Below are 56192 nucleotides of genomic sequence, written 5' to 3'. Positions count from 1 at the left end.
GAACCCGAGCTTCGGACCGACCCTGGATACCGAGCACTCGGCCATGACGAAGATCCTCGAGATCAACGTGATGGCCGCCCTCGACTGGTCGCGGGATGCCGTGACGGCCGGCATCGGAGCCCGCAACGGCTCGATCGTGAATATCGCGTCGATCGCGGGAATCTCGGCGGCTCCCGGCATCGGCTTCTACGGGGTGTCCAAGGCCGCCCTCATCTCCCTGACGACACAGCTCGCCTTCGAACTTGCACCACACATCCGGGTGAACGCGGTGGCACCGGCGGTGATCAAGACCAGGTTCGCCGAGGCGCTCTACGACGGACGTGAGGCCGAGGTCGCCTCGATCTACCCTCTCGCCCGTCTGGGGGTGCCCGAGGACGTCTCCGGCGTCGTCGCCTTCCTGCTCTCGAGCGATGCGGCCTGGATCACCGGCCAGACCATCGTGATCGACGGCGGCGGGTCCATCCGTCCGGTGACCTGATGGCGGCGACCGCCGGCGTCAAGGATGCCGTGCGAACGGCTGCGGTCGACCTGTTCGCGAAGAACGGCTTCGCGAACACCTCGGTGCAGCAGATCGTGGATGCGGCCGGTGTCACCAAGGGCGCGATGTATCACTATTTCTGCTCGAAGGACGAGCTGCTGTTCGGCATTTACGAGCATCTGCTCACCCTTCAGGGTGAGCACCTCGCGGCGATCGTCGCGACCGGGGACACGACGGAACAGAAGCTCCGTGCCGCCTGCATCGACGTGATCGAGACCTCCATCGAATTCCTCGACGAGGGCACCGTATTCTTCCGTTCCGCGCACATGTTGCCGGCCGAGAAGCAACTCGAAGTGAAGCACCGTCGGCGTGAATACAACGACCAGTTCGTGTCGCTGGTGGAGGCCGGCCAGCGCGAGGGCGTGTACCGCACCGATATCCCGCGGGCCGTGCTGGTGGCCAATTTCTTCAGCGACCTGCACTACCTGCCGCAGTGGTACTCCGCGGATGGCCCGGAGGATGGCAGTCTCATCGCGGCACAGCTCACCGATCTGTTCCTCGCCGGGATCGGCATCCGGAACAACAGCACTGTCAACACCCTGACGAAGGAGTAACCATGTCCCGCCTGACCAACACCGTTGCCATCATCACGGGTGGCGCCCGCGGAATGGGAGCCGCCCATGCCCGTGCGTTCGTTCGAGAGGGCGCCCGCGTGGTGATCGCCGACCTGCTCGACGACGAGGGTCGAGCCCTGGCCGAGGAGCTCGGCGATGCTGTGCGCTACGAGCACCTCGATGTGACCTCGGAGAGCGACTGGGCGGCGGTCGTCGCATCCACCGTCGAGACATTCGGCACCGTCGACGTGCTCGTGAACAACGCGGGTATCGGCAACATGGCCGCTATCGACAAGTACACGCTGGAGATGTGGAATGCCGTTCTTGCGGTGAATCTCACCGGCACGTTCCTCGGGGTGAAGGCGGTGGTTCCGGTGATGAAGGCCGCGAAACACGGATCCATCATCAACATCTCCTCGGTCGAGGGGCTGCGCGGAAGCGCCGGGCTACACGGCTACGTCGCGTCGAAATTCGCGGTGCGGGGTCTCACGAAGTCGGTGGCTGTGGAACTCGGACGCCACAACGTGCGGGTCAACTCCGTGCATCCGGGATTCATCGTGACTCCGATGACCGAGCAGCTCGACTTCGCGAGCCAGCAGGTTCCGCTCGGACGCCCAGCCCAGCCCGAGGAGGTCTCCTCGCTGGTCGTCTTCCTCGCGAGCGAGGAGTCGGCCTACTCGACAGGTGCCGAATTCGTGGTCGACGGCGGGATGACCTCGGCGATTCCGCACTCCTGAGGTCTCGGCGGTCGTCCCTCGCTGGTCGTCACGACTCCGTGCACGCTGCCGGCGGTGGTCCCGTCGATCGGTGACCGCTCTGCGCTGCCTTCCCGCGGCCGGAATTCTTAGAGAGTTCTGAATTCGGCGAGGCTAAGCTCACGCTGGTGCGCGGTGCCCGGGGCCGTCCGAGGATGACTCCCTGGCCGCTCACGCGAGGGATGAGCTCATCGTTCGCGGCGATGAGACGATTTTGGAGGCCATCCTGAGCAGCATTGCCGACAGGCTTGCACAGAAGTCCAGTGTCCGGTCCGGCGCGGTGAAGCAGGTGCGATTGCACCTCGTCTACCTGAATGTGAGCACCAGCCTCCTGGTGTCCCTGCTCGTCGGAGTGGTTCTCGGAGTGTTCACGGTCATCATCGTTCTGACGGCGTGGGTCATCCTCACCCGCACAGGATCCCTCGACCAGATCGCGAGCGTCATCGCGGGGGGAGCAGCCGACGGGATCACCGTGAAGTCGGTGCTCAGCTTCAGCCAGGTGTTCGCACTGTCAGCCCTGCTCGGGCTGGTGAATGTCGTCGTCACCACCATCTTCGGCACGGTCAGCGCAGTGCTCTACAACCTCGTTGTGAGGCTGACCGGCGGTTTGTTCGTGGGCTTCACCAACAGGTAGACCCCGCGGAACGGCCATCGGACGGGTCGGCGAATGCCGCACCGCAGGTATGACTGACAGCACCGGCCTTGATCCCGGCCCTGAGGTCAGGGCGTTGCCGACGGATCGGACAGGCCCAGTCGAGGATAGAGAAGTCGATACCCCTCTTGGAGCCCTCCGTTGAGTGCACCAAGAACATGTCCGCCGTTCGCCACCCCGAAGTATGTGGTCTTCCACCCTGATGCTTTGGCCGCGGCTTCCGCCCTGCGCGCCTGGGTCACGTAATTGCCATCGTTGGAGCCGACGGTGAAGATTCCGAAGGTGTCGGTGTAGTGGTGGCTGGCAAGAATCGTCGTGGGCCAGACCGATTGATATGCGGCCTTGTTGCCAGCGAAGTCTTCCTTGAGCGTCTGGTTGGGTCTGTCGGATCCGGGGTACTCCTCACCGGAAATGTCGAGCACGTTGCCCCAGATTTCCGGATGTTTGGACCCGAGTGAGAGGGCGCATTCGCCCCCGTTGGAGTATCCGGCGATCGTCCAGTGGGCGGCATCGGGAAGAACATGAAGGTTGGCACGAGCCCACGCGACCGTGTCTTCGACGAGGAAGGTCTCTGATTTACCGTGCTTGACGGTATCCAGGCAGAGGGGATCGATGGCCGGGTTGCCGAGTTGATCCACCACGAGCACAATCGGTGCGAGCCCGTTGTGTCGCGCAGCGAAGGCATCGAGGATCGGCTTCTGGAAAGAGGGGTCCGGGTTTCCCGGCTGCCCCATCAGCATGACCACCAGCGGAAGCAGCGGCGGGTTCTTCGCCAAGGCAGCAGGAGGGAGGTAGAGACCGGCGGGCCGGGAGCGGAATCCGGAGCGGGTGTTCGGGATGATGACCGAACCGATGGTCCCCTCAGCAGGCTGGCCTTGCGCGGCCACCCAATTCGCCCACAGCGCTCCTCCGGCGAGAGGGGTGCGACTCGGGGTTGGAGTCGCAGGGGGGAGCGCGATCGGCTTCTGCGTGGAGATCCCGGCCAAGTCCGCTACCGTGCGATCCAATCCGAAGTCCGCGTTGATCCCCACGGTTCCCGCGGCAAGAAAGACAACGATGGCGATGGAGGCCACCACCTTTCGCGGCCAGACTGATTTCCAGAGATTGACGATCGCAAGACAGATTGCCGAGAACGTCACCACGACCCACACGGTGGTCACGACATCGAGATCCACGCCGAAAGCATTAGTCGCTCTGACCCACCACAGCACGACGAAGGCGGCGCCGGCTCCGACGAGCAGAGCACCCAAAGCTGTGACAATCCATCGCCGTGACGGGAGACGGGCGGCAAGAAAGAGCAACGCGCCGAGGGCCAGGGTATAGACAACTCCCACGAAGGGGCCATCGAGGATATCCATCCTCAGGAATGCATCCACTGACGTCCTTAGATCGGGGGTCTGATCGAACGCGATTCTAAGGGAGCCCGGGTGTGGTTCGACCGTATTGGGCAGGGAGTCCGGTGATAGTCGTCGATACTTTACGGACCGGGCTAGAGGGAACCGTCGCGAGTGGGTGTGGATGGGGGTTCAGGAGGTGATTCCGATCGAAGAATGTTCACCCATGAGAGCAGGTCATTTTCGGATGTGGGTCTGGAGGGCCTACACGATGCTCGCAGTCCTCGCAGTAATCCTCATCGCCGTGAGTGCTGGCCTGCGAGAAAGCATTCATCAGCCCTGGGCGCAGATCCTCAGCGCCATAGTTCAGGCGGCGACCATCATGTGTGGAGGACTGGCGTCAGCGGCTATCCACTGCGCCGCCTCCTGCAGCCGCGCAATGAAGAATGATCTGCGGCTCGAACACCACGTGATTGGTCGGCCAAGGGAGGCGCATCTACCGCTGCCCTAAGGTTGGCCTGCTGAAGATCGTTTTGAGGGGGCAGCGTGCGGGCAGTGATCTTGGGCGGGACGGGCGCCATCGGGGGAGCCGCAGCCGCGAGGTTGGCAGCCAGCGGATGGGAGGTCGAGGTGACCGGTCGAAACCCCGCGTCGATGCCGTCCGAGCTGACCGAGCAAGGCGTCCATTTCCACTCGATCGAGCGGAGCGACGTCAAGGCGATCGCACGTCTCGTCGGCGACGATTCGACCCTCCTCGTCGATCTGCTCGCCTACCGCGCCGCAGACGTGCGAGCACTACTGCCGGTGATGGGATCGGTCGGTGGCACAGTGATCATCTCCACGAGGGCCGTCTACGCCGATGCGGATGGTCGCCACATCAACGGGGATGATCCGCCCCGGTTCCCCATCCCGATGAACGAAAGCATGCCGACCGTGCCGCCCGCGGCGGACGACGTCGATCCCTTCAGCCGCGAGGGATATGCGCCATCGAAGGTCGCCGTCGAGCAGGTCGCACTGGACAGCGGTCTTCCGGTCACGGTCATCCGCCCGTCAAAGGTCCACGGGCGGTGGGCGCGCAACCCGCGCACTCGATCCTTCGTCGAGTCGATGATGAGAGGCGAGCCGAAGATTGAGCTTGCGGCGCGTGGCGAGAGCATCGACCATCTGACCGCGGCTTCCAATACGGCTGCCTTAATCTCCACTGTCGCCACTCTGCCGGGCGCTCGAATTGTCAACAGCGCTGATCCCGACGCCCCGACGGCCGAGCAGATCCTGCGAGCAATCGCCCTGCGGGTGGGCTGGAACGGCGCGCTCGACCTTCTGGACGGCGCGGCGGAACCCCTGCGTGGCCGACACCCCTGGATGGCGGCATATCCGATCGTGCTGGATACGAGCGCGTCAAGACGACTGGGATACGTGCCCGTGGGCACCGGTCTTTCTCTGCTCGCGGAGGAAATCGATTGGATCGCGGCTCAGTGAGACCGTGCCCGATGCGAATAACGGAAACGGGAGCCCGATGACGCCCGGAACCGTGCCATGCTCCGGGAATCGCTCCCTCACGGTCACAAGCTGCTCGCCGCCCACCACGAGAGCACTCGTTCCGCGGATCGGCACGGGTTGTCGATGGCGCCGACGACGACCAGCAGGCAGAGGTCTAGCGTTTCTGCAGGCAGGGAGACGCCCACTGCGGTGAGCGAGGTTCGGAGGGACGATCCGGTCCCTACTCCCTGCCGTCCTCGAGCGGGATGAGCATGGTGCGGAACGGACCCGCGACGGCGTGGAGATCCCAGATGCGATCGGCGACGTCGTCGATGCCATTGGCGAGCTGAAGCTGGGGGATGCCTCCCGGGATCACGAGTTGCGCGACACGGATGCCGTCCCCGTCGAGCGCATCGTGGAGCATCTCGCCGTAGGCGCTCTCAGCCGGGAACGCGACCGATGTGCCGGCGAAGTCGGCGCGAGCCTTGACCGACGTTCCGCCGTTGACCAGGATGATGCTGCCGCCTCCGGCCTCGCGCATGGACGGCAGGATCGTCCGCACGGCGTGAATGAGCCCGAGGGCCGAGAACTGCAGTGCCTCGAGCGCCAGCTCCGGAGTCAGATCGAGCACCGGCTTCAGGTATGCGCGCGATGGCAGCGGGCTGTACTGCAGAGTAGTGATGGGTCCCAGCTCCGCCGCTGCGTGCGCAAGGGCCTCCTCGAGCGCGGTCGGTACCAGCACGTCTGCCGAGTACCCGCGAGCGGTCACACCGCCGGCCTCGAGGTCCGCGGCCAGGGCGTCGAGCTTCGACTGGTCCCTCGAGATCAGGGCGATCGAGAAGCCTTCGCGCCCGAATCTTCGTGCGACTGCCGCTCCGAGTCCCGGTCCGGCTCCGATGATGGCGATGACAGGCACGATGGATTCCTCCGATTGATGGTGGTGAATCGACCCTAGCGCGGCCAGGCTGGGTGGCGGATTGTCGTCATCCACGCCGACAGAGAAGATGGCGTGAGCGGAGAAGCCTTCGCTACCACCGATTCCCCCGGCGGCAGCGCTCCACCCGGACAGTCCGGAACAGGACTCGCGCAGCAGCGCGGGATCGGGACCGATGAGTCCGAAGGGCACCCCAGCGGCAGAGCCCGCCGCGTCAGGCCGCGACGACGGCCGGACGCGGGTCGAGATGGATTCCCGCGATCATGCAGCGCACCGAGCCTCCCGCGAGTTCGATGGTCGGGATGTCGAGGGGCAGCAGGGTGCAGGACAGCTCGATGACCGCCAGCTGATCGGGCCGCAGCGAGTCGGCGGCACGCCGCGACAGGGCGAGGATGCGGCCGCTCGGAGCATGCAGTTCGATCGCGTTGCCGGCGAAGTCGCAGACCTGGTCGAAGTCGAGATCGATGATGCTGCGTCCGTGGGCGGTGAGCCGGTCGACCACCTGGGCACGACGCGCGGGGGAGTGGATCAGGTCGAGACCCACGAGGGCGAAGTCCGTGGCGATCCCCATCATCACGTTGGTGTGATAGATCGGCACCCCGCTCGGGTCGACAGCGTCGAATACCATCGGCTCGTATCCGAAGTTCGTGCAGAACCTCTCGAGGGCGATCGGATCGGCGCGGTGCGAGCGTGCGACGTAGGCGATGCGCGACACATGGTCGAGCACGATGGCGCCGGTGCCCTCGAGGAATACGTCGTCGAGTTCGAGACCGGAATAGTCGATGACATCCTGCACCCGGTAGGCGGTCTTCAGCATGTCGATCACATCCCACCGGCGCTCGCCGCGACGGTTCACCGCGTACATCGGGAAGATGGCGACGTGTCCGCCCGGGTGGGTGGACATCCAGTTGTTGGGAAACACGCTGTCGGGACGTTCCGCGCTCTCGTCGTCGAAGAGATGAACCCGGATGCCGGCGGCCTCGAGAGTCGATGCCGCGCGCGTGACCTCGTCGTAGGCGGCTGCAGCAAGGCGGGCCGACTCGGTCTCGGCTCCGATCACCTGGAACACGTTGTCGTCGGCGGTGAGGGGGTTGGGGCGGAAGTGGTGCGGGCGCACCAGCACGACCGCGGATGGCGCCTGGATCGACACCGGCCTCAGCCGCCGACGGGGGAGAGCGCGCCGATCATGCCGAAGAGATCCTTCGGGTTCTCCGGAGACGCCACGAGGTCGATCTCGTCGAAGAAGTCGGTGTCCGCCACCGAATCGCGCAGGTAGCGAAGGGCGGAGAAGTCCTCGATCGCGAAGCCGACCGAGTCGAAGAGCGTGATCTGCTCGGCAGAGGTGCGCCCGGGAGCGCTGCCGACGATGACCTTCCACAGTTCCGTGACGGGGAAGTCGGCTGGCATCTGCTGGATCTCGCCCTCGACGCGGGTCTGGGGCGGATATTCGACGAAGACGGATGCCCGGTCGAGGATCGCGGCCTCGAGTTCGGTCTTGCCGGGGCAGTCACCGCCGATCGCGTTGATGTGGACGCCCGGTGCGACGAGGTCGCTTGTCAGCACTGTCGCGAGGGCCTTGTCTGCGGTACAGGTGGTGATGACGTCGGCTCCGGCCACGGCATCCGCGGCGCTCGTGGCGACGGTGATGTCGAAACCGAGGGGGGCGAGGTTGCGAACGAACTTCTCCAGCGCCTCGGGATCGGTGTCCCACACGCGCAGCCGGTCGATTGCGAGCGCGGCCCGGAATCCGAGAGCCTGGAACTCCGCCTGGCTGCCGGCGCCGATCATCGCCATGGTGGTGGAATCCGGTCGGGCCAGTTCTTTCGCGACCATCGCGGAGGTCGCGGCGGTACGCAGGGCGGTGAGGAGGGTCATCTCGGCGAGCAGCGTCGGATAGCCGTTGTGCACGTCGGCCAGCACCCCGAACGCGGTGACGGTCTGGAATCCCCGGGCGGGGTTGGAGGGGTGGCCGTTGACGTACTTGAAGGCGTAGGTCTCGAGGTCGCTCGTCGGCATCAGCTCGATCACGCCGAGGGGGGTATGGCTGGCGACCCGAGCCGTCTTGTCGAAGCTCTCCCAGCGACGGAAATCGCCGCGCAGGTAACCGATCATGCCGCCGATGATGGCCTCTGGTCCGGTCGTGGTGGCCCAACGCACCATGTTGCGAACATCAACAAAACGCGTCACTGGCGTCTCCACTTCACTAGACCGCAAGCCTAGTTTCCGACGATATGCACAAAGAATAGGCAGACCGTCGATCTTCTGGCGTACGAATGAGCAATGTGACATCCCAAGTAGTACATTCTGTACATGCCCGCTTTGGATGACCTCGACCGAAACCTGCTCTCTGCCCTGCGCGAAGACGGCAGGGCATCCGTCGCATTCCTTGCGCGCACCCTCGGGGTCGCCCGGGCCACGATCAGCAGCCGGCTCGAGCGGCTCGTGTCATCCGGAACCGTGGTGGGGTTCACCGTGCGGGTGCGGGACGAGCTCGATCCGCTCACCATCCACGCGATCGCCTTCATCGAGGTGGAGGGGCGCACCACCGACCACGTGATCCGGCAGCTGCGCGGCATGCCAGAGATCAGTGCGCTCCACACCACGAACGGTGGCTGGGACCTCGTGGCCGAACTGCGCACCGAGACCCTCACCGATTTCGATCGCACCCTGGGGCAGATCCGCGCGATCGAGGGTGTGGTCAACAGCGAGACGAGCCTGCTGCTGAGTTCCGTCCTGCGATAGGGGGCCCGCCCGGGGTCAGCGGCGCAATTCCGCCTTGCCGAGGGAGGAGAGGTGCACTTCGTCCGGTCCGTCGGCCAGACGCAGCGCGCGGGCTCCGGCGTACATCTCGGCGATCGGGTCGTCGGCCGTGAGCCCGCCGCCGCCGTGCAATTGGATGGCGCGGTCGAGGATCTGCTGCACCGCCCGCGGCACGGCGATCTTGATCGCCTGGATCTCGGTCATCGCCCCGGCATTGCCGACGGTGTCCATGAGCCAGGCGGTCTTCAGCACCAGCAGCCGCAGTGATTCGATGGAGATGCGGCTCTCGGCCAGCCATTCGCGCACCACCCCCTGCTCGGCAAGGGGTCTGCCGAAGGCGACGCGACCCTGTGCTCGCTCGCGCATGAGATCCATGGTGCGCTCCGCCATGCCGAGCAGCCTCATGCAGTGATGGATGCGCCCGGGCCCGAGCCGCGCCTGGGCGATCGCGAATCCGTCGCCCTCCCCGGCGATGAGGTTGCCCCCGGGCACCCGCACTCCCTCGAAGAGCACTTCGGCGTGACCGCCGTGGTCCCGGTCGTCATACCCGAAGACGGTGAGGGGACGCACGATCGTGACCCCGGGTGTATCGCGCGGCACCAGGATCATGCTCTGCTGGCGGTGGCGCGGGGCATCCGAATCCGATGCCGCGGTGCGACCCATCACGATGAAGATCTCGGCCTCGGGGTTCATCGCCCCGGTGGACCACCACTTGCGCCCGTCGATCACGTAGTCGGGCCCATCGCGACGGATGCTCGTCGCGATGTTCGTCGCATCTGAAGAGGCGACGTCCGGCTCCGTCATGCAGAACGACGAGCGGATGCGAGCCTCCAGCAGCGGCGCCAGCCAGCGTTCCTTCTGCGCCGGGGTGCCGAACTCCGCGAGCAGCTCCATGTTTCCGGTGTCCGGGGCGGCGCAGTTGAGGGCGACGGGTGCCAGCTTCGGACTGCGCCCGGTGAGCTCCGCGACGGCCGCATACTGCAGGTTCGTCAGGCCTTCGGCGGGGAGGAAGAGGTTCCACAGGCCGCGGGAGCGGGCCTCCGCCTGCAGCTCCCGCACGATCGGACGCAGGCTCCAGTCATCCGGGGTCTCGGCGACCTGGGCCTCGAGCACGGCCTCTGCGGGATAGACGCACTCGGCGAGGAACGCGGTCATCCGCTCGACGAGGTCGACGGTCGTGGCGTCCGGGGCGAAGTCCATCAGGGGTTCCTTTCGGCCAGGGAGCGGAGCCCGGCCCTGGCGAGTGGGGTGACGAGGCCGCCGATGGTGTCGAAGCCGGAGCCGACCGTCTCGCCGGCCTGGAAACGCAGGTGGATGCCCTCCAGGATGATCGCGAGCTTGTAGGCGGCGAAAGCGAGGTACCAGGAGAGCTCGGGCACCGCCGTTCCCCGGGCTGCGGCATAGGCGTCGAGCAGTTCGGCGAAGCTCGGGTATCCCGCCGCCGGATCGACCGCGCTCGCGGCGACCGCCGCCGCCTGCTCGCTGATGCTGCTGATGTCCCAGTAGAGTCCGAGCAGTCCGAGGTCGGTGAACGAATCCCCGATGGTCGCCATCTCCCAGTCGAGGATCGCGGCGATGCGGGGACGACCACCGGAGTCCACCTGCACGATCGCATTGTCGAGGCGGAAGTCCCCGTGCACGAGCGAGGAGCCGATCGTCGACGGCACCTTCTCTCGCAGGGATGCCTGCAACGCATCGAGCTCCGGCAGCTCGCGACTGCGGGACTTGTCGTACTGCTCTCCCCAGCGGCGCACCTGACGCTCCAGGTAGCCGGAGGCCCGGCCGAAGTCTTCGAGCCCGACACTCGCGGGGTCGATCGAGTGCAACTCGGCAAGGGTGGCGACGAGGTCGAGGCTCAGTGTCCGCAGTTGGGTCGGGCTGAAGGGCACGTTCGCAGCGGGCGAGGAGAGCACCTGGCCCTCGACGAGGCCCATGAGGTAGAAGGGCGTGCCAACGCCGGCGGTGCCATCGGTGTCATCCCGGTACAGCAGGGCCTCCGGCACGGGCACCGTGCTTCCGCCCAGCGCAGAGATCACCCGGAATTCCCGGGCCATGTCATGAGCGCTCGCCAGCACATGCCCGAGCGGTGGCCGTCGAAGCACCAGGGGCGAGGTCCCACCGAGCACCCGGTAGGTGAGGTTGCTGCGTCCGCCCATGATCAACGTCGCGTCGAGCTCCGAATCCGCGACGAGTTCCGGATGCTCCGACCGCAGCCACTGCTCGAGCACTGACGTAGCGAGCCCGCGCGGTTCGCGGCTCATGCCGTCATCACCAGTTCGGCCTCGATCGCCGCACGAACGAGCCGCGGGATGGGCACGGGGCGTTGGCCGACGGGGTCGACGAAGACGTGCACGAACTGCCCGGTCGCCACGAGCGCCCCGGAGCTCTCGGCATGAAGGCCGAGCTCCCAGGTGACACTGGTGGTGCCGAGGCGCCCGGCGCGAAGGCCGACCACGAGTCCCTCCGGAAACGACACCGAGGCGAGGTAGGTGCAGGAGGAGGAGACCACCACCGCCATCGCGTCGTCAGCATCCGTGCGAAGTCCGGCGATCCCGATCAGCCAGCTGGTGATGGTGGTGTCCATCGCGGCGTAGTGGGTCGTGTTGTTCAGGTGACCGTAGACGTCATTGTCGTTCCAGCGCGTGCCGAAGACGCGGCTGTAGCCGAAGCCCTCCGGTACCGGAGTCTCTGTCGGTGCTGGTGTCTCTGTCATCTGGTCGTCAGGAACAGGGCGACGAGCAGCGCGATGTACACGAGCACGAAGATCGCGGGCGTCACGAACTTCGGCACGAGCAGCCAACGGCGGGAGGCGATGATCCGCTGCGCCACCGCGGAGGGGGCGACGATCGAGTCGAGATCGTCGATGATCGCGGCGGCCTCACCCGCAACCGAGATCTGGGCGAGCGCGCCGAGGATGCCGGAGGCGAGCAGGATGCCGGCGGCGGCGAGCCGCACGCTGGCCGGCGCGGTCGTCAGGCCGGCGTCGAGCAGGCCGATCGTGACGATGAGCAGGAAGGTCGGGGCGAACTGCGACACGATGAGGTGCAGTCGCGCCTTCGTCCAGAGCTCGGTGAGGGACTTCTCGGACAGGGCCTTTTCCTCGGTCATGATGGCTCCTCTGCTGGGGGTGCGGAATCCGGCTCGGCGGCGAAAAGAACGATGGTGTCTGCAACGAGTGCGGGCTTCGATTCGCCGTCGATCTCTACAGTCATCTTCACACCCACCCGCACTCCGAGCCCCACCGCCTCGGCGCTGGTGATCGATCCGTGTGCCCGCAGCCGCGATCCGCTCTGCACCGGCTGAAGAAACCGCACCCGGTCGAGCCCGTAGTTGATGGCCATCGCCACGTGATCCACCTCGAGCAGCTGCGCGGTGAACGGGGCGAGAAGGGACAGGCTGAGGTATCCGTGGGCGATGGTGCCCCCGAAGGGGCCGGCGGCGGCGCGTTGCGGATCGACATGGATCCACTGCTCATCGCCCGTCGCGGCCGCGAAGCCGTCGATGCGCTGCTGGTCGATCTCGAGCCACGCTGTGGTGCCGAGCTCTGCTCCCACGGCGGTCAGCAGCGCGGCGGGGTTTGCGAAAGTGGTCATCGGCTCAGGCCTTCGGCCCGCCGGACACGTAGACGACCTGGCCGGAGACGAATCCGGCCTCTTCGGAGCAGAGGAAGGACGCAAGGGCGGCGATGTCCTCCGGCTGGCCGACCCGGCGAACGGGGATCTCCTTCGCGGCGCCCTCGAGGAAGGCATCGAAGCTGACCCCCATGCGTTCGGCGGTCGCGCGCAACATGTCGGTGGCGATGAAGCCCGGTGCAATGGCGTTGGCGGTCACACCGAAGGGTCCGAGTTCGATCGCGAGCGTCTTCGTGAAACCCTGCAGTCCGGCCTTGGCCGCGGAGTAATTGGCCTGCCCGCGGTTGCCGAGAGCCGAGGTGCTCGAGAGGTTGACGACGCGCCCCCACTTCGCCTCCACCTGGTGCTTCTGCACCTCGCGGCTCATCAGGAACGCCCCGCGCAGGTGCACGCCCATCACGGCATCCCAGTCGCCCTCTGTCATCTTGAACAGGAGGTTGTCGCGCAGAATGCCGGCGTTGTTGACGAGGATCGTGGGAGCCCCGAGTTCGTCGGCGGTGCGAGCGACGGCGGTGGCGACAGCCGAGGCATCCGCGACATCCGCTCCGATGCCGATGGCCTGCCCGCCCGCCGCGACGATCGCCTCGACGGTGGTCGTCGTGTCTTCTTCGCGCAGGTCGATCACGGCAACGGCGTAGCCATCCGAGGCGAGACGTTTCGCAATGGCGGCCCCGATTCCGCGGGCGCCTCCCGTGACGATGGCGGTGCGTTGCTCGGTCATCAGTTCTCCTTCGTGGGTGCTTCTGGTTCGAACACGATCAACTGGCGCAGCGCGCGGCCCTCGGCGAGGGCATCCATCGCCTCGTTCAGCTGGTCGAGGCGGATGCGGCTGGAGATCAGCTTCTCCACGGGCAGCCGACCCTCCCGCCAGAGCTGGGCGAACAGCGGGATGTCGCGGGAGGGCACCGCGGAGCCGAGATAGCTACCGATGATCGTGCGCGCCTCGGCGGTGAGCAGCAGGGGAGAGATGGTGGCCCGCGCTTCCGGTGCGGGCAGGCCGACGGTGACGGTGCGGCCACCGGCCGCCGTCGCCGCAAGCGCGGTCTCGAAGGCGCGGGCGTTGCCGGCGGCCTCGATCACGACGGGAGCCCGCACACCGGAGTCGAGGAGCTGCTGCGGTGTGTAGGTCTCGGTGACGCCGCAGTCCCGCGCGGTCGCCAGCTTCTGTTCGACGCCGTCGACGCCGATCACGTGATGGCCGAGGGAGAGGGCCACGAGCACGGCCGCCATGCCGACACCGCCGAGTCCCACCACCATCACTGTCTCTCCGGGTTCGGGTTTCGCCGAATTGATTACTGCACCACCGCCGGTCAGCACCGCGCAGCCGAGCAGTGCCGCGACCTCGGCGGGAATGTCCGGGTCGACGCGCACCACCGAAGCACTGTTGACGACGGCGTGGGTCGCGAACGCCGAGACCCCGAGGTGGTGGAAGACCGGATGGCCGTCCCGCTGCAGCCGCATCGCTCCGCCGAGCAGGGTGCCGGCGTTGTTCGCCGCGCTGCCGACCTCGCAGGGCAGGCGGCCTCCGGTGGCGCACCCCGCGCACGCGCCGCACCGAGGGAGGAAGGTCATGACCACGCGGTCGCCGAGTTCGAGGCCGGTGACACCCTCGCCGAGGATATCGACGATGCCCGCAGCCTCGTGCCCGAGGAGCATCGGGGTCGGACGCACACGATTTCCATCGACGACGGAGAGGTCGGAGTGGCAGACCCCGGCCACCTCGATGCGCACCAGCAGTTCTCCGGGCCCCGGGGCATCCAGCTGCAGCCTGCCGATCGACAGGGGAGCGGATGCCGCGAATGGCGGCTCCGCCCCGCTGTGCTCGAGTACCGCGCCGACGATCTCCATTGATGCCTTCTGTCGTACCGGCCCCGATCAGGAAACCGACCGGGCGGTATGCAGTCTACGTGAGCCGGCCGGCTCTGCTGGTCGAGTAGCGCCCGACGGAGGAGGACGCGTGTCGAGACCCGCGGGTCTCGACACGGTCGCTGGCGCTCCCTACTCGACCGGCAGCCCGTCAGGCGGCCACCGTCTCCCGCTCCGACACGGTGTCGACGAGGTAGTGCGTGTACGCCGGGATGGTGAGGAAGGTCGGGAAGTCGTCCTGCAGGGTCACGAGCCGCACGATCGCCGCGGCATCGTCGAAACGATCCTCGGTCGACCGTCGACTGCCGTCGAGCTCGCTCTGCAGCATCCCCTCCACGAGGTCGCGCGTGACGAGGTCTCCCTGCTCGGTGACGATGCGCTGCGCGATCCACTGCCACAGCTGCGACCGGGAGATCTCCGCCGTGGCGGCATCCTCCATGAGGTTGTCGATGGCGGCCGCGCCGACTCCGCGCAACCAGCTCTCGATGTACCTCAGCGCCACCGCCACGTTGCGACGAACCCCCTCGGTGGTGACGGTCTGGTCGAAGGACCGCACATCGAGCAGGTCGGCCGCCGAGACATCCACCTCCGGCCGGAGACGATCGACCTGGTTGGGGCGATTACCGAGCACCGCGTCGAACTCCTCGCGGGCGCTGGCGACGAGATCCGGATGCGCCACCCAGGTGCCGTCGAATCCGTCGGTCGCCTCGCGCCGCTTGTCGTCGTGCACCTTGGTGATGGCCTGCGCGGTGATCTCGGGGTCGCGGCGATTCGGGATGAAGGCGCTCATGCCGCCGATGGCATGGGCTCCCCGACGGTGGCAGGTGGCGACCAGCAACTCGGTGTAGTTGCGCATCATCGGCGAGGTCATCGTGATGCGGTCCCGATCCGGAAGCACGAACTGGCGGCCTCGCCCGCGGAAGTTCTTGATCAGGCTGAAGATGTAATCCCAACGCCCGGCATTGAGACCGGCGCAGTGCTCCTTCAACTCGAACAGGATCTCGTCCATCTCGAACGCTGCGGTGATCGTCTCGATGAGCACCGTGGCGCGGATCGAGCCGTGTTCGAGGCCGAGGGCGATCTCCGAAAAGGTGAAGATGTCATCCCACAGGCGTGCTTCGAGGTGGTTCTCTATCTTCGGCAGGTAGAAGTACGGTCCGCGGCCGTCGGCGATGAGTTCGGCGGCGTTGTGGAAGAGGTACAGCCCGAAGTCCACCAGCGAGGCGGATGCCGCCTTCCCGAGGCCCGCCCGGTCGGTGTACCTCAGGTGCTTCTCCACCAGGTGCCAGCCGCGGGGACGCATGACGATCGTCGGGGTGACCTCGCCCACCGTATACAGTTTGCCGGCCTCGCTGGTGAAGTCCGCCTGGTGACGGATGGCGTCGTAGAGCGCGAGCTGGCCGCCGATGATGTTCGACCAGGTGGGGCTCGTGGCGTCCTCGAGGTCGGCCAGCCAGACCTTCGCGCCGGAGTTGAGCGCGTTCACCGTCATCTTGCGGTCGGTGGGGCCGGTGATCTCGACCCGCCGGTCTTCGAGCCCGGGGCCGGCACCGGCCACGCGCCATCCGGAATCCGCCCGGATCGCGGCGGTCTCGGAGAGGAAGCCCAGATTCCGGCCGTTCTCGATGTTCTTACGCTGAACCATTCGCGCAGTGAGACGTTCCTGGCGGCGGCCGGCGAACTGGTCGTGCAGGCGGGTGACGAAGGTGAGCGCCTCGGGGGAGAGGATGGTCTCGAAGCCGGGTTCCGGGCTGCCGAGCACGGTCATGCGGTTGTGGGTTGTCATGATGATGGCCTTTCCCTGCTGATGAGTGACACTGCGGTCTAGTGGAACTGTTCGGATTCGGTGGAGCCGACGAGCGCGAGCGTCGCGCTGTCGGGGTTCAACACCGTCGAGATCTTGTCGAAGTAGCCGGTGCCGACCTCGCGCTGGTGCTTCGTGGCGGTGTAGCCGTCGGCCTCGGAGGCGAACTCGGCCTCCTGGAGGTCGACGTACGCGCTCATGTGACGCTGGCTGTAGTCGCGGGCCAGCGTGTACATCGAGTGGTTGAGGGCGTGGAATCCGGCGAGGGTGATGAACTGGAACGCATAGCCCATGGCCGCGAGCTCCCGCTGGAACGTCGCGATCTGAGCGTCGTCGAGGTGGCTCTTCCAGTTGAACGACGGCGAGCAGTTGTAGGCGAGCTTCTTGCCCGGGAATTCCCTGTGGATGCTCTCGGCGAAGGTGCGGGCGAGGTCCAGGTCCGGCTCGGACGACTCGACCCAGAGCAGGTCGGCGTAGGGGGCGTAGGCGTGGCCTCGAGACAGCACGGTCTCGATGCCGGGCCGGGTGCCGTAGAAGCCCTCGGGAGTGCGCGTGCCGTCGAGGAACGGGCGGTCGCGCTCATCCACATCGCTGGTCACGAGGTTCGCGGCGAGCGAGTCGGTGCGCGCGATGACGATCGTCGGCACGCCGGCGACGTCGGCGGCGAGACGCGCCGCATTGAGAGTGCGGATGTGTTGGCCGGTGGGGATCAGCACCTTGCCTCCCATGTGGCCGCACTTCTTCTCACTGGCGAGCTGGTCCTCCCAGTGCACACCAGCGGCGCCCGCGGCGATCATCGAGCTCATGAGCTCGTAGGCGTTGAGCGGTCCGCCGAAGCCGGCCTCGGCATCCGCGACGATCGGGGCGAGCCAGTCGGTGCCGGTGCGTCCCTCCGAGGTCTCGATCTGGTCCGTGCGCAGCAGCGCGTTGTTGATGCGTCGGACGACGCTCGGCACCGAGTTCGCCGGGTAGAGGCTCTGGTCGGGGTAGGTCTGGCCGGAGAGGTTCGCGTCGGCCGCGACCTGCCAGCCGCTGAGGTAGATCGCCTTGAGTCCGGCGCGCACCTGCTGCACGGCCTGGTTGCCGGTGAGGGCGCCGAGGGCCGGCACCCACTCCTCGGAATCGAGCAGGCCCCAGAGTCGCTCCGAGCCGCGACGAGCGAGGGTGTGCTCCTCCTGCACGCTGCCGCGCAGGGCGATCACGTCTTCGGCGGTGTAGTCCCGCTCGACACCGTTCCAGCGCGCGTCGGTCTTCCACTGTGTCTCGAGCTCTGCGGCGGTCTGGTTCTGGTCACCCGGTCGGCTGGTCATCGGTGCTCCTTCGTTGGTTGCGTAAAACCCACGATGCGGCCGTTTTAGCGGGCCCGATCCCCCTTTCATGGCAGAATTTTTGCGATTCTTCTATTTACCGGAAGAAGCTCGCGTGTCATCCTTGGCCCATGGGACAACGACCGTTCGACTCGCTCGAGGATGAAGACATGCTCGATTCACTGACGATCGGCCGCCGCATCCGGCAGCTGCGCACTTCACGGCACATGACGCTCGACGACATGGGAGCCGCGATCGGGCGTGCGGCGTCGCAGGTCTCTGTGGTAGAGAACGGCAAGCGCGAATTGAAACTCGGCGAGTTGCAACGGTTCGCCCGCGCGCTCGATGTGCCGATCGATCAGTTGTTGAACTCCGAGCCGCCGAGTGGCCGGGCGGGACTCGAGATCGCGCTCGAGCGCATCCAGCGCGGGCCACTGTATGCCTCCCTCGGGTTGCCTCAGCTCGCCGTGCGTAAAGCCCTGAGCGACGAGGCGATCGAGGCGATCCTCGGCCTGTATCGGGAGCTCGAGCGCGTACACAGCGAGCGCGCCGCGACGCCGGAAGAGGCGCGGCGTGCCAACACGGAACTGCGCAGGGCGATGCGCCGGCGCAACAACTATTTCGCCGAGCTCGAGGGCGTGGCGCGCGGCCTGCTCGCGGCGGTGGGCCACACCGGTGGCCCGCTCTCACAGCGGGTGGCCGCCGACCTCGGAACCCACCTCGGCTTCACCCTGCACTATGTGCCCGACCTTCCGGGATCCACACGGTCGGTCACCGATCTCAACAACGGCCGCATCTACGTGCCGGTCGGGGCGAGTGCGGACTCCGATCCGAGATCGGTGGTGCTCCAGGCGCTCGCGAGCCATGTGCTCGGGCACGAGGAGCCCACCAACTACGCCGATTTCCTCGACCAGCGCGTGCAGACCAACTATCTGGCTGCCGCGCTACTGGTGCCCGAGCAGAGCGCGGTCGAGCTCCTCAGCAGGGCGAAGGCGGCCCGCGAGCTCTCGGTCGAAGACCTGCGGGATGCCTTCGGCGTGAGTTACGAGACTGCCGCCCACCGCTTCACCAACCTCTCGACGCAGCATCTCGGCATCCCGGTGCATTTCCTCAAGGTGCACGAGAGCGGCACGGTGTCGAAGGCCTACGAGAACGACAGCGTCACGCTGCCGACGGATGCCCTCGGCGCGGTCGAGGGGCAGGTCGTGTGCCGCTTCTGGAGCGCTCGCCGTGTGTTCGACGTGGCGGACCGGTTCAGCCCCTATCACCAGTACACCGACAAACCCGCGGGCACGTACTGGTGCACCTCGCGCATCCAATCCTCCCCGCGTGGGCAGTTCTCGGTGAGCGTCGGAACCCAGTTCGCCCAGGCGAAGTTCTTTCGGGGGAGGGACACCGAGAATCGCTTCACCTCGACCTGCCCAGAGCCCTCCTGCTGCCGCACGCCTCCGAGCACTCTCGCGGCCAAATGGGACAAGCACTCCTGGCCGAGCGCGCGACTCAATTCCTCACTGCACGCGGCGATGCCGACCGGAGCGTTCCCCGGGGTCGACAGCACCGAGGTGTTCGAGTTCCTTGAGCGTCACGCGCCGGCGTAGTCCGCACTCGACCGAACCGCCCCAGCCTCTTCGGCCGACGGCTCATCGTGAGGAAAGACCGGCGTGAGAAGGAATGCGCCCGGCGCGTGGCCCGGTCCCTCGCGGCGGTGGGGAGACCGCGCGTCACTCGGCACAGCGGCCCCCTGACGGGGGTGATTTCCCAGTGGATTTGCTGGGAAAACTCCCGGTGACACGAATCGAGCCCCGGATTCTCGGCGATAGAAAGCGGGGCCCTCATTAGGGGGACTGGCTGCGAGGGCGGCCGGGTCGTTAGCGTGGATTACGGCCTCCCGAAGCGCGACCCGAAATCCGTGCTGGCCTGTTGAAGGACAATCCATGTTTACTCGCAACTCTGTTCTGCCTGCCCAAAAACGCCAGTGGGGCTCCGAACGCCGCACCGATCCGCTCCCGAGCATCCATGCCAGACCGAGCGATCGAAAGATAACCCTGGGGCGTCTGGCGATTATCGCGACCATCATGTTCTGGATCGCCTACGTCGTTTCGACGATAATCCGTCAGTTCATCGACAGCACGAGCGACTTCCGATTCACGATGGAGGCGATCTCGTACCTGGTCGTCGTCACCTTCCTCAGTTTTTCTGCTCTGATGTACCTCGTTGCGCGCCAGGGCGCCCTGGAGCGGTTCCGCAGCCACGTTCGGATCCCTCGGGCAGAGCTGGATCGCCACTTCACCGGACACACCGGGTCGATAACGGTGCTCGTGCCCAGCTACGCCGAAGAACCTCAGGTCGTGCGGCAGACTCTCTGGTCGGCGGCGTTGCAGGAATACCCTTCGGTGCGGGTGGTGCTGCTGCTCGACGACCCGCCGCATCCCGCCGATCCGGAGATCGCGGCGCGGCTGGATGCCACTCGGGTGCTCGCTGATTCGATCAACCTGGCGCTCGCGGAGCCGGCCCGCCGATTTGCGGAGGCCGAGCGTGCGTTCGGTCCATCGAGCCCCTCGAGTTGGGTCGACATCCCGTCGGTCCGTACGCTCTCCGGCCACTACGAGTGGGCGGCAGCCTGGCTCGACCGGATGCGTGAAGAGGAGGAGTCCTCGGATCACGTGGACCGGTTCTTCATCGATGAGGTGCTCGGCGGGCTCGCCGGTGAACTTCGCCTCGTCTCCATCGCCCTGGATGTTGCTGCGAACCAGAATGAGGCACCGCCCCGCGAACGCCTCGTCGAGCTCTATCGCCGCCTGGTGTGGACCTTCACCGCCGACCTGAGCACCTTCGAGCGCAAGCTCTACGCATCCCTCTCGCACGAAGCGAACAAGGCGATGAACCTGAACTCCTACATCGGCCTCATGGGGGGAAATTATCGCCGGGACGAGACGCCGGATGGCACGGTCCTCCGCCGCGTGGAGGGCTCCCAGTTCGCCGACCTCTCGGTGCCGGACTCCGAGTACCTCCTCACGCTCGACGCGGACTCGCTGCTCTTGCGCGACTACTGCCTGAGGCTCGTCCATCTTCTCGAGCAGCCGGAACATGCTCGGGTCGCCGTGACGCAGACACCCTATTCCTCGTTCAGAGGCGCAGGAAAGCGCATCGAACGGCTTGCCGGCGCGACGACTGATCTGCAGCACATCCTTCATCAGGGCATGTCCCATTTCGGTGCGACGTTCTGGGTCGGGGCGAACGCCGTGATCCGCAAGGCGGCTCTGGAAGACATCGTCGAAGTGGAGCAGGTCGGCGGATTCGACGTCAAGCGCTACGTGCAGGACCGCACGGTCATCGAGGACACGGAGTCGAGCATCGACCTCGGCACGCACGGATGGACGCTGACGAACTATCCGGAACGACTGAGCTACAGCGCGACCCCACCCGATTTCGGATCCCTGATCGTGCAGCGTCGTCGCTGGGCGAACGGAGGGCTGCTCATTCTGCCGAAGCTCTGGCGGCAGTTGGCCGAACGCAAACGGCAGGGTGAGCGGATCTCGCGCGTGGAGCTGATGCTCAGACTGAACTACATGTCGTCGATCGCGTGGGCGAGCTTCGGACTGCTCTTTCTGCTCGCCTACCCCTACGACTCGAGGCTGCTCAGCCCGCTCGTGCTCTGCGCGGCACTGCCGTACTTCTTCGCGATGGCCAGCGACCTGCGCTCGACCGGATACAAGGCATCCGATGTGTTGCGGATCTATGGCTTCAATCTCATTCTGCTTCCGGTGAATCTCGCCGGGGTTCTCAAGTCGCTTCAGCAGGCGATCACGGGTAAGAAGATTCCGTTCGCCCGCACTCCCAAGGTGAAGGATCGCACCGCCGCGCCGGTGCTGTACGTCATCGCGCCGTATCTGATTGTGGCCTTCTCCCTCTTCACCCTGTGGCGAGACATCGTGGAGCACAACTGGGGTAACGCGGCGTTCGCAGCGTTCAACGCGATCCTGGCCACCTGGGCGATCCTCGCCTACATCGGGGTGATCAACTCCATTGTCGACGTGTGGCTCGGTGCAACCCAATGGCTCTTCGTGGAACGACCCGTGCGGGAGGACAAGCGCGCGCCGGCCGAGACTGCTGAGGTGGTGGACTGGAGAGCGGTCCTGTACCACGGCTATGCGGGGGGATCACTCCCGCTCGAGCCTGTCGGTTCCTCGCCGCGCAGTGAGACGACACAGGCCGGGCAGGTCTCAGCATGAGCGCCGCGAAGCTGGCATCGGTGCGCTCACGTCGCCGACTCTCCATCCCGCGACTGACCGTCGCCACTCTCGTGACCGGAGCCATGGTCGCCGGCGGTTTCGTCGGTGTCCAGCAGCTCACCGCGGCTGCGGAGGTGACATCTCAGACGTGGTTCGCCGGTTATACGGATGTCACGGCAACGCCGACCTTCGCATTCGAGTCGCCGGCCTCCAAGTCAGGCAAGAATGTTGTGCTCTCCTTCGTGGTGTCCACACCCGGCGACGTCTGTGCGCCGAGTTGGGGTGCGGCCTATTCACTGAATGAGGCCGCGGACTCGCTCGATCTCGATCGTCGAATCGCTCGGCTCCAGCAACAGGGCGGAGAAGTGGCGGTGGCGTTCGGCGGTCAGGCGAACGATGAACTCGCGACCAATTGCACGAGTGTGACCCAACTCGCCGCCGCCTACGCGGCGGTGATCGATCGTTACAAGGTCTCGACGATCGATGTCGACGTGGAGGGCGCGAATCTCACGAACCGCGCGGCAAACGAGCGACGGGCTGTGGCGCTCGCCATGCTCCAGAAGCAGCGTCGCGCCGAGGGCAAGGAGCTCGCCATCTGGCTGACTCTGCCGGTCACGCCAACGGGGCTCGACGAGAGCGGCCAGTCCGCAGTCCGGGACACGCTCACCAACAAAGTGGATCTCGCCGGCGTCAATGCGATGACGATGGACTACGGATCCAGCCTCAAGGCCGGCACGAGTGAACTGCAGGGATCGACGCAGGCGCTCACGGCCACCCAGCGTCAACTCGGCGTGCTCTACCGCCAGGCCGGTATCCGCCTCTCGGACAAGACGCTGTGGAGCAAGATCGGCGCGACTCCGATGATCGGTCAGAACGATGTTCAGTCGGAGGTCTTCCCGTTGGCTGCGGCCAAGGGCCTCAACACGTTCGCCCGTTCGCACAGCATCGGTCGCGTGTCGATGTGGTCACTCAACCGGGATCGCACCTGCGGTTCCAACTACGTGACGCTGAAGATCGCCTCGGATTCCTGTAGCGGCGTCGACCAGGGCAAGATCGCGTTCGCCGACGTGCTGAGCGCCTCGATCCAGGGCAGCCCCCAGTTCTCGGCAGCGGTCGTGACGACGTCCGAGCCGGTCGATGCGGCCACACAGAAGGATGACCCGGCAACCAGCCCCTACGCCATCTGGCAGGACACGAACTCCTATCTCGAAGGCACGAAGGTCGTGTGGCACCACAACGTCTACCAAGCGAAATGGTGGACGCGCGGAAACCTCCCGGACAACCCCGTGCTCAACGACTGGGAGACCCCCTGGCTGCTGGTTGGCCCAGTGCTGCCGGGAGAGAAGCCGATCGCGGTGCCCACACTTCCCGCGGGCAGCTATCCGGAGTGGTCGGGAGGGAACCCTTACGACAAGGGCACACGAGTGCTGTTCGACGGTGTTCCGTTCGAGGCGAAATGGTGGAATCAGGCCGAGAGCCCAGAGGCGGCGTCCGCCAACCCCGACAGCTCTCCGTGGGTTCCGCTGACGCTGACGCAGATCAAGCAAGTGATCGCGGGCCAGGAGGCGGGGGTCACCCAGTAGCGGGTGCCGCTGGCGCTACCAGGAGGCGGGGGCGTAGTCCTTGAGGAAGACGCCGTAGAGGTCTTCGCCGGCCTCGCCGCGCACGATCGGGTCATAGACGCGGGCGGCGCCGTCGACGAGGTCGAGGGGGGCGTGGAAGCCCTCCTCCGCGAGTCGGATCTTGGTGAAGTGCGGGCGCTCGTCGGTGATCCAACCGGTGTCGACACTCGTCATGAGGATGCCGTCGGTCTCGAGCATCTCTTTGCCGCTCGTGCGAGTGAGCATGTTGAGCGAGGCCTTGGCCATGTTCGTGTGCGGATGCCCCGGTCCCTTGTACCCCCGACCGAACTGCCCCTCCATCGCCGACACGTTGACGATGTACTTTCTGCGGGCTGCCGAGGCGGCCATGGCCGGGCGGAGGCGCGAGACCAGCAGGAAAGGCGCGGTCACGTTCGCGAGCTGTACCTCGAGCATCTCGAGCGGATCCACCTCGTGCACGAACTGGGTCCAGCTGTTCTGGTCGTGCTCGTCGGGCACCAGTCCTCCGGCGTCGATCGCCGTTCCGGCGGCGAGCCTCGCAAGGGACGACGATCCGGCGGCGAGGGCAAGCTCGGTGAGCTCGGCGGCGCTGAGTCCGCCGGCGTTCGCCAGGATCGGATGCGACCCCACCGAGGCGGCAAGCGCCTGTGGGTGCGCATCATTGGTGTGGCCGAAGGTGAGCAGTTCGGGAAGCGGGCCGTCGGGCAGCGGCGCGCTCTCGGCATCCGCCAGCGGGGCATAGGAGCCGGGGGAGCGCCTCACCGTCTGCGCGGCGTTGTTGATGAGGATGTCGAGGGGTCCGGTCTCGATCATCGCGTCCGTGAGTCCGATCACCTGCGCCGGATCCCGAAGGTCGATGCCGACCACCCGCAGGCGATGCAGCCACTCGCTCGCATCCGGGAGCGAGGCGAATCGGCGCACGGCATCGCGGGGGAACCGCGTCGTGATGGTCGTGTGCGCGCCGTCCCGCAGCAGCCGGAGGGCGATGTACATGCCGATCTTCGCGCGGCCCCCGGTGAGCAGCGCCGTCTTGCCGGTCAGGTCGGTGCGGGCATCGCGTTTGGCGTGGTTGAGAGCGGCGCAGTCGGGGCAGAGCTGGTGGTAGAACGCGTCGACCTGCGTGTAGTGCTGCTTGCAGATGTAACACGGCCGGGACTTGAGAAGGGTGCCGGCGGTGGCCGCCGTCGCCGTGATGGACAGGGGGATGCCGCGGGTCTCGTCATCGATGCGGTCGGGCGCTCCCGTCGCGGTGTTGGCCACAACGGCGCGGTCGGCGTCGGCGATGACGGCACGCTTCTCGAGCCGCCGGTTGCGCTTCACCGACTTGAACATGCGGGCGGTGGCCTGGCGAACGGCGATGAAGTCCGGGTGTTCTTCGTCGAGGGTGTCCATCGACGCGAGCACCCGCAGGGTGATTTCGAGCTCGGTCGGGTCGAGGGCGCTGCTGTCGGCGGGGTCGGAAGGCACACACGATTCTAAGCGGAGGGCCTCTGACATCGGTGCCTGGCCCGGGTCTGGCCGTCACCGCGCTCGCGGTACTACTGTGTGGACACCCGTGATCAGCAGGGCGGCGAACTGTGCACTGCGCCAGTCGACCAGAGGGAGGACCCGTGATGTCCCGCACAGTGGCAGGGCCGCCGACGGAACCGCTCGTCGAACTCGTGGTGGTGCACGGGATCGGGCGCCAGACTGCCGGACAGACTCTGCTCGAATGGGCCGAACCGATCCTGCAGCGGATGGACTGGCTCGCCAAGGGTAGCCCGGCCGAGAATGGCGCGACCCCCTCCGCGCAGGCAGTCGCCGAGGATGCGGCCCGGCGGTCCCCGGAGGCAGGATTGCGGCCGACCGCCCCCGCCGAGGCCGGAACGGCCCAACCGGACGATGATTCGCAGGGCGAACCGACCGCGCTGGAGTTCGGCGCGGTCGTGCTCGGCACGGCGAACGACGAGGTGACCGCGAGCATCCACTATCTCGATCTCGAGGCGACGCCGCGTTCGGTGGCCCTGCACATCACGGAGGCGCGCTGGTCGGAGGCCTTCTTGCCCCTGTCCCGCACCCAGATCTTCACCTGGGGCCTCGGCTTCGTGTTTCGCGCGGTCGGCCGACTCCTGGTGTACCTCAGCACGGCATTCTGGGTGACCTCCCGAGGATTCTGGGGGATCGGCCGGGTCATCGCCGTGATGGCCATCGCCGCACTCGGCCTCGTGGTGGGCGTGCTCACGCTCGTCGCGGTGGTCTTTCTCGCCCTGTCCGGCCCGCTGCTGATTTTTCCCTTCGTCGGCACGGCACTCAAACCGGTGGTGGACTCCCTGGTGGACTTCGTCGGCGATGTGCCGGCCTGGACTCAGCGTCCGACCCGGGCGGCCGCAATGCGGCAGATCGTGGCCACAGCGGTGGGTGCCGCCCGGGCGCGGGCAGGCGACGATGGCCGGGTCATGGTGGTCGCTCATTCTGAGGGCGCGGCGATCACCGCGAACCTGCTCTTCGGCGATGCGATCCTCACGCCGGGACTGAGAGTGGACACTCTCGTCACGGTCGGAAGCGCCCTGTCGCTGCTCGGCCGTCCCAGCTTCACCTCCCATCGGCTGAGCCCCGCCGAACTCGCCGCGCATGGGCTCTCCCTCACCCTCAATCCGGTGCGCGCCTGGGGCGCAATGCCGGCTGCCAGCCGTCCGCGGTGGCTGGACTTCTTCGCGACCTGGGATGTGATCCCCTCCGGTCCGACCTCCACCGGAGGTGCGGCCCGCCGAACGCGCTGGACGGCGAGCTACGCGCCGGCAGCGGAGGCGGAGCAGGGGGCTCTCGCCGATTCGCCCGCACTCGGACCCGAGGAGCATCCGGTGCACAACACCGCCTCCGCCCTCACCGATCACCAGTCCTATTCCGCCAACATCGTGCAGGTGATCGATCCGCTCGCCCGAATCGTGCTCGGACTCGAGACCCGCGACCCGGCGACGGGCAAGCGTGAGCGTCCCCTTGTCGCGGCCGGCGCCGAGCAGAATCGGCTGCACGTGCGGGCCGTGAAGGAACTCGGCCTGAATCGGCTGCTGGTGCTGCTGCTCGCCGCCCTCTGCTTCTTTGTGCCGACTCTCTCCGAACTCTTCAGGCTGACCACGACCGGGCCGGTGTCGGTCGTCACGACGGCACTCAAGTGGTTGCTGCAGGTGAAAGACGGCGAGGGCATCTGGGGGTGGCTCTTCAGCCTCACCTGGGTGCCTTATTTCGCCCTCGTCGCGGGCGCTGCGGCGTTGCTGCTGTGGGCGAATGGCGCCCTCTGGCAGCTGTTCGAGACTCGGCTCGCCAGCAGTCGCTACGACAGGCCCGCGGTTCCTCGCCTCCGGGTGTGGGGGCTGATCGTGCGCGTTCCGCTCGCGCTGGGGCTCGCCGCGGGGGCGACCATTGCCGCCCGCGTTCATCCGCTCGTTCTCGTCGGCTCACTGATCGCGGCGGTCGCGGTGATCGCTGCGCCGTGGTTCGGCCGCATTCCGAGAACTCTCGCAGCTCGCACGCAACCACCGGACTGACCGCACCGTCAGCCCGTCTCGCGGCGGGGGGCGCGGGGATGTGGCACGGTTGACCCATGCCCAAGAAGATCCTGCTCGACTGCGACCCGGGCCTGGATGACGCTCTCGCCCTGCTGCTCGCGCACGGGGATCCGAATATCGACCTCGTGGGGGTCACGACAGTCGGCGGCAATGTCGGGCTGCCGCGCACGACCCGCAATGCCCGTGCCCTGCGCGAGTACCTGGGATTCGAGACCGTGCCGGTTGCCGCGGGCGCTGCACGGCCCCTGAGCGGGGAGACCCGCGACGCGAGCCATGTGCACGGAGAGTCGGGGCTCGGCGCCGCCGTGTTGCCTGAGCCCACCCTGGCGGTGGACCCCCGCCACGCTGTGGACTTTCTCGTCGAAACGATTCGTGCGACTCCTGGCACCATCCACCTCGTCGCGACCGGCCCGCTCACCAACATCGCACTCGCGCTCCAGAAGGAGCCGGCGATCGCCCGCTGGGTCGCATCATTCACGATCATGGGCGGATCCTTCACCCGCGGCAACGCCACCCCCGCCGCCGAATTCAACATCTACGCCGATCCGGAGGCCGCCCGGGTCGTCTTCGACGCGGACTGGCAGGTGGTGATGGTCGGCCTCGACCTCACCCTCCAGGCGCAGGCCAACGGCCCGGTGGTGGAGCGTCTCGGCCGCCTCGGCACTCTCGCCCACGAACTCATCCTTCCCCTCGCCACCTTCTGGGTCGACGCGAACAACAGCGACTGGGACGGCCAGGCCGTGCACGACGTGTGCGCTGTCGCCCACGTGGTGCGTCCGGACCTCTTCTCCTCCCGACCGGCGCAGGTGAGGGTGGAGACCCGTGGCGAGTTCACCAGCGGAATGACGGTGGTCGATTTCGATTCGCCGTTCCCCAACGCGATGGTGCCGGTCACCCTGGATATCGCGGGCTTCTGGTCCTACGTCGAGCACGTCTATGCGATCGTCGCCGGGCAGCATGCCTGACCTCCTCCTCGACCGGCTGCGACCGATGCAAACGGCCGGGTCCTACGATCCGGATGCCGTCTACGAACAGTTCGTCGAGTGGGCAGCCGGGCGAGGCCTGAGTCTCTACCCCGCGCAGGACGAGGCCCTCATCGAGATCGTCTCCGGCGCCAACCTGATCCTCAGCACCCCCACCGGCACCGGAAAGTCCCTCGTCGCGATCGGAGCACACTTCGCGGCTCTCGCGCAGGGGCAGCGCACCTTCTACACCGCGCCCATCAAGGCCCTGGTGTCCGAGAAGTTCTTCGCACTGGTCGACATCTTCGGCGCCGAGAACGTGGGAATGGTCACCGGGGACTCGAGCGTCAACGCCGAGGCTCCCATCATCTGCTGCACCGCCGAGATCCTGGCGAACCTCGCCCTTCGGCACGGAACGGATGCCCCGGTCGACCAGGTCGTGATGGACGAGTTCCACTTCTACTCCGATCCGGAACGCGGCTGGGCCTGGCAGGTGCCGCTGCTCACCCTCCCGGGGGTGCAGTTCATCCTGATGTCCGCCACGCTCGGGGATGTCGAGTGGCTGGCGTCAGACCTGTCAAAGCGCAACAGCCGAGAGACCGCAGTGGTCACGGGTGTCGACCGCCCGGTGCCCCTGCACTTCTCCTACGCCACCACTCCGGTGCACGAGACCGTCGAGGATCTGCTCGCCACCGGCCAGGCACCGGTCTATATCGTGCACTTCTCGCAGCTCGCCGCCCTCGAGAGGGCGCAGGCACTCACCAGCGTCAAGATCGCCTCCCGGGAGCAGCGCGACGAGATCGCGGATGCCATCGGCGACTTCCGCTTCACCACCAACTTCGGGCGAACCCTCAGCCGCCTGATCCGATCGGGAATCGGGGTGCATCACGCCGGGATGCTGCCCAAGTACCGGAGGCTCGTCGAGCAGCTCGCCCAGCAGGGCCTGCTCAAGGTGATCTGTGGCACCGACACCCTCGGGGTGGGCATCAACGTGCCGATCCGCACCGTGCTGCTTACCGCGCTCACCAAGTTCGATGGCACGAAGATGCGTCAGCTGAGCGCGCGGGAGTTCCACCAGATCGCCGGTCGTGCCGGTCGGGCCGGCTTCGACACCGCCGGAACCGTGATCGTGCAGGCCCCGGACCATGAGACAGAGAACGCCAGACTCCTCGCGAAGGCGGGGGACGATCCGAAGAAGATCAAGAAGATCGTGCGCAAGCGCGCGCCGGACGGCTTCGTCTCCTGGGGGGAGCCCAGTTTCGCCCGGCTCGTCGCCGCCCAACCGGAGACCCTCACCTCGAGCATGCAGGTGAACCACGCGATGGTGCTCAACGTGATCGGTCGGGGCGGGAAGCCCTTCGATGAGCTGAGAGAACTGATCGAGAACAACCACGAGCCGCGGCCGCGCCAGCGCGAGCTCGCCCGGCAGGCCCTCGCCATCTACCGCACTCTGCGCACGGCCGAGATCGTGCAGCAGAGCGCGTCGGGGCACATCAGCCTCACCGTCGACCTGCAGCAGAACTTCGCGCTCAACCAGCCGCTGTCGCCCTTCGCCCTGGCGGTCTTCGACCTGCTGCAGCCCGCGGAGGGGGCGGTGCAGACCTCTCCCACCTACGCCCTCGACCTGATCTCCGTGCTCGAGGCGACCCTGGATGATCCGCGCCCGATTCTCTCGGCCCAGCAATTCATGGCGCGGGGTGAGGCGGTCGCGGCGATGAAGAGCGAGGGCATCGAATACGACCAGCGCATGGAACTTCTCGAGCAGGTCACCTGGCCCAAACCGCTCGAGGAGCTTCTGGATGCCGCGTTCCAGACCTACCGCGCATCGCAGCCCTGGGTCGGCGACTTCGAGCTCAGCCCCAAGTCCGTTGTGCGGGATCTCTACGAACGCGCAATGACCTTCAACGATTACATCGGCTTCTACAAGCTCAACCGCTCGGAGGGGCTCGTGCTCCGCTACCTCTCCGACGCCTACAAGGCGGCACGTCAGACCATCCCGGACGAAGCGAAGACCGAGGAGCTGCTCGACCTGATCGAGTGGCTCGGCGAACTGGTGCGCCAGGTCGACTCGAGCCTGCTCGACGAGTGGGAGCAGCTCATCAACCCGGCGGCCGCCATCGAAGCCTCCGCCCCGGTGCTGCCGCCCGCGCCGAAGGGCGTGACCACGAACATCCGAGCCTTTCGCATCCTGGTGCGCAACGAGCTGTTCCGCCGGGTGCAGCTCGCCGCTCTCGACGACTACGACCAGCTGGGCGAGCTGGATGCAGCGGCCGGTTTCGATGCCGAGGCGTGGGGGGACGCCATGGACGCCTACTTCGACGCCCACGACCATCTCGGAACCGGCGGGGATGCCCGCAGCTCCGCCATGCTCATGGTGGAGGAGGGGTCGACCGCGTGGACCGTGCGCCAGATCTTCGACGATCCGGCCGGAGACCATGACTGGGGAATTTCGGCCACCGTCGACCTCGCGGAGTCCAACGCCGCGGGCGTCGCCGTGGTGCGGGTGACCGCGGTCGGCATGCTGTGAGCCACAATTCGGGCACGTGAGGATCGACACCCATGACCACTCTCCCCGCAGCCGGCCGACCGTACTGGCCGGGATCCTTCAATCTCTCGGATGCGGGCGGCCTTCCGCTCCGGGGCGGCGGAGTCACCCGATCGGGGCAGGTATTCCGCTCGGCTCGCCCGGACTATCTCACGCCAGAGGGCTGGCGCGCGGCTCGGGCCGCCGGGGTGACGACCGTGGTCGATCTGCGCAATCCGGGGGAGAGCACGAGCGAGGGGGATGGGGTGTCGGCAGGTGCTGCGCCGGTCGGTGCCGCGACGGTGACGCCGGGCATCCAGTTCGTCTCCTGTCCGACGGAGGATCCGACCGACCCGCAATTCCTCGAGCTCTGCGGTGCCCTGCTCGACCACCCCCTCTCCTATGCCGACAACATCCGGCTGTACCCGCGGAAGTTCGCCGAGGTGTTCCGGGCGATCGCCGGGGCGGAGGGCGCCGTTCTCGTGCACTGTGCCGCGGGACGGGACCGCACCGGGATGGTGATGGCGATGCTGCTGAGCGTGGTTGATGTGACACCCGAGGCCATCGCGGAGGACTACGTCGACGCGGCCATGCGCTTCAATGCCGGGCTCGGGGTAGAGCCGGGCCTCACCGAAGAGAAGGCCCATTCCGCAGCGGCGATGGAAGAGCGCATGGCGAGCCGCCGATCCGCTCTTCTCGCGTGGCTCGAGTCTCTCGACGTCGAGTCGTATCTCCGATCCGGCGGCCTCACCTCCGGCGAGATCGACTCGCTCCACGCGCGTCTGGTCTAGTCACGAGCGTCTCGTCTACTCAAGAGCGTCTGGTCTGGTCAAGAGCATCGACCGCCGCGAGAATCACCGACACCTCGGTGCGGCGGGTGTAGTCAACCTGCACATCGGCGAACCGCACGATGCGTCCGGCATCGACGACGATGACGGTGGGGAAGGGGATGCCGGCGGTGGCATCCGCATTGCTGTCGGCGACATCGAATCCGAGTTCGGTCTGGGCCAAGCGCACCTGCGGACTCGGTTCGGTGAGGATGCCGAGGGCCGTCGCGAGGAAGTTCGAGGGGTCAGAGAGCACCGTGAAATCGAGAGCCCCCTGATCGATCGAGAGCTGCGAGGAGCTCGGCTTCTGGGGGCTGATGGCGACAAGGCCGACGCCACGCTCGAGCAGCCGGGGAAACAACTCCCTCTGGTAATGGGCGAGCGCGAGGGTGCAGTACGGGCACCACGCGCCGCGGTAGAACACGATGACCCCTGAATCGGATCCGAGGGCGTCGTAGAGCGAGGCCGGCGCTCCGTCCCGGTCGAGCAGCGGCGCGTTGGGAAGGTTCGCGCCGAGAGTCACCGAGACGACAGGCACTCCCTCGGAGCGGGAGCCGGCCCGTTCGGTCGCGAAGACCGCGGCAAGTCGATCGCCGATCCGTCGGTCGAAGCCGACGGTGAATTCATCCGATTCCTGGCCGATGGTCGCCGGAGCCATGGTTCCTGCTTTCACTGATCGGGATGCTCCGAGCTTACGTTCTCCCGTGAGGGCAAACCCTTTGTGTGGGCACACCGAACCAGATGCGACCAGTTGTTCTCCCAGTCCACCGTCAGAAAAGGTTAAGATCATGCGCAGTTTCACCAAGGCCGCCATCGGAATCGCTACCGCGGGCCTGCTCGTCGCCGGCGTCGCCGGTGTTAGCTCCACCGCCTCCGCCGCTCCCGAGATCACAGCGAAGTCCTCCTCCGCCATCCCCGCCCCTGCTGCCGCCGTTCCGGCGCTCAAGGGTGGCGACACTGCCGTGCTTCTCGACGCCGGCTTCGCCTCGGCGCTCACCTCGCTCGGCCTCACCCCCGGCGTGACCGGCACAGCGACCCTCACCGATGGCTCTGTGCACTTCCCGATCACGGGCGGAAGCGTCGTCTACTGGTCGCCGAAGAGCAACTACCGCCCCTACGTTCAGGGCATCATCGAGCACGACGGATCGGGACTCTCGCTCACCGCGGGATCCACCGTCGTCGGTCTCTCCAACTTCACGATCAACCCGGGCAACTCGAAGCTCTACGGCGATGTCGACGTCAACGGGACCGTTGCTGCCGTCCAGGCTCCGCTCTTCGACCTCCACGGTGGAACGCTGAAGCCGCTCCAGCTCGAGGGTGACAATGCCATCCTCACCGGTACGACGGTCCACATCTCCGACACCGCGGCCGGACTGCTCGACAAGGTCTTCTCGACGGACGCCGTCAAGGGCGGCCTCCTCGTGGGCATCGCCACCATCACGGCCCAGATCAAGTAGCAGCACAGCGCGTCACTCGAGGGGCCCACCGCGATGGCGGTGGGCCCCTCGTCGTGCGAGCGCCGACCAGTGGAGGTCTGAGGTCCGTGGCCCGGTCGCGACCGTCGCGAAGCCGGATGCGTCTGACAGTTCGATGACGGATGCGAGCCGCGTAGAGTCGATCGCGTGACCATGAATGACCTCCGCACCGGCGAACGGCGGCGGCACCGGCACGGCGTCACCTTCTATTCGAGCCGTCCGCTCTACGACGATCTCGCCGTCGCGATCAGACGCTTCCCCGGCTCGGTCGACTCGCCCGGCAAACGGCCGTTCGTGCTCGTCCACGGCATCGGGGTCTCCTCCCGCTACTTCCATCCCCTCGCCGAGCAACTGGCCAAGAGCAGCGAGGTCTTCCTCATCGATCTCGCCGGGTACGGTTCGGCTCCGGATCCGAAGCGCGATGTCTCGATCGCCCTGCATGCCAAGGTGCTCGGCACGTTCCTGGTGAAGGCGGGCATCGTGAATCCCGTTCTCGTCGGGCATTCGATGGGCACGCAGGTCGTCTCGCAACTGGTGTTCGACTCTCCCCGGGTGACCGATCGCCTCGTGCTCATCGCGCCGACGGTCAACCCGCCCGATCGACGCTTCCGCACGGAGGCGATGGCACTGCTGCGCGACATCCCCCGGGAGTCGCTTCGCTCGAACCTCATCGTCCTCACCGACTACCTGGTGCGGTGCGGCATCCCCTATTTCTTCGCCCAGTTCAAGCACCTGGTCGACGATCGCATGGAAGACCGTCTTCCGGTGATCGAGGCGCGAACACTCGTGCTGCGGGGGGACCGCGATCCGATCGTTCCGCGGTCCTGGGCAGAGTGGGTGGCCGAACTGCTGCCCCACGGTACCTACGCCGACGTCGTTGGTCCGCACGTCGTGATGCACTCCGACCCGGTGCGCATCGCGGCCCTCATCGAGAGGCACTCCGAATGAGGCACCGTTCATGATCAGTGCCAGAGATGCCGGGGCTGCCGTGGCCGACCGCCTCTACCAGATGCGGGAGCAGTCGAGACACGTCGTCGGTCGCGTTCCGAACCCGCGCTACGCCCGCGGGACCCTCGCTCCCGTGCTGCTGCTCCCCGGAGTGTACGAGACCTGGCAGTTCCTGCGTCCGGTGGCTGACCGGCTCAACACCCTCGGGCATCCGATCCACACACTCCCCGTGCTCGGATACAACAGGTTCACGATCGTCGCCTCGGCGGAGCTGGCCCAGCGCTACCTCGACGAGCGCAACCTCACCGGAGTGTTCATCGTCGCGCACAGCAAGGGCGGCCTCATCGCCAAGCACATGATGGTGACGGATGACCGCGCGGGCCGCATCGACAGTCTCGTCGCGATCAACTCGCCGTTCGGTGGCTCGACCCTGGCCAACTGGGCACCGGTGCGCACCCTGCGCGCCTTCTCCCCTCGCGACGAGACCGTGATGACGCTGGCCGCGAACCTCGAGGCCAACGCGCGCATCACCTCGATCTTCAGCCGTCTCGATCCGCTGATCCCCGAGGGCAGCGAGCTCGCCGGTGCGACCAATGTCCGCCTTCCGATGGTGGGTCACTTCCGTCCGCTCAGCTCGCCGGCACTGTTCGCCGAAGTGGAGGCTGCCCTCTCGGCGCGAGGGTAGAAGAATGTCGGCAATGGAGAAGCACCAGAAACTCGTACTCGCCATCGCAGTTCTCGCCTCGTTCGTGGCCTTCCTCGACGGCTCGGTGATCAACGTCGCGCTCCCGGCCATCACGAGGGACCTCGGGGGCGGCATCACCACCCAGCAGTGGGTGGTCGATGCCTATCTCATCACGCTCGGGTCGCTGATCCTCGTCGCCGGATCGCTGTCGGATGTCTATGGGCGCATCGTCGTGCTGCGCACCGGCCTCATCGGCTTCGGCGCTGCCTCATTGCTGTGCGCGCTCGCCCCCGCCGCCGAGATCCTCATCATCGCGCGCGGAGTGCAGGGGATCGCCGGAGCGCTGCTCGTGCCGAGCTCGCTCGCGATCATCCTCTCCAACTTCCGCGGCGCGGCCCAGGCCAAGGCGATCGGGCAGTGGACCGGCTTCACCAGCGCGGCCTTCATCCTCGGTCCGCTCCTCGGCGGGCTCTTCGTCGATCTGGCGAGCTGGCGGCTGGTCTTCGCGATCAATGTGCTGCCGATCGTGGTGACGCTGTACCTGCTCGCGGTGCTCAAGCAGAAAGACGAGCGACAGAAGGACGTCGCCATCGACTATCCCGGCGCCGTGCTGGGTGTGCTCGGTGTCGGGCTGCCGGTGTTCGCCCTCATCGAGCAGGGCAACTACGGCTGGGGAAGTCCCCTCATCTTCCTCAGCATGGGCCTCGGCGTCGTCGCGTTCGTCGCCTTCCTGCGGCGGGAGCAGGTGGCGAAGCAGCCGATGGTGCCCTTCGCGCTGTTCCGCGTGCGCAACTTCGCCTGGGGCAACCTGACCACCACCTTCGTCTACGCGGCCATCTCGCTCGGAGGATTCCTTCTCGCGGTGTTCCTTCAGCAGGTCGCCGGGTACCCGGCGACGCTCGCCGGGCTCTCGACCCTTCCGGTGACGATCATCAGCATCCTGCTCTCCGGCCGGATCGGTGCCCTCGCCGGCCGGTACGGTCCGCGGGCGTTCATGACCGTCGGACCGATCATCACCGCGGTCGGCTTCTTCTTCTTCGCCTTCACCGGCGCGAGGGCCGACTACTGGACGCAGATCCTGCCCGGGGTGATTCTCTTCGGATTCGGGATGACGATCACCGTCGCCCCACTCACCAGCGCGATCCTCGGGGCGATCGACCAGCGCCAGGCCGGGATCGGTTCCGCGATCAACAACGCCGTCTCGAGGGTCGCCGGCCTCATCGCCATCGCCTTCGTGGCGCTCATCGTCGGGCCCCAATTCGGCGTCGCCGGCTTCCAGCGCGGAGTGCTGGTCACGGCCGTGCTGCTGTTACTCGGCGGGGTGACCTCGTGGATCGGCATCCGCAATCCCGCACAGGAAACGTCGGAGGTCCACAGCGCCGCCGACTGACTCCGCTCCCGCCTGGAGTCGACCTCGTCCCGGGCGATCGGCGAGTGTCGCGGCGCTCAGGTGGTCAGGCGAGCAGGCGGGATCCGCTGAACGAGAGCAGAACCACGTTCACGAGAGCGGCGGCGATGATCAACTGGAACAGCAGCCGTGTCGGCGGCCGGCGCAGCACGACGGCGATCGAACCGGCGAGCAGAAGGGTGAGTGCCAGCCCGACCCACTGGAGCACGGTCTTGTCGCCCGACGGTCCGAAGAAGGCGACGATTCCCCCGGCGGCGAGGGATCCGCAGATCACGATCCCGGATGCCGCGCGGCCGATGCGATGCGGTAGTCCGGCCACGCCTGTGCGCGCGTCGTCGTCGAGATCGGGCAATACGTTGGCGAAGTGCGCGGCGACGCCGAGGAGTGAACCGAGGGCGATCGCCCAGCCCGCGGCGACGGCGGGCGCGGGGCGCGACAGCGTGACGATCATCGGCAGCAATCCGAAGCTCACGATGTAGGGGATCACCGAGACGGGCGTCTTCTTGAGCCCGAGGTTGTAGGTCCAGGCCGAGATGATGAAGGCCGTGTGAGCGAGTGTGGCCGGCCCCCCGAGCAGGAGCGTGAGCAGGATCGCCGCGGCCGCGGTGATGAAGGACGCCGCGCGTGCCGTACCGATGCTCACCAGCCCGGCGGCGACCGGCTTATCGGTGCGTCCGACCGCGCGATCCCGCCCCGCATCGATCCAGTCGTTGGAGAGTCCCACCGAGAGCTGCCCGAGCAGGACTGCCACACCGAGAATGACCACGTGCGGGGGATCGAGGCCGACTGCGATGCCGAGCACTGCCGAAACGGCGCTGACCGCGAGGCTCGGACCCGGGTGGCTCGAGAGGGCCAGCGCGGCGGCAGTTCGGGGCATCCGCTCATGCTACTTGCGCCGGGATGTGCCGCTCGCAGTATCGTGGGGAACATGCCAGAGTCACCGCGTCCCGACTCAACACGGGGCGACACGGTCACCGGGCTCCTCGCACAGATCGCCGATGTGGGGCGTGACCGCCGGCGCGGCGGGTACTCCCGCCCGGTGTTCTCGCCGGCGGAGCGCGATCTCACGGGCTGGTTCACCGAGCAGGCCTCGCGACGCGGGCTCGAGGTGCACACCGACCTCAACGGCATCATCTGGGCGTCGATGGGCGACCTCTCCGCGGGAGACTCCGTCGTCACCGGCAGCCACCTCGACTCTGTACCCGGGGGAGGGGCCTTCGACGGTCCGCTCGGCATCTGTTCGGCGCTCGTCGCGATCGATCGCCTGCGCGAGCGCGGCCTCGCCCCGCGGCGTCCACTCGCGATCGCGGTGTTCCCCGAGGAGGAGGGTTCCCGCTTTGGTGTGGCGTGTCTCGGATCGCGCCTGCTCACCGGGGCGATCGACGCCGACCGGGCACGGTCGTTGCGCGATGACGGCGGCGCGACCTTTGCCGAGGTCGCGGCGGCGGGGGGACTCGACCCCCGATTCCTCGGACAGGACGACGGCACCCTCGCGTCCATGGGAACCTTCCTCGAGCTGCACGTCGAGCAGGGACGGGGGCTGATCGACCTCGGCCGGCCCGTGGGAATCGCGCGCTCGATCCTCGGTCACGGCCGCTGGCGCCTCACCGTGGGCGGGCAGGGCAACCACGCCGGGAGCACCCTGATGGCGGACCGGCGGGACCCGATGCTCGCCGCGGCGCAGATCGTCGTGGCCGTTCGCGAGGCGGCTCTCGCGTATCCGGGTGCCCGGGCGACCGTCGGCCGGCTGACCCCGGTGCCCGGTGGCACCAATGTGATCGCATCCAGCGTCGACCTGTGGCTGGATGTGCGGCATCCGCACGACCACATCACGGCCGCGGTGGTGCAGCGTATCTCGAGCGAGGCAGAGCGCCTGGCCACCGAAGAGGGCTGCTCGGTGCGGGTCGTCGAGGAATCGCTGAGCGCAACCATGGAGTTCCCGATCGGGCTCCGGGACCGGCTCGCGGGCGCCCTTCCCGACAGCCCGCTCCTCGACAGCGGGGCGGGCCACGATGCCGGTGTTCTCGGCGCGCGGGTCGAATCGGCGATGCTCTTCGTGCGAAATCCGACCGGAGTCTCCCACTCGCCGGAGGAACACGTGGAGGCGGATGACGCCGAAGCGGGGTCGGTGGCCCTCGCCGACGCGCTGGAGGCGCTGCTCACCCGAGACTGAGAGGCCGGCCGCCCCCGGGCTACGGCAGCAGCAACAGCTTGCCGATGTGGCCGGAGGATTCCATCCGCTCGTGCGCCCTCCCCGCATCCGCGAGGGGGAACCTGCTGTCGATGACGGGGAGGATCTGGCCGTTCTCCACGAGAGGCCAGACGTTCTCCCGCACGCTCGCCATGATCTCGTCCTTCTCCTCCGGGCGGCGGGCCCGCAGTGTCGATCCGTGGATCGACAGCCAGCGTCGCATCATGAGCCCGAAGTCCAGCTCGCCGCTCTCCCCGCTGAGGTTCGCGATGTTGACCAGTCGGCCGTGCGGGGCGAGCGAGCGGAGGTTGCGGTCGAGGTAGCCGCCGCCGATCGAATCGAGGATCACATCGACGCCCGCACCATCGGTGGCTGCCGAAAGCTCCTCTGCGAAGTCCGTCTCGCGGTAGTCGATGAGGATGTCAGCACCGAGCCGTTCGCAGGCCGCGAGCTTGGCCGGGGTTCCGGCTGTCACGGCGACGAGGCAGCCGAATGCACGGGCGAGCTGGATGGCGATCGTGCCGATGCCGCTCGAGCCACCGTGCACGAGGAGGGTCTCTCCCGATCGCAGCCCCGCGGTGAGGAACACGTTCGACCACACCGTCGCGATCGCCTCGGGGAGCCCCGCGGCATCCACGAGATCGAGGGAGTCCGGCACGGGCAGGAGTTGGCCGGCCGCGGCCACGGCGAGAGAGGCGTAGCCACCACCGGGCAGCAGGGCGCACACCCGGTCGCCCACCGCCCAGTCGCTGACCCCGTGCCCCCGTGACCTGATGATTCCGGAGACCTCCATGCCGGGCAGCGGGGAGGCGCCCGCGGGCGGCGGATAGTTGCCCTCGCGTTGGCCGATATCGGCCCGGTTGACGCCGGCGGCGGCGACCTCGATGACGACCTCTCCCGTGCCGGCGACGACATCGGGGAGTCGGGTGTAGACCAGGGAGTCGACACCCCCGGGACTGGGGACAGTGATGGCATGCATTCCTGAACGCTACGCCCAGCCGCTGCAACTAGGTTGGAGGTCATGCCACTCGCCCCCGATGCCGCCGCTCTCGCCGCGCTGCTTCCGGGGACCTGGCGCATCGGCGCCACCAACTTTCCCATGTGGCTCCGCGGTGATCGTCTCCGTCCGTACTTCCGCTACGACCTGAGGACCGCCGATCCGCTCGTGCTGGATGACGTGGTCGGCTACACGACAGCGGACGGCGTGGAGAAGACCATCGTGGGCGTCGACCGGATGCGCCACGACGGCTTCGTCTGGCGCGGGGCAGGGCTCCTTCGTTTCGTGACCAGCCGGTGGGCGGTCGCGGGAGCGACCGAGGACTCGAACATCCTGGTGATCCGCTTCGCGAAGTCGCGACTGTCCCCCGCGGGAGTCGACGTCGTCGTGCGGGAAGGAACGGACTCCCTCGCCTTCCGCACCCAGGTCGCGGGACTCTCGGAGTCTCTCGGGCTCACCCACGGGGAGTTCGCGAGCCTCACCTGGCTCGAACTCGCCGACTGATCCGGTGGCTTGCGGTCTCAGTCCTCGGTATAGCCCAGCGCGCTCAGCACTGCCCGCGGCCGTTCGACCGCACCGAAATGGCCGCAGTCCGGGATGACCGTTCGCACGCTCGATGGCAAGAGCTGCCCGAGATGGTCGAGGTCCTCCTGAGTGACGAACACGTCACGGTCGCCCTTGGTCGCGCGCACCGGGCATTCGATGCGCGACCAGCGCGCATCCGCGTCGTAGCCCTTCGTCACGGCGGCGGCTGTCGCGAATGATCGTGGACGGATCTCGACGGCAAGAGCGTGCCCCTGCGATCGCGGTACCGCCTGCCAGTGCCGGAAGAGCGGAAAGGTGGCCGGGCGCAGCAGCCCGATCGCTCCGATGCCCCGCACCAGTGCCGGACCCGCCCGGCCGAGCAGGTGGAGAAACTGCATGACGCGCCACAGCATGGTGAATCCCGGGAGCTCGCCGAAGCGCCGCACCGGATGCTCGACGGAGTGGATGATCGAGAAGGTCGTGCCAGAGACCATGCCCACCGAGAGCACGGCCTGTGGCCAGATCGACGCCATGTGGAGGGCGATGAATCCGCCGAGGGAGTGGCCGACGATGTCCCATTCCGTGTACCCGAGTTCTTCTGCCATGTCTTTGACCAGCGAGCAGATCGCGAACACCGGGTCATCGACAGAACCCTCCGCGAGGGAGGCGTCTCCCCAGCCCGGCAGGTCGAAGATCACGATGTCACCGAGGTCGATCCGATCGGCGACCGCCGCCTGCAGCAGGGGGGTCCAGGTGGTCCACGATCCGGCGGCCCCGTGGAGAAACAGGGTAGCGCGCGTCGAGGTGCGGCGCGGCGGATGTCGCGCGACGCAGGTTCCGAGCGGGCTCGAGACCGTTGTGGTGGCAAGGCCGAGGGCATCGGGGTCGGAGAGCAGTTCGAATGGCGCGTAGTTCTCGAGGGTGACGATGCTCATGCGACCTCCCCGATGATGACCTCGCGCACCCGCCGCAGGTCTTCGAGCAGGGACCCGACCAGGATCCAGTTGTCGGGATCCGGCAGGGCGATCACCAGCGGTGCCGTGAGCGCGGGGAGTTCGGCGGTGATCGGTGTCGGCTCCGTGCTCGGGGTGTCCCGCGCGAGAAGGCGGAGGTCGTGCGCCGCCCGGTCGAGCTCGAGCGCGATCGAGCCCACGAAACGATCATCGGCCAGGCCCGTGTCGTAGTTGTCGTGAAGGGCCCTGGCCATGCCCGTCACCCGGGTCACGAGGATTCCCAGAGTGTCGAGGAGGTCACGATCCCGCTCCAGGGCCTCGCGGTACCGCACCCGTCGCGGATTGAGCATCAGGGATTCGTCCGCGCGCACCAGAGCATCCGTCGCCGAATTGCGCAGTGCCGGCAGCTGGCGCGCCGAAGTCAGCATCGCGGCGAGCTCCTGCGCGTTCTGCGGAGTCCGTAGGGCCGTCGCAAAGGAGGAGAGGGTATCCGCGACCCGCTCTGCCAGTCGCACTACCGCTCCGTGCGCGGGGGTGAGAAGCACCGGCGGCACGATGATCGCATTCACGGCCAACCCGACGATCGCACCGATGACCGTTTCGATAACCCGATTGACCGCGTACCCGGGCGTGTTGGTGCCGATGGCGATCACGAGCATCGCGCTGATCGGGATCTGGTTCGCCGAGCCCGGCGACAGTCGAAGTGCCCAGGCGACCAGGAGCGAGACGACGATGATACCGAGGACGATCCAGCTCGAATGCCCGAAGAGGATGCCAGCGGCGTAGGCGAGGACGACCCCGAAGATCACTCCGACGCTGCGTTCGATCCCCTTGGCGAGGGACTGGTTCACACTCGGCTGAACGACCAGGAGCGCCGCGATCGCCGCAAAGATCGGAAGCGGTTGTCCCAGCGTCACCGTGCAGATGAGCCAGGCGATGATCGCGGCGACGGAGGTTTTGAGCACCTGGAGCAGGGGACTGCGTGACGAGGCGCGCAGCGAGGCCATCAGTCGCATCCCCCCAGAGTATCCGGAGGCGGGGTCTCAGCAGTTCGATCATCGGCGTCAGACCCTGGCTCACCGCGATCGCGAGGAGGGGTCTGTCTACTCGGTGGGGAGCTGCGGGCCGCTGAGATCGTCGGTGGTCGGCGGATCTATAGTGGGGGACACGACGGTGACAGACGAATCCGAAGAGCCCGGCTGGGGGGCGCCGGTTCCGGAGACGGTGTCAGCCGAGGCGACTGTAGATCCGCCGAGCGCGACACTCACGAGCAGAGCGCTCGCGAGTATGCCGGCCGCTGAAACTCCGCTTGCTGCCGCGGTCACTCCGGTCAGCCGTCCCGTGAGGCGCGCGCGCCTCACAAAAACGGCGATGGCCACGAGGGCGACTGTCGCAAACGAGACAGTGAGCACTAGTGGCAGGGTAATCGCATCGATCGCCGCGGGCGCGGCAGCAAGCGCAGCATTCATGTGCTGGCTGTTCCTTTCGGGTAAGGAACGGTTCATGTCGGGTACATGAACTGTGTATCGGTCTGTCCGTCTTTAGGGGGACATCGGATCGATAGAGTGACCGTATCAGCCCCTCATTCGTGGGGCAAGCTGGTATGTGCCCCAATTTGGGGGCATGCCCCCCGATCCCTTCGGCGACACCCGGAATCACGGGCTTTTCGTCCCGAACTTTCGTGCGAGCCCGGCCATATCCTTCGCCGTCTGGAGGCTCCGTGGGGACGCGAGGAAGGTGAGAGCCTTCTCATCCGATTCTCGCGGGAATCTCATCCCGTCGATACATACTGGTCAGGTCGTGCGGGGAGCTTCGCCGTCGCGCCTCATCCTCAGCCCCCGGCACACTCACCAGCGAAAGGACGTCGGCATGAATATCTCGCGGAAGATCGTGCTCACCGGTGTCGTCACCCTCGGAGTGTTCGCTCTCGGTTCGGCCGGGGCCGCAGCGGTCGCGCAGAGCCTCACCATCGAAAACCGCGCCGGAGTGGCTCAGGGTATCGCCCCGGTGACGACAGGGACCATGAGCCCGTCTCCGACCGAATCCCCCGCGAATGACAAGTCGAACGGTCCGACCGGCACGACGACGGTCGCGCCGGCTCCGCCGGTCAATGTCGATGACAGCGGCTCAGGTCGCAGCGGTAACGACGACGGCGCGGAACACGGCCTCGGTGACGGTGACACCCAGGGCGACGGAGACAGCAAGAGCGGAGACAGCAAGAGCGGTGACACCCAGAGCGGTGACACCGGGACCGGCGATGTCCGCCAGGGCACGGGCGTGTCTGGCGGTACAGGTGTGTCCGGCGGTACAGGCGGGTTGGGCGATTCAGGTTCGGGAACCAGCGGATCGGGCTCCACTTCGGGTAGTGGCAGCTCCGGCAAGAGCGGTTCCTCGGGCGGTGGTGGCAACGGTGGCGGTTCGGGCGACACCGGCGCGCACCACTGACAGCACGGTCGACCCGGCCAGGTGCGCGGGATGCCCTACCTCAACCGGTAGCCCATCCCGCGCACCGTTTGTATGCGCTCCGGACCGAATTTGGCACGGAGGTAGCGCACGTACACGTCCACGACATTGGAGCCGGGGTCGAAGTCGAAGCCCCACACGCGGCTGAGCAACTGTTCCCTGCTGAGAACCTGGTCGGGATGCCGCAGGAACTCCTCGGCGAGACCGAATTCGCGCGCGGAAAGATCCACGGTTCGCGACCCGATGGTCGCGCGTCGGGTGCGGGTGTCGAGGCTGAGGTCACCGTGCGAGAGCACCGATCGATCGGCTGGCACGGCATCCTGGGCGCGGAGGCGGATCCGCGCGAGCAATTCGTCGAACCGGAACGGCTTCGACATGTAGTCGTTCGCCCCGCTCTCGAGTGCCGCTACCGTGTCGGCACCGGAATCGCGAGCGGTGAGGATGATGACGGGAATGGTGGAGCCGGATGACCGGAGTCGACGCAGCACCTCGAACCCGTCGAGGCCGGGCAGCCCGATGTCGAGGACGAGAAGCTCGAATGACCCGGATGAGGCGAAGTCGAGAGCATCGCCACCGTTCGTCACCACGTGCGAGCTGTAGCCCGCTGCCTTCAGGCCCTTCTCGATGAACGAGGAAATGCGCTCCTCGTCTTCGGCGATCAGGATCCCACTCATTCCTGCTCCTCCGGGGTTTCGGCGGGGAGCGCTGGTCCGAGCGGCAACTCGAGCGTGAAGGTTGATCCGATCGCCGGCGCGCTCTCCAGGCGGACCACCCCGTGGTGCGCGTGGAGGATCGTCGTGACGATGGCGAGTCCGAGGCCTGCACCGCTCTCGCCTCGGCCCTCTCCCTCGCGGCGGAATCGCTCGAAGATTCGCTCGTGAGCCTCCGGAGCGATACCGGGTCCGAAATCGGTCACCCAGAGTTCCAGGAACTCCTCGCCGAGATCTTCGACGACCCTGCTGCCGATCTCGATGGGAAGTCCGGGCGTGCCATGGCGGTTCGCGTTGGAGGCGAGCTGAACCCATGCCTGGGTGATTCGCGCGGGATCGAGCTCGGCGACCGCATCCGCAGTTTCCATGAGTCTCCAGTCCCTCCCGGGGATCGCCGCAAGTTTGCGGTACACCGTCTCGGTGAGGCTTCGCACGTCGGTGGGCTCGATCGTAACGCCGGACAGACGCTGAACGGAGGCCAGGAGTGAGATATCGGCGACGAGAAGGTTCATGCGATCCAACTCGTCGATCACCAGGGCACGGATCTCTGCCACCTGCGACGCGTCACCGGTATCCAGCAGCTCCAGTTGCCCGCGCACGATCGTGATCGGTGTCTTGAGCTCGTGACCCACGTCGTCCAGCAACTGCCGCTGGCCCTCGAGCGAGGTCTGAAGGCGGTCGAGCATCTCGTTGACGGTCAGGGTGAGTTCAGAGACGTCGTCCCCGCCGGCCACCGGGATGCGTTCGACCAGGTCGGACCCGGTGATGCGTCGCGCCGTGTCGCGCAGGATGCGCAGCGGTCTCAGAAGTCGACCGGCCACGAACCATCCGACGAGAGCGACCGCCACCAGCGCACCCGCCGCCACCAGAAGGAAGGTCTGGAAGCCGACGGCGATCGGCAGGAGTTCCGCGTCGATGCTGTAGGCGGCAACGTAGACGCCGGTGGCGCTGTCACCGCTCGCCCGCACCGGCACAGCCAGGTAGCGGAGAGCTCCGTGAGAGCTCACGTCTGTGCCGAGAACCACGGCCCCCGGCCCGGTCTCACGGTTGATCCGCGCGATGAATGCCGTCTCCTTCTCCAGGGACACCCCGACCTGGCTGCCGGGCACGACCGCCGCCTTGCCGTCGATGATGCCCAGAATGCCCTCGTTGGTATCGGGGGTGATCTGTTGGATCGCGGCGGTCAGCAGCTCACGGATGCTCGGGTACTCCTTGTCGGCGGCGATCGAGCGGAGTCGACTCGCGGTGTCCTCGAGCCGCGTATCGACCTGGGCGAGCACACGCTGTCGCTGAACCAGAAAGGCCGTGCCTCCGGCCACCGTCATTCCGGCGGCGGCCACCACGAGCATCGCGGCGAGGATGCGCACGCGCACCGACACGGTGATGGTGCGGCGGCGGGTCATCCCCTCATTATCGAGGAGAGCTTACCCAGCGACTTCCAAGATGAGAGAGGTCTCACGCGCGTACCGTGACGATCATGACTTCGACTCTCGCGTCCGCATCCGGAACTTTCGCCATCGGCGGTGACCTCACGGTCAACCGACTCGGATACGGAGTGATGCAGCTGCCAGGGGCGGGCGTGTGGGGAGAGTCGCGCGATCCACAGAACGCGGTGAAGGTCTTGCGCCGAGCCGTAGAACTCGGGGTCACGTTGATCGACACCGCCGATGCCTACGGCCCAGAGGTCGCCGACCTGCTGATCAAGGAGGCGCTGCATCCCTATGCCGACGATCTCGTGATCGCCACCAAGGTCGGCTTCACCCGCCAGGGCCCGAACCAGTGGATCCCGGTGGGCCGGCCGGAATACCTGCGCCAGCAGGTGGAGCTGAGCCTTCGCCACCTCGGCCTCGAGCGCATCGATCTGCTGCAGCTCCACCGGATCGACCCCACAGTCGCGCTCGAGGACCAACTGGGTGAGCTCGTGGCACTCCAGGCCGAGGGCAAGATCCGGCATCTGGGACTGTCGGAGGTCAGTGTCGACGATCTGGTGGCCGCACAGAAGCTCGCCACCATCGTCTCGGTCCAGAACCTGTTCAACCTCGCCCACCGTGATGCCGAGCCGCTGCTCGACACCGCGACGGCCAACGACATCGCCTTCATTCCGTGGTTCCCACTGGCCACAGGCAAGCTCGCGCAGCCGGGCGGGCCGCTCGATGCACTCGCCAAGAAGCACGACGCGTCCCCCTCGCAGCTCGCTCTCGCCTGGCTCCTCAAGCGCTCGCCGGTGCTTCTGCCGATCCCCGGCACATCGAGCCTCGATCATCTTGCGGACAATGTGGCAGCCGCCGCACTCGAATTGACGGATGATGAGTTCACGGAGCTGACCGCAGCGGTCTGACCTCCGCCTCGCCGTCACCCGGCCGACCAGCACCCAGGAGAGCAATGCCCGAGACCAGCGCAGTCCACACCATCGACATCCCCGGGCTCACCGGGGCGAGCGCCGGGCTCACCGGGGAGTTCGTGCTCCCCGCGGGAGAAGGACCGTGGCCGGGAGTCGTGCTCGTGCATGAGGCCTTCGGCATCAATGACGTGATGCGACGGCAGGCCGAGCGCTTCGCCCGGGCCGGCTACATCGCGTTGATGCCAGACCTCTTCACCGAGGGCGGAGCTCGTAAATGCCTGAATCAGACCTTTCGTGAGCTGAGTGCCGGCACCGGCCGCTCCTTCGCCGACATCGAGTCGGCCAGGCAGTTGCTCATCGCGCGCGCGGACTGCACGGGCGAGGTCGGAATCATCGGATTCTGTATGGGCGGCGGCTTCGCGCTCGCCGCGGCGAGCCTCGGCTTCGGTGCCGCATCGGCCAACTACGGCCGACTGCCCAAGCCACTGGACGAGTCGCTCGTCGGCGCCTGCCCGATCATCGGCAGCTACGGCGGCAAGGACAATTCCCTGAAGGGTGCCGCACGGAAGCTCGACGAATCGCTCACCCGGCTCGGGATCGACCACGACGTGAAGGAGTACCCCGAGGCGGGGCACTCGTTCCTCAACGACGAGGAGAGCGGGCCGCCCGCTCTGCGTTTCATCATGAAGCGCATCCTCGGAGCGGGTCCGAACCCGGAGGCAGCCGCTGACGCGTGGACGCGCATCGACGCGTTCTTCGGCGAGCATCTCGCGAAGAAGAGCTAGGCCCGGGCCTCACCGCTCGCTGCGGCGATGGCATCGGCCGCACGCACCAGGGCGAGGTGGGAGAGCGCCTGCGGGGTGTTCCCCACCTGGCGCGAGCCCGCGACGTCGTACTCCTCGCTGAGCAGCCCGAGATCGTTGCTGAAGCTCACCAGGCGATCCATCAGGGTGCGGGCATCAGCGACCCGGCCGCTGCGGGCGTACTGCTCGACCAGCCAGAACGAACAGGCGAGGAACGGATGCTCGCCGGCGGGCAGTCCGTCGACCCCGGATTCCGTGCGGTACCGCATCAGCAGGCCGTCGTGGAGCAGTTCTTCCTCGATTGCGGCCACCGTGCCGAGCATCCGCGGGTCGTCGGCGGCAACGTAGCCGATCTGGGACAGCAGAAGCAGCGAGGCATCCACCCCGGTGCTGCCGTAGTGCTGGGTGTAGGTGTTGCGGGATGTATCGAATCCGCGCGATTCGATTTCGGCGCGGACCTCGTCGCGAAGTCGGATCCATCGCTCCACCGGGCCATCGAGACCGAAGTCGGTGACCGCCCGGATGGCGCAGTCGAATGCCGCCCAGATCATGGCCCGCGAAGAGACGAAGTCCCGTTGTGGGCCCCGGATCTCCCAGATGCCGTTATCGGGCCGCCGCCAGTTCTCCTCCACGTAGGTCATCAGCGCCCTCTGCAGGGGCCAGGAGAACTCGTCTTCGGCCAAACCGAGTTCTCGGGCGGACTGCAGCGCGATCATGACCTCGCCGAAGACGTCGCCCTGGTACTGCCTCCAGGCATCATTGCCGGCCCGCACCGGGGAGGCCCCGTCGTAGCCGGGAAGGCTGTCGACCTCCCACTCGGTGAGCCGACGCTCGCCGGCAAGCCCATACATGATCTGCACGTCGCCCGGGTCGCCGGCGACGGCCCGAAGCAGCCACCCGCGCCACGATTTCGCCTCTTCGCGAAATCCGTGCCCGAGCAGCACGTTGAGGGTGAGTGACGCGTCGCGCAGCCAGACGTAGCGGTAGTCCCAGTTACGGCTGCCGCCGAAGGACTCGGGGAGGCTGGTCGTCGCTGCCGCCACGATCCCCCCGGTGTCTTCGTGGGTGAGGGCGCGAAGAACGAGCAGCGAGCGATGCACCTCGTCGTGGTAGACCGGGGAGGCGATGCAGTGGGATGCCCAGTCCTGCCACCAGAGGATCGTGTCGGCGAGACGGTCGTCGAAGGCGACCCGAGCGGGAGGCTCACGATGCGATGGGTACCACGTCATCGAGGCATCCACGGTCTCGCCTGCGGAGACGGTGAACTCCGCGACGTGAGTGTGGTCGGATGCCCTCAGCTCCGGCCCACGCATGATCACGGCGTCCGGACCGGCAACGGCCACGAGCCCGTGGCCGTGCTCGTCCGGTGCCTGGCGCACCCAGGGCAAGGCGTCGGAGTAGTTGAACCGGAAGCGCAGGTCCATCATCATCGGCACGCTTCCCCGGATGCCCGTGACGCGACGGATCACATCGGCACGCCGGTCACCGTGCGGCATGAAATCGGTGACCTCAACCTCGCCATCCGCCGTCACCCATCGGGTCACCAGAATGAAGCTGTCCTCCCGGTAGCGACGCGACGTCGCCAGCACCTCGCCAACGGGGGCGAGGAGCCATCGACCGTTGTCTTTGTGTCCGAGCAGAGCCCCGAAGATGGAGGGGGAGTCGAAGCGGGGGAAACAGAGCCAGTCGATGCTCCCGTCCCGTCCGACCAGACCGGCGGTGTGGCAGTCGCCGATCAGGGCGTAGTCCTCGATGCGCAGAGCCATTCCCTCAGTCTTGCAGAGGTACCCTGTGGTCATGGCTGACCACATCGGAACTCTCGTCATATTCGGAGCGGGTGGGGACCTCACCAAGAGGCTGCTGCTGCCCGGCCTCGGCCAGCTGCTGGGCAGCTCCCGCGGTTACGACCTGAAGTTGATCGGGGTGGGATTCGATCCGATGACGGATGCCGAGTGGCGAGAGCGAGTCGTCGCATCCTTCGCCGCCGGGGGCCCGGTGAGCAGCCGCTCGGCCGCAGTGGCCAAGACATCGGTGTACCTGCAGGCCGACGTGACGAAGCCGGCGGACCTCGAGCACATTCTGGCCGCGGCAACCGGCACGCCCGCGCTCTATTTCGCGCTGCCTCCGCACGTGACGATCCTCTCGATCGCCGCCCTCGAGAAGGTCGGGCTGCCGAAGGGCACAGTTCTCGGGCTGGAGAAGCCCTTCGGCACGGACCTGCGCAGCGCCCAGGCGCTCAACCGGCAGCTCGTGAAGCTGCTGCCGGAGAAGCACATCCATCGGGTCGATCACTTTCTCGGAAAATCGACGGTGCTCAACCTCCTCGGTCTGCGCTTCGCCAACCGCATATTCGAACAGGTCTGGAGCGCGGAGCACATCGAGAGGGTCGACATCGTCTTCGACGAGACCCTCGGCCTCGAAGGCCGAGCCGGGTACTACGACAAGGCCGGCGCCCTCGTCGACATGATCCAGAGCCACCTGCTGCTCGTGATGGCGCTCGCCGCGATGGAGCCGCCGTCGAGTCTCGACGCCGACGACCTCCGCGGATCGATGGCACAGGTGTTGCGCGCCACCCACGCTTGGAAGGGCAATCCCGTGGCCGCCGGCCGCCGGGCCCGCTACACCGGAGGCACCATCGACGGCCGGAAGCTCCCCGCCTACGTCAAGGAGTCCGGCGTGCATCCGGAACTCGACACCGAGACCCTCGCGGAGGTCACCGTGGGGATCGAGAACTGGCGCTGGGCTGGAGTGCCGTTCCGACTGCGGTCGGGCAAGGCCATCTCCGACAAGCGCCAGCAGATCGTGGTGACCTTCAAGGACGTGCCGCATCGCCCCTATGGATTCACCGGCAATCCCGGCCCCGCGCGGCTCACCATCTCGCTGAGCCCGGACAGCATCGAGCTCGACCTGAACATCAATGGCGAAGACGACCCGTTCACCCTCGATCGAGTAAGCCTCGATGTGGAGTTCGCGAAGGGTGAGCTCGGTCCCTACGGCGAGGTGCTCCACGGCATCCTGTCCGACGACGCCACCCTGTCGGTGCGAGCGGACGCCGTCGAGGAATGCTGGCGCATCGTCGCGCCGATCCTCTCGGCCTGGCGCAAGGGCGAGGTGCCGATCGACAACTACCGGGCCGGTTCTGCCGGGCCGACCGCCTGGAAATAGCGAGACTGGAAGTAGCTCAAGAGCCGGGCTATTGCTCGCTGCGGTGGGACGGATGCCCCACCACGAGCCGCAGGCCCGCATCGAACTCGTCGAGCCGGCGGAATTCGCCGTACCGTCGGTCCCAGGCACCACTGGACAGGTCCGCCGAGAGCCGATCGGTGAAACGGGCGACCACCTCGTCTGAAACGAAGCTCCACGCCGACATGGCCCGGCGGACATCCGCTTCGAGCAGCCGCTCGGGGCGGGCGAAGAAGGCCTGGCCGAATCCATCGACGCAGTCTGCCGGAACCGGCACCGGAATCACGTCGACCGGTGCGCCGCTGTCTGCGCCCAGTTCGAGCCTCAGGGCGGCGATCGCGGGCATCCGGCGGCTCTCCACCTCGAGTACCTCTGGCGCGTAGTCCATGAGCCACCAGTGCTGCGGCGGCACGGGATCGAAGGTCATGATCACGATGGGCCCTCGGGTCACCCTGCGCATCTCGGCCAGACCCGTCGCACGCGCCGGCCACTGGTGCACGGTGACCGTCGCCATGCTGGCATCGAAGCTCCCGTCGGGGAAGGGCAGGGCGTCAGAGGTGGCGTCGATCGCTCGGGTGAGCCAGGCCGGTCGCTGGGCGCGCATCGAGGCCGAGGGTTCGACGGCGGTGACCTCCCGGTCGAGGGGCTCATAGGATCCGGCGCCCGCTCCGACATTGAGAACCGTGCGCGCCCCTCCGAGGGCATCGAGGATGCGAGCCCCGATCCGCGGGTCGGGTTGCCGGATGAGCGCGTAGCCCGGCCCGATTCTCGAGTAGTCGGCGTCTCCAGCCGATCCGTCCGCCAGCCGTTGGATCATGTTTCAGGTCTAGCAGCAGATCGGCGACGCTCGCGGGTCGCTGTCAGAAAATCCCAGAGTCTGAGAGGCGCTCGGCCAGCCCCGCCCCATCGGGAGCGTAGACCCAGGGCGCCGACTCGTTGGAATGCGCCTCGGACTTGCTTCTGCCACCGGCGAGAACGGCCTCACTGTTCGAGAGCTGGCGGATCGCCACAGCCTCGACGCTGTGCGGATGACTGTCGGCGAACTGGCTGTAGATCTCTTCGTCGTGCTGCCCGTCGTCTCCGACGAGCAGCCAGCGCACGTCGGGGAACTCGCGGGAGAGTCTTTTGAGCGTGTCGACCTTGTGATTGCGTCCGCTGCGGAACCAGCGATCGTGTGTCGGCCCCCAGTCGGTGAGCAACAGGGGTCCGGTCGGGTAGAGATTCCTCGACAGGAAACGGGTGAGGGTCGGTGCCACATTCCAGGCTCCGGTGGAGAGATAGAAGACGGGGATTCCCGGATGCGACCGCGTCAGCCGCTCGTAGAGCACGGCCATGCCCGGCACCGGTCGCCGTGCGTGCTCGTCGAGCACGAAGGTGTTCCAGGCGGCGAGGAACGGACGGGGGAGAGCGGTCACCATCACCGTGTCATCCACGTCGGAGATGATTCCCACGGTCACCGTGGGGTCCACGATGAATACCGAGGCCTCCACCGTTTCGGTCTCGTTGGTGCCGAGGGTGATCGTGTGCCAGCCCGGGGGGAGGTCGACTTCGAGCACGGTGTCGACGACACCTCCGCGGTCGGCCTCCACCCGCTGCTCCACATCCCCGATGCCGATGGTGACGACGATGTCATTCACCGGGACGCTCGTGAAACTGCGCCATCCGCGGATCTTCTTGTACCGGGGATCGGTGCCGGCGGTCGGCTTGGTGAGCAACACCCGGCACAGCACCCGCGCCCACCCCGGCGCACCGTAGCCGGCATACGGCACGATGGTGGGCAGGTGTCCGCGACGCCGCGCCCACTTCTCCCGGAGATCGTGCACAGTGTCTTCTGCGCGCGCAGCCAGGTGGATGATCGGCTCTGCTCCTGCCGCTGTGGCTGACGTTTTCGGGATCCTGGCCATGGGGCAAGTCTTTCACGACTGTGGCTATCGATTACCGTCCACAGAACGGTTGGAGTAGTACACAGACCCGTCATTTCTGGGAAATCTCCCATTTCGTGAATTAATTGCAAGAAACTCGCGCCCCCGTCTCGGGGGCGCGATAGTATTCCGATTGACATAAATCGAGGAGTTGCATTGGCCGATCAAAACCCCACCGAAGTCGCCTCGGACGGCAGCGCCCTGTTGCGCAATGAGCCGGTTCAGGCGCGCAGCACGGCGAGGCTCGCGAGTCTCCTCGATGCCGCAGCCGCGATCATCGACGAGATCGGCTACGAGCGCCTCACCACGGCGATGGTGGCCGAGCGCGCCGGGGCCTCAATCGGCACCGTCTACCGCTACTTCCCCGACCGGATCGTCGTGCTTCAGAGCCTCAGCGCGCGGTCGCTCGGTGGTTTCGTCGATGGCACCCGCAGCACCATCCTCGATCCCGCCCACACGACCTGGTGGGATGCCATCCGCGCCTGCATCAACGGGATGACCGGCGCGTTCCGTTCCACTCCCGGATTCCGTTCCCTCCGACTGGGGGACGTGCTCGACGTGCGTCCGGTGCTCGCGGCCCAGTCGGGAAGCACCGTTGTCGCTGCCGCAGCGGCAACGGCACTCTCTGAGCGCTTCGGGCTTCCGATCGAGGAACTCGCTCACCGCCTCGAGGTCGTGCTCGTGGTCGCCGACTCGCTCTTGTCCCGCGCCTTCACCTACGACGCCAACGGAGACTCCGCACTCATCGATGAGGCGATGACGATCTCGAAGGCCTACCTGACAGGCTTCTACGGAGATCCCGACAAGGCGTAGCGGCAGGTAGCGGCACATCGCGGCACATCGCGGCACGTCGCGGCGGTCCCCGGCGCGCCCTGCGGTTCGGTGGGTGCCGGTGGTCCGGCGAAGGAACGGCTGCGGTCGTCCGCCCGTACCTGACAGGCTCCTGCACAGATCCCGACCGGGCCTAGGCCCCCGGTCGGTCGAGGCGTACGGTTCGTTTCACCGTGAAATCCGGCCATTTCTGCGAACCGCGTGCGCCCCGCACTGTCAGCGATTCGTAATCTGCGGCAACCGAAAGTGACGGTGGCCGCGAATAGTGTTGAACTAGAAAAGTCCGGCAAGTGTCGATTCGTGTAGCCCACGAGGAATGAGCCGCCCCCATGATCGAGTTCCGCAGCGTCACGAAACAGTTTCCCGATGGCACGGTCGCGGTCGAAGACTTCAGCCTGGTGTTGCCGTCGCGCAAGACGACGGTGTTCGTCGGTTCATCCGGATCGGGCAAGACCACTCTGCTGCGCATGATCAACCGCATGGTCGACCCGACGTCCGGCGTCATCGAAATCGATGGTGATGACACTTCGAAGCTGGAGCCGGTGGCACTGCGCCGCCGCATCGGCTACGTGATGCAGAACTCTGGCCTGCTTCCACATCTCAAGGTGATCGACAACGTCGCGACGGTCCCGGTGCTCAACCGGGTCCCCAAGAAACAGGCACGGGAGGATGCGCTGCGCCTGCTCGACACCGTCGGTCTCGACCGCGCCTTGGCCGACCGCTACCCGAGCCAGTTGTCCGGTGGCCAGCAGCAGCGCGTCGGGGTGGCCCGCGGGCTCGCGGCCGATCCCAACATCCTGCTGATGGATGAGCCCTTCGGTGCCGTGGACCCGATCGTGCGCGCCGAGCTGCAGACCGAGTTGCTTCGCCTCCAGCGCGAGCTCGACAAGACCGTGGTGTTCGTCACCCACGACATCGACGAGGCGTTCCTCCTCGGCGACCAGGTCGTGATCCTCGAGAAGGGTGGTCGCATTGCGCAGGTCGGCACACCGACCGAGATCCTCTCCGCGCCCGCCAACGAATTCGTCGCCTCCTTCATCGGTGGAGACAAGGGAAAGCGTGAGCTGAGCATCCGAAGCACGCCGAGCGGAGACATCCTGGTGGATGCCTCCGGACGTGCCGCCGGAGTACTCGTGCCCGATTCCGAAACCGTCAGCGAATCCGGCGGGGCAGCGCGGTGACCTGGCTGCTCAACAACGGCGAGCTGATCGGCCAGTTGGTGGTCGCGCATCTCCTCATCGCCATCCCGCCGATCATCCTGAGTTTCGTGATCTCGGTGCCCATCGGCTGGGTCGCGAATCGCTACCGCTGGAGTCGCGGAACACTGCTCACCGTTCTCGGCCTGCTCTACGCCATCCCGTCGCTCCCACTGTTCATCATCCTTCCGCTGATCATCGGCACCGGCCTGAGGGACCCGATCAACCTCGTCGTCGCACTCACCCTGTACGGCATCGCCCTCATGGTGCGCACCACGGCCGACGGCCTCGGCTCGGTGGATGCGGACATCCGGCAGTCGGCCACCGCTGTGGGTTTCTCGTCGAGGTCGCAATTCTTCAGGGTCGAGCTTCCTCTTGCTGGTCCCGTGCTGCTCGCCGGCATCCGCGTCGTCGCCGTGAGCACGATCAGCCTCACGACGGTGGGAGCCGTGATCGGCATCAGCAGCCTCGGGGCGCTCTTCACCGATGGAATCCAGCGTGGTATCGCCGTCGAGATCCTCACCGGGATCGTGCTCACCATCGTCATCGCGCTCGCGGTCGACGGGCTCCTCGTACTTCTCGGCCGGGCACTGATGCCCTGGGTCGCGGTCACGTCGGGGCGACTCGCCCGCCGGGACCGTCGTCGACCGAGAGAGGCGGTGACCGCATGAATCTCTTCGTGCAGGGCATCCTCTGGGTGTTCGATCCGGCGCACTATGTCGGGGTGAATGGAATCGGCACCCGGGTGGGTCAGCACCTGCTGATCAGCCTCGGAGTACTCGCCGTCGCGTCGGTGATCGCGATCCCGCTCGGGTACGTCATCGGTCACACCGGCCGAGGGCGCTCGCTGGCGATCGGGGTATCGGGCGCGACACGCGCCCTTCCCACCCTCGGGCTGCTGAGCCTCATCGCCCTGATCGTGAACGTGGGTCTGATCGGCCCATTCGTCGCTCTCGTAGTGCTCGCCATCCCCTCGATCCTCGCCGGTGCGTATTCCGGCTTCGAGGCCGTCGATCGGCGAGCCATCGACGCCGCACGGGCCGTCGGTATGACCGAGTTGCAGATCGTGGGGCGGGTGGAGATGCCGCTCGGGCTGCCGCTGTTGATCGGTGGGCTGCGCACCGCATCTCTCCAGGTGATCGCCACCGCAACGCTCGCGGATTACGTGGGCGGTGGAGGTCTCGGTCACTACATCTTCCTGGGGCTCAAGACGAACGACTATCCCCAGATGCTGGCGGGATCCATTCTCGTGATCCTGCTCGCCATCCTCTCCGAAGTGCTGTTCAGCATCGTCCAGAGGCTCGTCATCCCCGCGGGGGTCACGGCCGGACGACCTCAAGATGTCCGCGTGAAGTCGACCCGATCTCGCGCGGCCCTGGGTTAACCCCCCTCATATTAAGGAAGCAATCACATGTTCACAGCAAGAAAAGGCCGGCTCGTCGCACTTGGCGCAGTCGTGGTTGGGGCAGCAATAGCCCTTTCAGGGTGTGCGTCGAGTAACCCCATCTCCGGGGGCTCGAGTTCGGGATCGAAGACGACCCTTGTGGTCGGATCGCAGGACTACTACTCCAACGAGATCGTCGCCGAGATCTACGCCCAGGCGCTCGAAAACGGCGGATTCACGGTCGACCGCCAGTTCAAGATCGGCCAGCGTGAGGTCTACCTGCCCGAACTCGAATCCGGAAAGATCGATGTCTTCCCCGAATACATCGGCAGTCTCGACCAGGCGCTGAACAAGACCGCAGCCGGGGGCTCTGCGGATGACGTGGCGAAGGACCTCGCGTCGGTGTTGCCGACCGGGCTTCGCGTGCTCGACAAGGCTGAGGCGGCCGACCAGAACTCGTGGACAGTGACCTCGGAGTTCGCCAAGAAGTACAACCTCACCGACATCGCCTCGTTGAAGAACGTGACCGAGCCGATCCTGGTCGGAGGCAACTCCGAACTCGCGACCCGTCCCTACGGTCCCGAAGCGCTCAAGGCCAAGTACGGCGTCACAACCGCCGGACTGACCGCGATCGAAGACGGCGGCGGACCGCTCACGGTGAAGGCGCTTCTGGACAACAAGATCCAGCTCGCCAACATCTACACCGCCAGCCCCCTCATCAAGACCGACAACCTGGTCGTGCTCAAGGATCCTGACAACCTGTTCTTCCCGGACAACGTCGCCCCGATCGTGTCCAAGAAGGTCACCACGAAGGCGGCGGACATCCTGAACAAGGTGAGTGCCAAGCTCTCGCAGTCCGACCTCGTCAGCC

53 protein-coding genes (2 of these 53 cut by a window edge) are annotated in these 56192 nt (G+C 66.8%); 28 read left to right on the top strand and 25 right to left on the bottom strand.

Features of this window, described 5'->3' with window-relative positions; genetic code table 11:
• The 4 genes from ABIB54_RS13055 to ABIB54_RS13040 form a co-directional block, all read left to right on the top strand.
• Positions 1–478, top strand: partial view of an SDR family oxidoreductase gene (locus ABIB54_RS13055; RefSeq protein ID WP_354575950.1) — the 3' portion only. The gene continues 269 nt to the left of window position 1, outside the view; only the last 478 of its 747 coding nucleotides appear in the window; the start codon falls outside the window, past its left edge; the stop codon is at positions 476–478.
• Positions 478–1092 carry a TetR/AcrR family transcriptional regulator gene (locus ABIB54_RS13050; protein ID WP_354575949.1) on the top strand — a complete coding sequence of 205 codons (615 nt, stop codon included), beginning with the start codon at positions 478–480 and terminating at the stop codon, positions 1090–1092. The genes ABIB54_RS13055 and ABIB54_RS13050 overlap by 1 nt, the downstream gene beginning before the upstream one ends.
• Positions 1093–1094: 2 nt before the next feature.
• Entirely contained in the window at positions 1095–1829 is a 735-nt protein-coding gene (locus tag ABIB54_RS13045; protein WP_354575948.1) for a glucose 1-dehydrogenase, read from the top strand.
• Positions 1830–2061: 232 nt separating this feature from the next.
• On the top strand, positions 2062–2481 hold the full coding sequence (locus tag ABIB54_RS13040) for a DUF3566 domain-containing protein (protein WP_354575947.1): 420 nt from the start codon (positions 2062–2064) through the stop codon (positions 2479–2481).
• 86 nt (positions 2482–2567) lie between these two features.
• Here the strand turns inward: ABIB54_RS13040 and ABIB54_RS13035 are convergent, their stop codons facing one another.
• Entirely contained in the window at positions 2568–3875 is a 1308-nt protein-coding gene (locus ABIB54_RS13035) for an alpha/beta hydrolase (protein ID WP_354575946.1), read from the bottom strand.
• Between the two features lie 504 nt (positions 3876–4379).
• Here ABIB54_RS13035 and ABIB54_RS13030 point away from each other — a divergent pair.
• Positions 4380–5312 (top strand): NAD-dependent epimerase/dehydratase family protein, encoded by a 933-nt coding sequence (locus ABIB54_RS13030; RefSeq protein WP_354575945.1) that lies wholly within the window; start codon positions 4380–4382, stop codon positions 5310–5312.
• A 241-nt stretch (positions 5313–5553) separates the two neighbouring features.
• On the opposite strand, the gene ABIB54_RS13025 is transcribed toward ABIB54_RS13030, so the two are convergent.
• The 3 genes from ABIB54_RS13025 to ocd are packed head-to-tail and all read right to left on the bottom strand — an operon-like array spanning position 5554 to position 8433.
• A complete protein-coding gene (locus ABIB54_RS13025) occupies positions 5554–6438 on the bottom strand; it encodes an SDR family NAD(P)-dependent oxidoreductase (protein ID WP_354575944.1) in 885 nt (294 codons plus the stop codon).
• A gap of 22 nt (positions 6439–6460) precedes the next feature.
• On the bottom strand, positions 6461–7396 hold the full coding sequence (gene ctlX, locus ABIB54_RS13020; protein ID WP_354575943.1) for a citrulline utilization hydrolase CtlX: 936 nt from the start codon (positions 7394–7396) through the stop codon (positions 6461–6463).
• 5 nt (positions 7397–7401) lie between these two features.
• Complete coding sequence (gene ocd, locus ABIB54_RS13015) at positions 7402–8433, bottom strand: ornithine cyclodeaminase (RefSeq protein WP_354575942.1); 1032 nt, start codon at positions 8431–8433, stop codon at positions 7402–7404.
• A gap of 123 nt (positions 8434–8556) precedes the next feature.
• Between ocd and ABIB54_RS13010 the strand changes: the two genes are divergently transcribed.
• The gene (locus tag ABIB54_RS13010; RefSeq protein WP_354575941.1) at positions 8557–8988 is read left to right on the top strand and encodes an Lrp/AsnC family transcriptional regulator; all 432 of its coding nucleotides are present in this window, start codon (positions 8557–8559) and stop codon (positions 8986–8988) included.
• Between the two features lie 15 nt (positions 8989–9003).
• On the opposite strand, the gene ABIB54_RS13005 is transcribed toward ABIB54_RS13010, so the two are convergent.
• The 9 genes from ABIB54_RS13005 to aceA form a co-directional block, all read right to left on the bottom strand.
• Positions 9004–10206: an acyl-CoA dehydrogenase family protein gene (locus ABIB54_RS13005; protein ID WP_354575940.1), complete on the bottom strand. Its 1203-nt coding sequence runs from the start codon at positions 10204–10206 to the stop codon at positions 9004–9006.
• On the bottom strand, positions 10206–11267 hold the full coding sequence (locus ABIB54_RS13000) for a phosphotransferase family protein (RefSeq protein ID WP_354575939.1): 1062 nt from the start codon (positions 11265–11267) through the stop codon (positions 10206–10208). The genes ABIB54_RS13005 and ABIB54_RS13000 overlap by 1 nt, the downstream gene beginning before the upstream one ends.
• Complete coding sequence (locus ABIB54_RS12995) at positions 11264–11719, bottom strand: acyl-CoA thioesterase (RefSeq protein ID WP_354575938.1); 456 nt, start codon at positions 11717–11719, stop codon at positions 11264–11266. Before ABIB54_RS12995 ends, ABIB54_RS13000 begins: the two co-directional genes overlap by 4 nt.
• Positions 11716–12114 carry a hypothetical protein gene (locus tag ABIB54_RS12990; protein ID WP_354575937.1) on the bottom strand — a complete coding sequence of 133 codons (399 nt, stop codon included), beginning with the start codon at positions 12112–12114 and terminating at the stop codon, positions 11716–11718. Before ABIB54_RS12990 ends, ABIB54_RS12995 begins: the two co-directional genes overlap by 4 nt.
• The gene (locus ABIB54_RS12985) at positions 12111–12599 is read right to left on the bottom strand and encodes a MaoC family dehydratase (protein ID WP_354575936.1); all 489 of its coding nucleotides are present in this window, start codon (positions 12597–12599) and stop codon (positions 12111–12113) included. Before ABIB54_RS12985 ends, ABIB54_RS12990 begins: the two co-directional genes overlap by 4 nt.
• A gap of 4 nt (positions 12600–12603) precedes the next feature.
• Positions 12604–13359: a 3-oxoacyl-ACP reductase FabG gene (gene fabG / locus ABIB54_RS12980; RefSeq protein ID WP_502917130.1), complete on the bottom strand. Its 756-nt coding sequence runs from the start codon at positions 13357–13359 to the stop codon at positions 12604–12606.
• A complete protein-coding gene (locus ABIB54_RS12975) occupies positions 13359–14486 on the bottom strand; it encodes an alcohol dehydrogenase catalytic domain-containing protein (protein ID WP_354575935.1) in 1128 nt (375 codons plus the stop codon). Before ABIB54_RS12975 ends, fabG begins: the two co-directional genes overlap by 1 nt.
• A gap of 169 nt (positions 14487–14655) precedes the next feature.
• Complete coding sequence (aceB, locus tag ABIB54_RS12970; protein WP_354575934.1) at positions 14656–16290, bottom strand: malate synthase A; 1635 nt, start codon at positions 16288–16290, stop codon at positions 14656–14658.
• Between the two features lie 38 nt (positions 16291–16328).
• Positions 16329–17618 (bottom strand): isocitrate lyase, encoded by a 1290-nt coding sequence (aceA, locus tag ABIB54_RS12965; RefSeq protein ID WP_354575933.1) that lies wholly within the window; start codon positions 17616–17618, stop codon positions 16329–16331.
• Positions 17619–17746: 128 nt separating this feature from the next.
• Between aceA and ABIB54_RS12960 the strand changes: the two genes are divergently transcribed.
• The 3 genes from ABIB54_RS12960 (at position 17747) to ABIB54_RS12950 (ending at position 23430) form a co-directional block, all read left to right on the top strand.
• Positions 17747–19213, top strand: coding sequence for a helix-turn-helix domain-containing protein (locus ABIB54_RS12960; protein WP_354575932.1), 1467 nt, complete (start codon positions 17747–17749; stop codon positions 19211–19213).
• 336 nt (positions 19214–19549) lie between these two features.
• Positions 19550–21847, top strand: coding sequence for a glycosyltransferase family 2 protein (locus ABIB54_RS12955; protein WP_354575931.1), 2298 nt, complete (start codon positions 19550–19552; stop codon positions 21845–21847).
• Positions 21844–23430 (top strand): chitinase, encoded by a 1587-nt coding sequence (locus ABIB54_RS12950; protein WP_354575930.1) that lies wholly within the window; start codon positions 21844–21846, stop codon positions 23428–23430. Before ABIB54_RS12955 ends, ABIB54_RS12950 begins: the two co-directional genes overlap by 4 nt.
• Positions 23431–23445: 15 nt before the next feature.
• Here the strand turns inward: ABIB54_RS12950 and ABIB54_RS12945 are convergent, their stop codons facing one another.
• The gene (locus ABIB54_RS12945; protein WP_354575929.1) at positions 23446–24945 is read right to left on the bottom strand and encodes an SDR family NAD(P)-dependent oxidoreductase; all 1500 of its coding nucleotides are present in this window, start codon (positions 24943–24945) and stop codon (positions 23446–23448) included.
• Positions 24946–25061: 116 nt separating this feature from the next.
• On the opposite strand from ABIB54_RS12945, the gene ABIB54_RS12940 reads away from it, so the two are divergent.
• From ABIB54_RS12940 to ABIB54_RS12925, 4 genes are read left to right on the top strand one after another with little or no spacing between them, the layout of a single operon-like run.
• The gene (locus ABIB54_RS12940) at positions 25062–26972 is read left to right on the top strand and encodes a hypothetical protein (protein WP_354575928.1); all 1911 of its coding nucleotides are present in this window, start codon (positions 25062–25064) and stop codon (positions 26970–26972) included.
• Positions 26973–27028: 56 nt separating this feature from the next.
• On the top strand, positions 27029–27958 hold the full coding sequence (locus ABIB54_RS12935; protein ID WP_354575927.1) for a nucleoside hydrolase: 930 nt from the start codon (positions 27029–27031) through the stop codon (positions 27956–27958).
• Positions 27951–30482: a DEAD/DEAH box helicase gene (locus ABIB54_RS12930; protein ID WP_354575926.1), complete on the top strand. Its 2532-nt coding sequence runs from the start codon at positions 27951–27953 to the stop codon at positions 30480–30482. Before ABIB54_RS12935 ends, ABIB54_RS12930 begins: the two co-directional genes overlap by 8 nt.
• A 32-nt stretch (positions 30483–30514) precedes the next feature.
• Entirely contained in the window at positions 30515–31270 is a 756-nt protein-coding gene (locus ABIB54_RS12925) for a tyrosine-protein phosphatase (protein ID WP_354575925.1), read from the top strand.
• Between the two features lie 19 nt (positions 31271–31289).
• Here ABIB54_RS12925 and ABIB54_RS12920 read toward each other — a convergent pair whose 3' ends face one another.
• Complete coding sequence (locus ABIB54_RS12920) at positions 31290–31964, bottom strand: peroxiredoxin-like family protein (RefSeq protein WP_354575924.1); 675 nt, start codon at positions 31962–31964, stop codon at positions 31290–31292.
• A gap of 130 nt (positions 31965–32094) precedes the next feature.
• Between ABIB54_RS12920 and ABIB54_RS12915 the strand changes: the two genes are divergently transcribed.
• The 4 genes from ABIB54_RS12915 (at position 32095) to ABIB54_RS12900 (ending at position 35804) form a co-directional block, all read left to right on the top strand.
• Positions 32095–32763 carry a hypothetical protein gene (locus tag ABIB54_RS12915; protein WP_354575923.1) on the top strand — a complete coding sequence of 223 codons (669 nt, stop codon included), beginning with the start codon at positions 32095–32097 and terminating at the stop codon, positions 32761–32763.
• Between the two features lie 171 nt (positions 32764–32934).
• Positions 32935–33729, top strand: a complete 795-nt coding sequence (locus ABIB54_RS12910) for an alpha/beta fold hydrolase (protein ID WP_354575968.1) — start codon at positions 32935–32937, stop codon at positions 33727–33729.
• A gap of 10 nt (positions 33730–33739) precedes the next feature.
• A complete protein-coding gene (locus tag ABIB54_RS12905; RefSeq protein WP_354575922.1) occupies positions 33740–34414 on the top strand; it encodes an esterase/lipase family protein in 675 nt (224 codons plus the stop codon).
• A gap of 13 nt (positions 34415–34427) precedes the next feature.
• On the top strand, positions 34428–35804 hold the full coding sequence (locus tag ABIB54_RS12900) for a DHA2 family efflux MFS transporter permease subunit (RefSeq protein WP_354575921.1): 1377 nt from the start codon (positions 34428–34430) through the stop codon (positions 35802–35804).
• A 64-nt stretch (positions 35805–35868) separates the two neighbouring features.
• Here the strand turns inward: ABIB54_RS12900 and ABIB54_RS12895 are convergent, their stop codons facing one another.
• A complete protein-coding gene (locus ABIB54_RS12895; RefSeq protein WP_354575920.1) occupies positions 35869–36699 on the bottom strand; it encodes a UbiA family prenyltransferase in 831 nt (276 codons plus the stop codon).
• Between the two features lie 51 nt (positions 36700–36750).
• Between ABIB54_RS12895 and ABIB54_RS12890 the strand changes: the two genes are divergently transcribed.
• The gene (locus tag ABIB54_RS12890) at positions 36751–37995 is read left to right on the top strand and encodes an allantoate amidohydrolase (protein WP_354575919.1); all 1245 of its coding nucleotides are present in this window, start codon (positions 36751–36753) and stop codon (positions 37993–37995) included.
• Between the two features lie 19 nt (positions 37996–38014).
• Here the strand turns inward: ABIB54_RS12890 and ABIB54_RS12885 are convergent, their stop codons facing one another.
• A complete protein-coding gene (locus tag ABIB54_RS12885) occupies positions 38015–38992 on the bottom strand; it encodes an NAD(P)H-quinone oxidoreductase (protein WP_354575918.1) in 978 nt (325 codons plus the stop codon).
• Between the two features lie 42 nt (positions 38993–39034).
• Between ABIB54_RS12885 and ABIB54_RS12880 the strand changes: the two genes are divergently transcribed.
• Positions 39035–39514 (top strand): hypothetical protein, encoded by a 480-nt coding sequence (locus ABIB54_RS12880; protein WP_354575917.1) that lies wholly within the window; start codon positions 39035–39037, stop codon positions 39512–39514.
• A 17-nt stretch (positions 39515–39531) separates the two neighbouring features.
• On the opposite strand, the gene ABIB54_RS12875 is transcribed toward ABIB54_RS12880, so the two are convergent.
• The 3 genes from ABIB54_RS12875 to ABIB54_RS12865 all read right to left on the bottom strand — a co-directional run bounded on the left by ABIB54_RS12875 (position 39532) and on the right by ABIB54_RS12865 (position 41957).
• Entirely contained in the window at positions 39532–40470 is a 939-nt protein-coding gene (locus ABIB54_RS12875) for an alpha/beta fold hydrolase (protein ID WP_354575916.1), read from the bottom strand.
• The gene (locus ABIB54_RS12870; RefSeq protein ID WP_354575915.1) at positions 40467–41504 is read right to left on the bottom strand and encodes an FUSC family protein; all 1038 of its coding nucleotides are present in this window, start codon (positions 41502–41504) and stop codon (positions 40467–40469) included. The genes ABIB54_RS12875 and ABIB54_RS12870 overlap by 4 nt, the downstream gene beginning before the upstream one ends.
• An 87-nt stretch (positions 41505–41591) precedes the next feature.
• A complete protein-coding gene (locus ABIB54_RS12865) occupies positions 41592–41957 on the bottom strand; it encodes a hypothetical protein (protein ID WP_354575914.1) in 366 nt (121 codons plus the stop codon).
• 400 nt (positions 41958–42357) lie between these two features.
• Between ABIB54_RS12865 and ABIB54_RS12860 the strand changes: the two genes are divergently transcribed.
• Positions 42358–42933 carry a hypothetical protein gene (locus tag ABIB54_RS12860; RefSeq protein WP_354575913.1) on the top strand — a complete coding sequence of 192 codons (576 nt, stop codon included), beginning with the start codon at positions 42358–42360 and terminating at the stop codon, positions 42931–42933.
• A gap of 35 nt (positions 42934–42968) precedes the next feature.
• On the opposite strand, the gene ABIB54_RS12855 is transcribed toward ABIB54_RS12860, so the two are convergent.
• Together ABIB54_RS12855 and ABIB54_RS12850 are read right to left on the bottom strand one after the other, a co-directional pair.
• On the bottom strand, positions 42969–43625 hold the full coding sequence (locus tag ABIB54_RS12855; protein WP_354575912.1) for a response regulator transcription factor: 657 nt from the start codon (positions 43623–43625) through the stop codon (positions 42969–42971).
• The gene (locus ABIB54_RS12850; RefSeq protein ID WP_354575911.1) at positions 43622–45064 is read right to left on the bottom strand and encodes a sensor histidine kinase; all 1443 of its coding nucleotides are present in this window, start codon (positions 45062–45064) and stop codon (positions 43622–43624) included. Before ABIB54_RS12850 ends, ABIB54_RS12855 begins: the two co-directional genes overlap by 4 nt.
• A 74-nt stretch (positions 45065–45138) precedes the next feature.
• Here ABIB54_RS12850 and ABIB54_RS12845 point away from each other — a divergent pair, with 74 nt between their 5' ends.
• Positions 45139–45999, top strand: coding sequence for an aldo/keto reductase (locus tag ABIB54_RS12845; protein WP_354575910.1), 861 nt, complete (start codon positions 45139–45141; stop codon positions 45997–45999).
• A gap of 44 nt (positions 46000–46043) precedes the next feature.
• Positions 46044–46787, top strand: coding sequence for a dienelactone hydrolase family protein (locus ABIB54_RS12840; RefSeq protein WP_354575909.1), 744 nt, complete (start codon positions 46044–46046; stop codon positions 46785–46787).
• Here ABIB54_RS12840 and ABIB54_RS12835 read toward each other — a convergent pair.
• Positions 46784–48571 carry a glycoside hydrolase family 15 protein gene (locus ABIB54_RS12835; protein WP_354575908.1) on the bottom strand — a complete coding sequence of 596 codons (1788 nt, stop codon included), beginning with the start codon at positions 48569–48571 and terminating at the stop codon, positions 46784–46786. The genes ABIB54_RS12840 and ABIB54_RS12835 overlap by 4 nt on opposite strands.
• Before the next feature lie 31 nt (positions 48572–48602).
• On the opposite strand from ABIB54_RS12835, the gene ABIB54_RS12830 reads away from it, so the two are divergent.
• Positions 48603–49970, top strand: a complete 1368-nt coding sequence (locus tag ABIB54_RS12830; RefSeq protein ID WP_354575907.1) for a glucose-6-phosphate dehydrogenase — start codon at positions 48603–48605, stop codon at positions 49968–49970.
• Between the two features lie 28 nt (positions 49971–49998).
• On the opposite strand, the gene ABIB54_RS12825 is transcribed toward ABIB54_RS12830, so the two are convergent.
• Together ABIB54_RS12825 and ABIB54_RS12820 are read right to left on the bottom strand one after the other, a co-directional pair.
• Positions 49999–50805 carry a class I SAM-dependent methyltransferase gene (locus ABIB54_RS12825; RefSeq protein WP_354575906.1) on the bottom strand — a complete coding sequence of 269 codons (807 nt, stop codon included), beginning with the start codon at positions 50803–50805 and terminating at the stop codon, positions 49999–50001.
• 43 nt (positions 50806–50848) lie between these two features.
• Positions 50849–51892: an App1 family protein phosphatidate phosphatase gene (locus tag ABIB54_RS12820; protein WP_354575905.1), complete on the bottom strand. Its 1044-nt coding sequence runs from the start codon at positions 51890–51892 to the stop codon at positions 50849–50851.
• Positions 51893–52066: 174 nt separating this feature from the next.
• On the opposite strand from ABIB54_RS12820, the gene ABIB54_RS12815 reads away from it, so the two are divergent.
• From ABIB54_RS12815 to ABIB54_RS12795, 5 genes are all read left to right on the top strand, one after another.
• Positions 52067–52723: a TetR/AcrR family transcriptional regulator gene (locus ABIB54_RS12815; RefSeq protein ID WP_354575904.1), complete on the top strand. Its 657-nt coding sequence runs from the start codon at positions 52067–52069 to the stop codon at positions 52721–52723.
• Between the two features lie 347 nt (positions 52724–53070).
• Complete coding sequence (locus ABIB54_RS12810; protein WP_354575903.1) at positions 53071–53922, top strand: ABC transporter ATP-binding protein; 852 nt, start codon at positions 53071–53073, stop codon at positions 53920–53922.
• Positions 53919–54608, top strand: a complete 690-nt coding sequence (locus ABIB54_RS12805; RefSeq protein WP_354575902.1) for an ABC transporter permease — start codon at positions 53919–53921, stop codon at positions 54606–54608. The genes ABIB54_RS12810 and ABIB54_RS12805 overlap by 4 nt, the downstream gene beginning before the upstream one ends.
• On the top strand, positions 54605–55321 hold the full coding sequence (locus ABIB54_RS12800; RefSeq protein ID WP_354575901.1) for an ABC transporter permease: 717 nt from the start codon (positions 54605–54607) through the stop codon (positions 55319–55321). The genes ABIB54_RS12805 and ABIB54_RS12800 overlap by 4 nt, the downstream gene beginning before the upstream one ends.
• A gap of 27 nt (positions 55322–55348) precedes the next feature.
• A protein-coding gene (locus ABIB54_RS12795) for an ABC transporter substrate-binding protein (RefSeq protein ID WP_354575900.1) crosses the window boundary here: on the top strand, positions 55349–56192 show its 5' portion. Its footprint extends 83 nt past the window's final position; only the first 844 of its 927 coding nucleotides appear in the window; it begins with the start codon at positions 55349–55351; its stop codon lies beyond the right edge, outside the window.

The sequence above is a fragment of the Frigoribacterium sp. UYMn621 genome (assembly GCF_040549525.1).
GTDB lineage: Bacteria > Actinomycetota > Actinomycetes > Actinomycetales > Microbacteriaceae > Lacisediminihabitans.
Note: the sequence above shows the minus strand (reverse complement) of the source record. Positions and strands in the feature narration are given on the sequence as shown.

Coding starts and splice junctions, on each gene's coding strand:
- ABIB54_RS13050 (WP_354575949.1), top strand. CDS start 478: ATGGCGGCGACCGCCGGCGTCAAGGATGCCGTGCGAACGGCTGCGGTC.
- ABIB54_RS13045 (WP_354575948.1), top strand. CDS start 1,095: ATGTCCCGCCTGACCAACACCGTTGCCATCATCACGGGTGGCGCCCGC.
- ABIB54_RS13010 (WP_354575941.1), top strand. CDS start 8,557: ATGCCCGCTTTGGATGACCTCGACCGAAACCTGCTCTCTGCCCTGCGC.
- ABIB54_RS13005 (WP_354575940.1), bottom strand. CDS start 10,206: ATGGACTTCGCCCCGGACGCCACGACCGTCGACCTCGTCGAGCGGATG.
- ABIB54_RS13000 (WP_354575939.1), bottom strand. CDS start 11,267: ATGAGCCGCGAACCGCGCGGGCTCGCTACGTCAGTGCTCGAGCAGTGG.
- ABIB54_RS12995 (WP_354575938.1), bottom strand. CDS start 11,719: ATGACAGAGACACCAGCACCGACAGAGACTCCGGTACCGGAGGGCTTC.
- ABIB54_RS12990 (WP_354575937.1), bottom strand. CDS start 12,114: ATGACCGAGGAAAAGGCCCTGTCCGAGAAGTCCCTCACCGAGCTCTGG.
- ABIB54_RS12985 (WP_354575936.1), bottom strand. CDS start 12,599: ATGACCACTTTCGCAAACCCCGCCGCGCTGCTGACCGCCGTGGGAGCA.
- fabG (WP_502917130.1), bottom strand. CDS start 13,359: ATGACCGAGCAACGCACCGCCATCGTCACGGGAGGCGCCCGCGGAATC.
- ABIB54_RS12975 (WP_354575935.1), bottom strand. CDS start 14,486: ATGGAGATCGTCGGCGCGGTACTCGAGCACAGCGGGGCGGAGCCGCCA.
- aceB (WP_354575934.1), bottom strand. CDS start 16,290: ATGACAACCCACAACCGCATGACCGTGCTCGGCAGCCCGGAACCCGGC.
- aceA (WP_354575933.1), bottom strand. CDS start 17,618: ATGACCAGCCGACCGGGTGACCAGAACCAGACCGCCGCAGAGCTCGAG.
- ABIB54_RS12960 (WP_354575932.1), top strand. CDS start 17,747: ATGGGACAACGACCGTTCGACTCGCTCGAGGATGAAGACATGCTCGAT.
- ABIB54_RS12955 (WP_354575931.1), top strand. CDS start 19,550: ATGTTTACTCGCAACTCTGTTCTGCCTGCCCAAAAACGCCAGTGGGGC.
- ABIB54_RS12950 (WP_354575930.1), top strand. CDS start 21,844: ATGAGCGCCGCGAAGCTGGCATCGGTGCGCTCACGTCGCCGACTCTCC.
- ABIB54_RS12945 (WP_354575929.1), bottom strand. CDS start 24,945: ATGTCAGAGGCCCTCCGCTTAGAATCGTGTGTGCCTTCCGACCCCGCC.
- ABIB54_RS12940 (WP_354575928.1), top strand. CDS start 25,062: ATGTCCCGCACAGTGGCAGGGCCGCCGACGGAACCGCTCGTCGAACTC.
- ABIB54_RS12935 (WP_354575927.1), top strand. CDS start 27,029: ATGCCCAAGAAGATCCTGCTCGACTGCGACCCGGGCCTGGATGACGCT.
- ABIB54_RS12930 (WP_354575926.1), top strand. CDS start 27,951: ATGCCTGACCTCCTCCTCGACCGGCTGCGACCGATGCAAACGGCCGGG.
- ABIB54_RS12925 (WP_354575925.1), top strand. CDS start 30,515: ATGACCACTCTCCCCGCAGCCGGCCGACCGTACTGGCCGGGATCCTTC.
- ABIB54_RS12920 (WP_354575924.1), bottom strand. CDS start 31,964: ATGGCTCCGGCGACCATCGGCCAGGAATCGGATGAATTCACCGTCGGC.
- ABIB54_RS12915 (WP_354575923.1), top strand. CDS start 32,095: ATGCGCAGTTTCACCAAGGCCGCCATCGGAATCGCTACCGCGGGCCTG.
- ABIB54_RS12910 (WP_354575968.1), top strand. CDS start 32,935: ATGAATGACCTCCGCACCGGCGAACGGCGGCGGCACCGGCACGGCGTC.
- ABIB54_RS12905 (WP_354575922.1), top strand. CDS start 33,740: ATGATCAGTGCCAGAGATGCCGGGGCTGCCGTGGCCGACCGCCTCTAC.
- ABIB54_RS12900 (WP_354575921.1), top strand. CDS start 34,428: ATGGAGAAGCACCAGAAACTCGTACTCGCCATCGCAGTTCTCGCCTCG.
- ABIB54_RS12895 (WP_354575920.1), bottom strand. CDS start 36,699: ATGCCCCGAACTGCCGCCGCGCTGGCCCTCTCGAGCCACCCGGGTCCG.
- ABIB54_RS12890 (WP_354575919.1), top strand. CDS start 36,751: ATGCCAGAGTCACCGCGTCCCGACTCAACACGGGGCGACACGGTCACC.
- ABIB54_RS12885 (WP_354575918.1), bottom strand. CDS start 38,992: ATGCATGCCATCACTGTCCCCAGTCCCGGGGGTGTCGACTCCCTGGTC.
- ABIB54_RS12880 (WP_354575917.1), top strand. CDS start 39,035: ATGCCACTCGCCCCCGATGCCGCCGCTCTCGCCGCGCTGCTTCCGGGG.
- ABIB54_RS12875 (WP_354575916.1), bottom strand. CDS start 40,470: ATGAGCATCGTCACCCTCGAGAACTACGCGCCATTCGAACTGCTCTCC.
- ABIB54_RS12870 (WP_354575915.1), bottom strand. CDS start 41,504: ATGCGACTGATGGCCTCGCTGCGCGCCTCGTCACGCAGTCCCCTGCTC.
- ABIB54_RS12865 (WP_354575914.1), bottom strand. CDS start 41,957: ATGAATGCTGCGCTTGCTGCCGCGCCCGCGGCGATCGATGCGATTACC.
- ABIB54_RS12860 (WP_354575913.1), top strand. CDS start 42,358: ATGAATATCTCGCGGAAGATCGTGCTCACCGGTGTCGTCACCCTCGGA.
- ABIB54_RS12855 (WP_354575912.1), bottom strand. CDS start 43,625: ATGAGTGGGATCCTGATCGCCGAAGACGAGGAGCGCATTTCCTCGTTC.
- ABIB54_RS12850 (WP_354575911.1), bottom strand. CDS start 45,064: ATGACCCGCCGCCGCACCATCACCGTGTCGGTGCGCGTGCGCATCCTC.
- ABIB54_RS12845 (WP_354575910.1), top strand. CDS start 45,139: ATGACTTCGACTCTCGCGTCCGCATCCGGAACTTTCGCCATCGGCGGT.
- ABIB54_RS12840 (WP_354575909.1), top strand. CDS start 46,044: ATGCCCGAGACCAGCGCAGTCCACACCATCGACATCCCCGGGCTCACC.
- ABIB54_RS12835 (WP_354575908.1), bottom strand. CDS start 48,571: ATGGCTCTGCGCATCGAGGACTACGCCCTGATCGGCGACTGCCACACC.
- ABIB54_RS12830 (WP_354575907.1), top strand. CDS start 48,603: ATGGCTGACCACATCGGAACTCTCGTCATATTCGGAGCGGGTGGGGAC.
- ABIB54_RS12825 (WP_354575906.1), bottom strand. CDS start 50,805: ATGATCCAACGGCTGGCGGACGGATCGGCTGGAGACGCCGACTACTCG.
- ABIB54_RS12820 (WP_354575905.1), bottom strand. CDS start 51,892: ATGGCCAGGATCCCGAAAACGTCAGCCACAGCGGCAGGAGCAGAGCCG.
- ABIB54_RS12810 (WP_354575903.1), top strand. CDS start 53,071: ATGATCGAGTTCCGCAGCGTCACGAAACAGTTTCCCGATGGCACGGTC.
- ABIB54_RS12800 (WP_354575901.1), top strand. CDS start 54,605: ATGAATCTCTTCGTGCAGGGCATCCTCTGGGTGTTCGATCCGGCGCAC.